The organism is Halomonas sp. QHL1, assembly GCF_001882345.1.
GTDB lineage: Bacteria > Pseudomonadota > Gammaproteobacteria > Pseudomonadales > Halomonadaceae > Vreelandella.
On sequence record NZ_MINL01000001.1, the window covers coordinates 1389694 to 1446024 of the forward strand.

At 54.1% G+C, this 56331-nt stretch carries 50 protein-coding genes (1 of these 50 only partly in view); 24 read left to right on the top strand and 26 right to left on the bottom strand.

Features of this window, described 5'->3' with window-relative positions; translation table 11 throughout:
• On the bottom strand, positions 1–792 hold the 5' portion of the coding sequence (locus tag QHL1GM_RS19645; RefSeq protein ID WP_254795266.1) for an NADH-quinone oxidoreductase subunit F. It extends 327 nt beyond the left edge of the window; only the first 792 of its 1119 coding nucleotides appear in the window; it begins with the start codon at positions 790–792; the stop codon falls past the left edge of the window.
• Positions 765–1427: an NAD(P)H-dependent oxidoreductase subunit E gene (locus tag QHL1GM_RS19650; RefSeq protein ID WP_254795267.1), complete on the bottom strand. Its 663-nt coding sequence runs from the start codon at positions 1425–1427 to the stop codon at positions 765–767. The genes QHL1GM_RS19645 and QHL1GM_RS19650 overlap by 28 nt, the downstream gene beginning before the upstream one ends.
• 183 nt (positions 1428–1610) lie before the next feature.
• Here QHL1GM_RS19650 and QHL1GM_RS06365 point away from each other — a divergent pair, with 183 nt between their 5' ends.
• The gene (locus QHL1GM_RS06365; RefSeq protein ID WP_071693716.1) at positions 1611–2531 is read left to right on the top strand and encodes a metal ABC transporter solute-binding protein, Zn/Mn family; all 921 of its coding nucleotides are present in this window, start codon (positions 1611–1613) and stop codon (positions 2529–2531) included.
• A 31-nt stretch (positions 2532–2562) separates the two neighbouring features.
• On the opposite strand, the gene QHL1GM_RS06370 is transcribed toward QHL1GM_RS06365, so the two are convergent.
• Positions 2563–3300 carry a phosphoglycolate phosphatase gene (locus tag QHL1GM_RS06370; RefSeq protein ID WP_071695929.1) on the bottom strand — a complete coding sequence of 246 codons (738 nt, stop codon included), beginning with the start codon at positions 3298–3300 and terminating at the stop codon, positions 2563–2565.
• Between the two features lie 103 nt (positions 3301–3403).
• Between QHL1GM_RS06370 and QHL1GM_RS06375 the strand changes: the two genes are divergently transcribed.
• A complete protein-coding gene (locus QHL1GM_RS06375) occupies positions 3404–4702 on the top strand; it encodes an NAD(P)/FAD-dependent oxidoreductase (RefSeq protein WP_071693717.1) in 1299 nt (432 codons plus the stop codon).
• A 14-nt stretch (positions 4703–4716) separates the two neighbouring features.
• Here the strand turns inward: QHL1GM_RS06375 and rpe are convergent, their stop codons facing one another.
• Entirely contained in the window at positions 4717–5409 is a 693-nt protein-coding gene (rpe, locus tag QHL1GM_RS06380) for a ribulose-phosphate 3-epimerase (RefSeq protein WP_071693718.1), read from the bottom strand.
• Between the two features lie 268 nt (positions 5410–5677).
• Between rpe and cysP the strand changes: the two genes are divergently transcribed.
• From cysP to QHL1GM_RS06400, 4 genes are read left to right on the top strand one after another with little or no spacing between them, the layout of a single operon-like run.
• Positions 5678–6688, top strand: a complete 1011-nt coding sequence (cysP, locus tag QHL1GM_RS06385; RefSeq protein WP_071693719.1) for a thiosulfate ABC transporter substrate-binding protein CysP — start codon at positions 5678–5680, stop codon at positions 6686–6688.
• A gap of 26 nt (positions 6689–6714) precedes the next feature.
• The gene (cysT, locus tag QHL1GM_RS06390; RefSeq protein WP_071693720.1) at positions 6715–7569 is read left to right on the top strand and encodes a sulfate ABC transporter permease subunit CysT; all 855 of its coding nucleotides are present in this window, start codon (positions 6715–6717) and stop codon (positions 7567–7569) included.
• Positions 7569–8396 (top strand): sulfate ABC transporter permease subunit CysW, encoded by an 828-nt coding sequence (gene cysW / locus QHL1GM_RS06395; RefSeq protein ID WP_071693721.1) that lies wholly within the window; start codon positions 7569–7571, stop codon positions 8394–8396. Before cysT ends, cysW begins: the two co-directional genes overlap by 1 nt.
• Complete coding sequence (locus tag QHL1GM_RS06400; protein WP_071693722.1) at positions 8393–9487, top strand: sulfate/molybdate ABC transporter ATP-binding protein; 1095 nt, start codon at positions 8393–8395, stop codon at positions 9485–9487. The genes cysW and QHL1GM_RS06400 overlap by 4 nt, the downstream gene beginning before the upstream one ends.
• 59 nt (positions 9488–9546) lie before the next feature.
• On the opposite strand, the gene QHL1GM_RS06405 is transcribed toward QHL1GM_RS06400, so the two are convergent.
• Complete coding sequence (locus QHL1GM_RS06405; protein WP_071693723.1) at positions 9547–10164, bottom strand: alpha-ketoglutarate-dependent dioxygenase AlkB; 618 nt, start codon at positions 10162–10164, stop codon at positions 9547–9549.
• 122 nt (positions 10165–10286) lie between these two features.
• On the opposite strand from QHL1GM_RS06405, the gene QHL1GM_RS06410 reads away from it, so the two are divergent.
• Together QHL1GM_RS06410 and QHL1GM_RS06415 are read left to right on the top strand one after the other, a co-directional pair.
• The gene (locus tag QHL1GM_RS06410) at positions 10287–11207 is read left to right on the top strand and encodes a DMT family transporter (protein WP_254795268.1); all 921 of its coding nucleotides are present in this window, start codon (positions 10287–10289) and stop codon (positions 11205–11207) included.
• 159 nt (positions 11208–11366) lie between these two features.
• Positions 11367–11960, top strand: coding sequence for a YajG family lipoprotein (locus QHL1GM_RS06415; RefSeq protein ID WP_071693724.1), 594 nt, complete (start codon positions 11367–11369; stop codon positions 11958–11960).
• Between the two features lie 51 nt (positions 11961–12011).
• Here the strand turns inward: QHL1GM_RS06415 and QHL1GM_RS06420 are convergent, their stop codons facing one another.
• From QHL1GM_RS06420 to QHL1GM_RS06430, 3 genes are all read right to left on the bottom strand, one after another.
• The gene (locus QHL1GM_RS06420) at positions 12012–12644 is read right to left on the bottom strand and encodes a thiopurine S-methyltransferase (RefSeq protein ID WP_071693725.1); all 633 of its coding nucleotides are present in this window, start codon (positions 12642–12644) and stop codon (positions 12012–12014) included.
• Positions 12645–12699: 55 nt separating this feature from the next.
• On the bottom strand, positions 12700–13335 hold the full coding sequence (locus QHL1GM_RS06425) for a TIGR04211 family SH3 domain-containing protein (RefSeq protein WP_071693726.1): 636 nt from the start codon (positions 13333–13335) through the stop codon (positions 12700–12702).
• 88 nt (positions 13336–13423) lie between these two features.
• Positions 13424–13753 carry a DUF1820 family protein gene (locus QHL1GM_RS06430; protein ID WP_007113264.1) on the bottom strand — a complete coding sequence of 110 codons (330 nt, stop codon included), beginning with the start codon at positions 13751–13753 and terminating at the stop codon, positions 13424–13426.
• 263 nt (positions 13754–14016) lie between these two features.
• Here QHL1GM_RS06430 and QHL1GM_RS06435 point away from each other — a divergent pair, with 263 nt between their 5' ends.
• Genes QHL1GM_RS06435 through QHL1GM_RS06445 form a run of 3 tightly spaced genes read left to right on the top strand, consistent with a single transcriptional unit; the run spans position 14017 to position 18117 of the window.
• Entirely contained in the window at positions 14017–15240 is a 1224-nt protein-coding gene (locus tag QHL1GM_RS06435; RefSeq protein ID WP_071695931.1) for an acetyl-CoA carboxylase biotin carboxylase subunit family protein, read from the top strand.
• A 30-nt stretch (positions 15241–15270) separates the two neighbouring features.
• A complete protein-coding gene (locus QHL1GM_RS06440) occupies positions 15271–17328 on the top strand; it encodes a hypothetical protein (RefSeq protein WP_071693727.1) in 2058 nt (685 codons plus the stop codon).
• Positions 17329–17358: 30 nt separating this feature from the next.
• A complete protein-coding gene (locus tag QHL1GM_RS06445) occupies positions 17359–18117 on the top strand; it encodes a TlyA family RNA methyltransferase (RefSeq protein WP_071693728.1) in 759 nt (252 codons plus the stop codon).
• A gap of 21 nt (positions 18118–18138) precedes the next feature.
• Here the strand turns inward: QHL1GM_RS06445 and mscK are convergent, their stop codons facing one another.
• A complete protein-coding gene (mscK, locus tag QHL1GM_RS06450) occupies positions 18139–21447 on the bottom strand; it encodes a mechanosensitive channel MscK (protein WP_302847894.1) in 3309 nt (1102 codons plus the stop codon).
• 205 nt (positions 21448–21652) lie between these two features.
• On the opposite strand from mscK, the gene QHL1GM_RS06455 reads away from it, so the two are divergent.
• The 4 genes from QHL1GM_RS06455 to QHL1GM_RS06470 all read left to right on the top strand — a co-directional run bounded on the left by QHL1GM_RS06455 (position 21653) and on the right by QHL1GM_RS06470 (position 23784).
• Positions 21653–22684 carry a phospholipase A gene (locus QHL1GM_RS06455; protein ID WP_071695932.1) on the top strand — a complete coding sequence of 344 codons (1032 nt, stop codon included), beginning with the start codon at positions 21653–21655 and terminating at the stop codon, positions 22682–22684.
• 77 nt (positions 22685–22761) lie between these two features.
• The gene (locus tag QHL1GM_RS06460) at positions 22762–23094 is read left to right on the top strand and encodes a YqjD family protein (RefSeq protein WP_035563274.1); all 333 of its coding nucleotides are present in this window, start codon (positions 22762–22764) and stop codon (positions 23092–23094) included.
• Positions 23094–23498 carry a phage holin family protein gene (locus tag QHL1GM_RS06465; protein ID WP_071693730.1) on the top strand — a complete coding sequence of 135 codons (405 nt, stop codon included), beginning with the start codon at positions 23094–23096 and terminating at the stop codon, positions 23496–23498. The genes QHL1GM_RS06460 and QHL1GM_RS06465 overlap by 1 nt, the downstream gene beginning before the upstream one ends.
• Entirely contained in the window at positions 23473–23784 is a 312-nt protein-coding gene (locus QHL1GM_RS06470; protein WP_071693731.1) for a YqjK family protein, read from the top strand. The genes QHL1GM_RS06465 and QHL1GM_RS06470 overlap by 26 nt, the downstream gene beginning before the upstream one ends.
• 191 nt (positions 23785–23975) lie before the next feature.
• Here the strand turns inward: QHL1GM_RS06470 and QHL1GM_RS06475 are convergent, their stop codons facing one another.
• Positions 23976–25160, bottom strand: a complete 1185-nt coding sequence (locus QHL1GM_RS06475) for an NAD(P)/FAD-dependent oxidoreductase (protein ID WP_071693732.1) — start codon at positions 25158–25160, stop codon at positions 23976–23978.
• 135 nt (positions 25161–25295) lie between these two features.
• On the opposite strand from QHL1GM_RS06475, the gene QHL1GM_RS06480 reads away from it, so the two are divergent.
• A complete protein-coding gene (locus QHL1GM_RS06480) occupies positions 25296–26378 on the top strand; it encodes an efflux RND transporter periplasmic adaptor subunit (protein WP_071693733.1) in 1083 nt (360 codons plus the stop codon).
• A complete protein-coding gene (locus tag QHL1GM_RS06485) occupies positions 26378–29500 on the top strand; it encodes an efflux RND transporter permease subunit (protein ID WP_071693734.1) in 3123 nt (1040 codons plus the stop codon). Before QHL1GM_RS06480 ends, QHL1GM_RS06485 begins: the two co-directional genes overlap by 1 nt.
• Before the next feature lie 227 nt (positions 29501–29727).
• On the opposite strand, the gene QHL1GM_RS06490 is transcribed toward QHL1GM_RS06485, so the two are convergent.
• Positions 29728–30156, bottom strand: a complete 429-nt coding sequence (locus QHL1GM_RS06490) for a DUF3617 family protein (RefSeq protein ID WP_071693735.1) — start codon at positions 30154–30156, stop codon at positions 29728–29730.
• Positions 30157–30320: 164 nt separating this feature from the next.
• On the opposite strand from QHL1GM_RS06490, the gene QHL1GM_RS06495 reads away from it, so the two are divergent.
• A complete protein-coding gene (locus QHL1GM_RS06495; protein ID WP_071693736.1) occupies positions 30321–30530 on the top strand; it encodes a CPXCG motif-containing cysteine-rich protein in 210 nt (69 codons plus the stop codon).
• 6 nt (positions 30531–30536) lie between these two features.
• On the opposite strand, the gene QHL1GM_RS06500 is transcribed toward QHL1GM_RS06495, so the two are convergent.
• The 4 genes from QHL1GM_RS06500 to QHL1GM_RS06515 form a co-directional block, all read right to left on the bottom strand.
• Positions 30537–31367 (bottom strand): ABC transporter permease subunit, encoded by an 831-nt coding sequence (locus tag QHL1GM_RS06500; RefSeq protein WP_071693737.1) that lies wholly within the window; start codon positions 31365–31367, stop codon positions 30537–30539.
• Between the two features lie 7 nt (positions 31368–31374).
• A complete protein-coding gene (locus QHL1GM_RS06505; RefSeq protein ID WP_071693738.1) occupies positions 31375–32286 on the bottom strand; it encodes an ABC transporter permease subunit in 912 nt (303 codons plus the stop codon).
• 68 nt (positions 32287–32354) lie between these two features.
• A complete protein-coding gene (potA, locus tag QHL1GM_RS06510) occupies positions 32355–33536 on the bottom strand; it encodes an ABC transporter ATP-binding protein (protein ID WP_071693739.1) in 1182 nt (393 codons plus the stop codon).
• A 101-nt stretch (positions 33537–33637) separates the two neighbouring features.
• Complete coding sequence (locus QHL1GM_RS06515) at positions 33638–34741, bottom strand: polyamine ABC transporter substrate-binding protein (protein ID WP_071693740.1); 1104 nt, start codon at positions 34739–34741, stop codon at positions 33638–33640.
• A gap of 367 nt (positions 34742–35108) precedes the next feature.
• On the opposite strand from QHL1GM_RS06515, the gene ahpC reads away from it, so the two are divergent.
• Together ahpC and ahpF are read left to right on the top strand one after the other, a co-directional pair.
• Positions 35109–35672 carry an alkyl hydroperoxide reductase subunit C gene (gene ahpC, locus QHL1GM_RS06520; RefSeq protein ID WP_071693741.1) on the top strand — a complete coding sequence of 188 codons (564 nt, stop codon included), beginning with the start codon at positions 35109–35111 and terminating at the stop codon, positions 35670–35672.
• 173 nt (positions 35673–35845) lie between these two features.
• A complete protein-coding gene (gene ahpF / locus QHL1GM_RS06525) occupies positions 35846–37402 on the top strand; it encodes an alkyl hydroperoxide reductase subunit F (protein WP_071693742.1) in 1557 nt (518 codons plus the stop codon).
• Between the two features lie 177 nt (positions 37403–37579).
• Here ahpF and phaC read toward each other — a convergent pair whose 3' ends face one another.
• The 5 genes from phaC to prmB form a co-directional block, all read right to left on the bottom strand.
• Positions 37580–39523: a class I poly(R)-hydroxyalkanoic acid synthase gene (phaC, locus tag QHL1GM_RS06530; protein ID WP_083570982.1), complete on the bottom strand. Its 1944-nt coding sequence runs from the start codon at positions 39521–39523 to the stop codon at positions 37580–37582.
• Between the two features lie 126 nt (positions 39524–39649).
• On the bottom strand, positions 39650–40063 hold the full coding sequence (locus QHL1GM_RS06535; protein WP_071693743.1) for a phasin family protein: 414 nt from the start codon (positions 40061–40063) through the stop codon (positions 39650–39652).
• 208 nt (positions 40064–40271) lie between these two features.
• Positions 40272–40778 (bottom strand): hypothetical protein, encoded by a 507-nt coding sequence (locus QHL1GM_RS06540; protein ID WP_071693744.1) that lies wholly within the window; start codon positions 40776–40778, stop codon positions 40272–40274.
• An 80-nt stretch (positions 40779–40858) separates the two neighbouring features.
• Positions 40859–41950, bottom strand: coding sequence for a chorismate synthase (aroC, locus tag QHL1GM_RS06545; RefSeq protein WP_071693745.1), 1092 nt, complete (start codon positions 41948–41950; stop codon positions 40859–40861).
• Positions 41951–41963: 13 nt separating this feature from the next.
• Positions 41964–42923 (bottom strand): 50S ribosomal protein L3 N(5)-glutamine methyltransferase, encoded by a 960-nt coding sequence (gene prmB, locus QHL1GM_RS06550; RefSeq protein ID WP_071693746.1) that lies wholly within the window; start codon positions 42921–42923, stop codon positions 41964–41966.
• 174 nt (positions 42924–43097) lie between these two features.
• On the opposite strand from prmB, the gene QHL1GM_RS06555 reads away from it, so the two are divergent.
• Positions 43098–43667, top strand: a complete 570-nt coding sequence (locus QHL1GM_RS06555; RefSeq protein WP_071693747.1) for a Smr/MutS family protein — start codon at positions 43098–43100, stop codon at positions 43665–43667.
• Between the two features lie 3 nt (positions 43668–43670).
• Here QHL1GM_RS06555 and QHL1GM_RS06560 read toward each other — a convergent pair whose 3' ends face one another.
• The 4 genes from QHL1GM_RS06560 to QHL1GM_RS06575 form a co-directional block, all read right to left on the bottom strand.
• Positions 43671–44696 carry a patatin-like phospholipase family protein gene (locus QHL1GM_RS06560; RefSeq protein ID WP_071693748.1) on the bottom strand — a complete coding sequence of 342 codons (1026 nt, stop codon included), beginning with the start codon at positions 44694–44696 and terminating at the stop codon, positions 43671–43673.
• Between the two features lie 14 nt (positions 44697–44710).
• Positions 44711–45616 carry an alpha/beta fold hydrolase gene (locus QHL1GM_RS06565; RefSeq protein ID WP_071693749.1) on the bottom strand — a complete coding sequence of 302 codons (906 nt, stop codon included), beginning with the start codon at positions 45614–45616 and terminating at the stop codon, positions 44711–44713.
• A gap of 249 nt (positions 45617–45865) precedes the next feature.
• Positions 45866–48457, bottom strand: coding sequence for an ABC transporter permease (locus QHL1GM_RS06570; RefSeq protein WP_071693750.1), 2592 nt, complete (start codon positions 48455–48457; stop codon positions 45866–45868).
• Positions 48454–49317 (bottom strand): ABC transporter ATP-binding protein, encoded by an 864-nt coding sequence (locus QHL1GM_RS06575; protein WP_254795269.1) that lies wholly within the window; start codon positions 49315–49317, stop codon positions 48454–48456. The genes QHL1GM_RS06570 and QHL1GM_RS06575 overlap by 4 nt, the downstream gene beginning before the upstream one ends.
• Here QHL1GM_RS06575 and QHL1GM_RS06580 point away from each other — a divergent pair.
• The 3 genes from QHL1GM_RS06580 to QHL1GM_RS06590 all read left to right on the top strand — a co-directional run bounded on the left by QHL1GM_RS06580 (position 49316) and on the right by QHL1GM_RS06590 (position 52720).
• Positions 49316–50002, top strand: coding sequence for an arylesterase (locus QHL1GM_RS06580; RefSeq protein WP_071693751.1), 687 nt, complete (start codon positions 49316–49318; stop codon positions 50000–50002). The two genes, QHL1GM_RS06575 and QHL1GM_RS06580, sit on opposite strands and share 2 nt — an antisense overlap.
• 94 nt (positions 50003–50096) lie before the next feature.
• Entirely contained in the window at positions 50097–50801 is a 705-nt protein-coding gene (locus tag QHL1GM_RS06585) for a transglutaminase-like cysteine peptidase (RefSeq protein ID WP_071693752.1), read from the top strand.
• A 14-nt stretch (positions 50802–50815) separates the two neighbouring features.
• Positions 50816–52720, top strand: a complete 1905-nt coding sequence (locus QHL1GM_RS06590; RefSeq protein WP_071693753.1) for an EAL domain-containing protein — start codon at positions 50816–50818, stop codon at positions 52718–52720.
• Positions 52721–52787: 67 nt separating this feature from the next.
• Here the strand turns inward: QHL1GM_RS06590 and QHL1GM_RS06595 are convergent, their stop codons facing one another.
• Together QHL1GM_RS06595 and QHL1GM_RS06600 are read right to left on the bottom strand one after the other, a co-directional pair.
• On the bottom strand, positions 52788–53111 hold the full coding sequence (locus tag QHL1GM_RS06595) for a tryptophan synthase subunit beta like protein (protein WP_071693754.1): 324 nt from the start codon (positions 53109–53111) through the stop codon (positions 52788–52790).
• A gap of 107 nt (positions 53112–53218) precedes the next feature.
• A complete protein-coding gene (locus tag QHL1GM_RS06600) occupies positions 53219–56269 on the bottom strand; it encodes a type I secretion C-terminal target domain-containing protein (protein ID WP_217648530.1) in 3051 nt (1016 codons plus the stop codon).
• Between the last annotated feature and the right edge of the window lie 62 nt (positions 56270–56331).

Genomic DNA, 56331 nt, shown 5'->3' on the forward strand with positions numbered 1-56331 from the left:
CGCCGAGCCTATAAAACAGCCGTGAGCCTGAAGCGTATCAAAATCCAGTGGGATATCCGCCTTGCTAGCGGGCAGAATTCCGCCAGACGCGCCGCCGGGCAAGTAACCCGCCAGTTGATGCCCTGCCGCCATACCTCCGCAGTACTTATCGACCAGTTCGCGTAGGGTAATACCCGCTGGGGCAAGGTAAACACCGGGATATTTTACCCGGCCAGAGACCGAAAAACTGCGCAGCCCCGAACGGCTATGGCGACCTTGGCCAGCAAACCATTCGGCCCCCTGCTGCCAAATCGGCGCAATCCAGTACACCGTCTCAACGTTATTGACCAGCGTCGGGCAGCCAAACAGCCCCTGCTGCGCCACATAGGGTGGCCGATGGCGAGGCTTGCCGGGTTTGCCTTCAAGCGACTCAATCAGTGCCGACTCTTCACCGCAAATGTAAGCGCCCGCACCTCGGCGCAGCACGATATAGCCCGGCGCAACCAATCCCGCCTGGACAAGCTCGCCAATCGCTTCACTCAGCACCCGGCGAAGGCCGGGGTACTCATCGCGCAGATAGATATACAGCGCCTTGGCCTCCACCGCCCAGGCGCTGATCAATGCGCCTTCCAAAAATTGATGAGGCGATTTTTCGAGATGATAGCGATCTTTAAAGGTACCTGGCTCGCCCTCATCAGCATTGATCACGCAATAGCGTGGCCCAGGCTCCTGACGCACAAAGTGCCACTTTTTAAAGGTTGGGAACCCCGCGCCGCCGAGTCCTCTTAAGCCTGCTTTGTCCAGCGTCGCCATAAGTGCGTCAACGCTGACGCCCCCCCCCCGCGGCAGTCAGCCAGCAGCTGATAGCCACCCGCTTGCTGGTACGCCTCCAGGCGCTGCCATATAATCGCCTCTGGTTGAAAATGGCCGGTATCTACGACTGCCTCAACGCCTTCTGCGGTGGCAAACTGCACATGGTGGTGGCCCACTTCAACCACCGGCGCGCTATCGCAACGGCCCATACACGGGGCGCGCAGCACGCGCACCGTCTCTGGATCTAAGCCTTTTTCCAGCTTAGCTTTAAGCTGGGCCGCGCCAGCTAACTGGCAGGAGAGCGAATCGCATACCCGCACCGTGGTGTCGGGAGGTGGTGTTTGGCCGTCGTGCACCACATCAAAATGGGCATAGAAGGTGGCAGTTTCGTACACTGCCGCCATGGGCAGATTCATATACGTCGCTAGGGCCCGCAGTTCAACCATCGACAAATGGCCATGGGCATCCTGAATAGCGTGCAAATGCTCAAGCAGCTGATCGCGTTGGCGCAAACTGGGCTGCTGGCGTTCGTCGCCCAGCAGCGCCCTCAATGTCACCAGGGCGACGGGAGATAGATCACGGCCTCTGGGATGGCCGAGCCGACGCCGCCAAGAAGAAACCGTTTGGTCAGTCATAAAGCACGCTACGCTTAGGAGTGTAATACTGTTCAGCATAGTGGCACTTTTCCCTGTAGGGAATTCTCCCTTGGGTAATACCTCTTGCGGCCTGCCGTTACATTGGAACTGGCAACGGGCCACCGCAGTCTTTATTATCTGCCGTCTTTTTTCGATAGTTTTTTAGCCAGTTAGGAGCGTGGGATGTCAAAGCGGGTTACCTGGGTGTGTACGCTCTTATTCGTCGCGCTGATAAGTACTGCGCCAGCCTATGCCAACACAACATTACGCGTCATTGCTTCTTTTTCAGTCATAGAGGAATTGGTCAAACGCGTGGCGGGCGATACGGTTAGCGTCAATGTCATCGTTCCACGCGGAGAAGATGTTCACCGCTGGGAGCTAACCCCGCCCAACGTCCTGGCACTTGAAGAGACCCATATCGTGTTTTATAACGGACTTGGGCTAGAACCTTGGATACGCCATATTGAAGCGATGTCTGACGACCAGCTAACGCTCGTGGAAGTGGCCAAAAAGGCCGACTACACGCCGTTGATGATCTCGACTGGTGAGTATCAGGGCGAGCCAGACCCCCACATGTGGATGGATCCAGAGGGAGCTGCGGCCTACATTGATGTCATTGCCGAGACCCTGGCCGAGCATCTTCCCGACCAGGCCGATGAGTTTTATACCCGTGCTGAACAGGCACGCAAGGCGCTGGACAATCTTAATCTAGCGGTGAAAGAGCGCCTCGAGGGGATTCCACAAACTAACCGCACGTTACTGACCAGCGAAGCAGGTTTTGGCTATTTCGCCCGTGCCTACGCCTTTGAAGCCCTGGGGGTGTGGGGCGTTAATCACGAAACCCAAGGCAGCGCCGAGGCCATGGCCAAGATGAGCGAATATCTTGCTAATAATCGCCCACGCCCTCCAGCGCTGTTTTTTGAAAGCACTACGCCCAGCATTCATATGGACGCCCTGTCACGGGAAGCATCGCTTCCCCTGGCAGGTCCGCTATATGTCGACTCGCTGAGCGGTGCAGACGGCCCGGCAGCCAACTACTCAGATATGTTGCACCATAACGCAGAGGTCATGCACACCGCTTTAGGGGGCGCTACGGCTGAGTAACCGGTACTTGGCGATTAATCAAACGCCTGTGTCATCTGGGAGGGGTTATGAGCAATTCGGTTAACGAACTGAGCACTAGATCGGGGTGACTGTTTTCAATCGGCTCACCGTGATTATAACCGTAGGGTAGCGCCAGGGTGGTAAAGCCCGCCGCCTTACCGGCAGCAATATCGTGACGTGAATCGCCGACCATCACACACTCAGCTGGCGGTATTTGGCAGTGTTGAGCAGCGTGCAGCAGCGGCAATGGGTGGGGCTTCTTTTCGGCTAGAGAATCACCGCCGACCCATAGGGTAAAGAAGTCCAGAAGCTCGAAGTGCTTTAGCAGCGGCTCAATAAAGTGCTCGGGCTTATTGGTGATCAGCACCAGTGTCATACCCGGCCGATGCAGTGCCTGCAGTGCTTGCTTTACCCCAGGGTAGAGCGTTGTCAGAGTGTTGGGGGCAGCGCCGTAGTGCGCCATAAACGCATCATAGGCGCGCTGCTGTCGTTCTGAACAAGGCGTTGGCTCAGGCGTGTCCCGCAACGCCCAGGCCAGCGCCCTTTCCACTAATACCGGCGCCCCATTGCCAACCCAGTCTCGGACTTTTGCTTCGCCCGGCTCTGGCAGGTCAAAGTCGTTTAACATTTTCCCCACTGCGGCGGAAAGGTCGGGCACTGAATCAATTAGCGTGCCATCCAAGTCAAACGCAACTAGCCGTTTACCCTGTAGTATGGTGTGTAACTCTGAATAGTGTATTGGAAGCGCCTTCAATGCTCTCTGCCTCATCTTCATTAGAAAACCATCTTACCTGCTTAGGGCAAATGTTCGCATTAGTAAGAAGCGTAAGAACCTTCTATGCTGGGGCTAATTTAGTTAAGGAGGTAGTGATATGCCCACTCCCAGAATCGTGATTGTTGGCGGCGGTGCGGGCGGCTTAGCCCTCGCCACGCGATTAGGCCGCACCTTAGGTAAGCGCAAACGCTCTGAAATCGTGCTGCTGGATCGCAATACCACCCACGTATGGAAACCGCTGCTCCACGAACTGGCCACCGGCGTACTCAATTCCAGCATGGATGAGGTGGATCTTCGCGGGCATTCATCTGCTCACTTCTACCGCTTTCAGCGCGGCTCTCTTAGCGGGATAGATCGCGAGCAGCAGACGCTGCAATTAGCGCCGATCCATGATGAAGATGGTCAAGAAGTGCTACCCGCCCGCGAGCTTTCCTATGACTACCTGGTCATGGCTATAGGCAGCGTTTCCAATGATTTCGGTACGCCCGGCGTGGCGGAGCACTGCCACTTTATTGATTCGCCCCAGCAGGCCAAGGCGTTCCAGCGCGATATGATCAACACCTTTCTGCGCTATACCGACCCCAATCTTCGCCAGCATACTCAGTTGACCATTGGGATTGTGGGCGGCGGCGCAACAGGGGTAGAGCTTGCGGCTGAATTATTTGATGCTTCGCGCATGCTCAATGCTTATGGAGTGACGGCATTAGATAACCAGCAAATCAGCGTTCACCTGCTGGAAGCGGCGCCGCGCCTGCTACCGGGGCTTTCCGAGCGGGTTAGCCAAACGGTGAAAACAGAGCTTGAGAGTATGGGTGTAACCATCCACACCGACACCGCTATTAAAGAAGCTCAGGCACATCAGTTAATCACCGATGACGATGAGGTGATCAAGACCGACATCAACGTGTGGGCAGCGGGTATCAAAGCGCCACCGTTTTTGGCTGAGCTAGGCCTAACGACGAATAAGAAAAACCAAATTGAAGTAAAACGCACCCTGCAGAGCGTCGATGATGAGAAGATTTTTGCCCTGGGCGACTGCGCCAGCTGCCCGATGGGGGAAGATAGCACCGTTCCGCCTCGTGCCCAGGCGGCTCACCAGCAGGCCAAACTGCTCGCCAAAAACCTGGTCAATCAACTAGAAGGCAAACCGCTCGTCGATTTTCGCTACCGCGATCACGGCTCGCTAGTATCTCTAGCCCGCTACGATGCAGTGGGCAATTTAATGCGCAGCTCCGCCTCCCGCGGCCTGTTTTTAGAGGGCTGGCTGGCTCGCCAAGCCTATGCGTCGCTCTACCGCATGCACCAGCTCTCTATTCATGGGGCGCCGAAGACAGGGCTAGCGTGGCTGGTCGATAAGCTTAATCGCTACTTAAAACCGCGCATGAAGCTGCACTAAACGACACTTGCTTATTACCTGGCCATCGCCGCCCGCATCTGCTTGATCACCGTGTCATAGCCGTGCGGGTCGCTGGCTTGGTGGGCACTGAATATGGCGGAACCCGCCACAAAGGTATCGGCGCCCGCTGCGGCGATCTCTGCAATATTATCCACTTTCACCCCACCGTCGATTTCCAGGCGCATATCAAATTCTGACGCATCAATCCTCGCCCGCGCTTCGCGGAGCTTATCGAGCGTGCCGGGGATAAAGGATTGCCCACCAAAACCTGGGTTAACGCTCATCAGCAGCACCATATCGATCTTATCCATCACATAGTCGAGATAGGAGAGCGGTGTGGCCGGATTAAACACCAGACCTGCTTTACAGCCGCCATCACGAATTAGCTGCAGCGAGCGGTCAACGTGCTCAGAGGCTTCGGGGTGAAAGGTGATATAGCTGGCGCCCGCTTCAATAAACTCGCTGATCATGCGGTCTACCGGTTTAACCATCAAATGCACATCAATCGGCGCCGTTACCCCGTGCTTACGCAGTGCTTTGCACACCATGGGACCGATAGTGAGGTTAGGCACATAGTGATTATCCATTACGTCGAAGTGCACCACATCCGCGCCTGCAGCCAGCACGTTATCCACTTCTTCGCCTAGCCGGGCAAAGTCAGCCGATAAAATCGAGGGGGCAATCAAGAAATCGTGCGCAGCGGTCATATTCCATTCCTGCTTATTAATCATTAGACGAAGAGTAGTCACTCGGCACACCTGCGAGTATGCAGGCAAGAGAGCAAAGTCAGACCGCTATCTTATCAGAGCCGCTTAGCAGAACCACGTATCAGCGTCTGCGCATGTCATCACACATATATTCTTAAATAGAATATAAAACATGATTGTAATTCCACATTGATAGATTTAACCTTGCCGATATTGCGACACTACTTTTTGGCGATACTTTGCGCTTACTGTTTTAAGGAGCTTCTCTATGGCACTGCCCACAATTTTCCGCCGCAGCCTGATTGCCATTGCGCTAGGCGTTACGGTAAGTGGTACCGCCGCCGCCCAAGAGCGGGAACTGCTCAACTCGTCTTACGATATCGCTCGCGAGCTGTTTGCCGCGATCAACCCAGAGTTTCAAGCCTGGTGGCAGGAAGAGCACGGTGAAGAGATCGCCATCAGCCAGTCTCACGGCGGTTCTTCAGCCCAAGCCCGCGCCATTCTGCAGGGCCTGCGTGCCGATGTGGTGACCTTTAACCAAGTGACCGACGTACAGGTACTCGCCGATGCAGGGCTGGTAGCCGAAGATTGGCAAGATGCCTTTGAAAATAATGCGTCGCCCTACTACTCCACCACTGCTTTCTTAGTGCGTAAGGGCAACCCTAAAGGTATTGAGAGCTGGGACGATTTAGTCAAAGAAGATGTGCAAATGGTCTTCCCCAACCCGAAAACCTCGGGTAACGGCCGCTATACTTACTTAGCCGCCTGGGGCTTTGCCGAGAACGAGTTCGATGGCGATGAAGAGCAAATCGAAGAGTTCATGCGTACCTTCTTAGCCAATGTAGCGGTGTTTGATACCGGCGGTCGTGGTGCCACCACCAGCTTTATCGAGCGTGAAATTGGCGATGTGCTGATTAGCTTCGAGTCTGAAGTTAACAACATCCGCAGCGAGTACGGCAGCGACGATTACGAGGTGATTGTGCCGCCGGTCAGCATCTTGGCTGAGTTCCCTGTTGCAGTGGTCAGCGAAAATGCTGAGCGCAACGGTAACAGCGATCTGGCCCAAAGCTACTTAGAGTATCTCTACACCGAAGAGACTCAGCGCCTGCTAGCGGGTTTCAACTACCGGGTGCATAACGAGGCCGTGGTCGAAGAGTTCGCCGACCAGTTCCCGGAAACCGAACTGCTTGAGGTGGATGAAGTGTTTGGTAGCTGGGATGAGGCGATGGAGACCCACTTTGAGGGTGGCGCCCTTCTCGACCAGCTACAGCGCCGCTAATATTCACTCATGAGCCAGCCTGAACTATGAGTCAACTTGCCACCTGGCGAACCGGCAGCACACGCGTGCTGCCGGGTTTTGGCCTTTCTATGGGTATCAGCGTGCTGTTTATCTCGCTGGTACTGCTGCTGCCGATTACCGGCCTGTTTGGCCAGTTAGCAGGGCTTAGCTTCGCCGAATACTGGGCGATCATCACCGAAGGTCGTGTAGTGGCCAGCTATATGGTCACTATTGGCGCGGCCGCCGTTGCGGCGATTGTCAACGCCATATTTGGTTTATTACTGGCGTGGGTGCTAGTACGCTACGACTTCCCAGGCAAACGCTTACTTGATGCTTTAATGGATCTCCCCTTCGCACTACCCACCGCCGTGGCCGGCATTACCCTGGCAACGCTGTACGCCAGCAGCGGCTGGATGGGTAGATTGCTGGAGCCGCTAGGGTTTCAAGTCGCTTATACCTGGGTGGGTATCGCTCTGGCCATGGCCTTTACCAGCATCCCTTTTGTAGTTCGCACGGTGCAGCCGGTACTGGAAGACTTGCCCGCTGAGGTCGATGAAGCCGCTATGTCGCTGGGTGCCACCGACGGGGTAGCCTTTCGCCGCGTGATCTTGCCGCACATCTGGCCTGCCTTGGTGACCGGCACGGGGCTAGCGTTTGTTCGTTCGCTGGGCGAGTTCGGAGCGATCATTTTTATAGCCGGAAATATGCCCTACGAAACGGAGATCACCGCACTGATGATTTTCGTCAAGCTGCAAGAGTATGACTATGCGGGGGCCTCGGCGATTGCTTCGGTAGTGCTGTTTGTCTCGCTGGCTCTGCTACTGGCGATTAATGTTTGGCAGGGCCGCTTTGTTCGCCGCCTGCATGGAGGTAAGGGGTAATGCGTCGAATTGGTGATGCGCCGCTTATCCGGCGCCTGCTGATAGGTGCCGCCTTGGTACTATCAGCGCTGTTTTTGCTGTTGCCGCTGGTGGCTATTTTTGCTCAGGCGTTGTCCGAGGGCGTTATGGTCTTCTGGGCCAACGTGAGCAACACTTTTACCCTGCACGCGATTGGCTTAACGCTGATGATCGCGCTGTTAACCATCCCGGTGTGCCTAGTATTCGGCGTTGCCCTGGCGTGGCTGGTCACTCGCTTCAGCTTTCCTGGGCGGCGCATTCTGCAAACGCTGATCGATATTCCGTTTGCGGTCTCGCCCGTTGTTGCTGGCCTTATTTACCTGCTGCTGTATGGCCGCAACGGCTGGATCGGCTCTTGGCTGGACGGCTATGATATTCAGCTGATGTTTTCTTGGCCGGGCATTCTCATGGTGACCATTTTTGTTACCTGCCCTTTTGTGGCCAGGGAACTGATCCCGTTGATGCAGGCCCAAGGCTCCCGTGAAGAGGAGGCGGCGGTGACCCTGGGTGCTTCCGGCTGGACAACCTTCCGTCGCGTAACGCTGCCCAACATCCGCTGGGCGCTGCTATATGGCGTTATCCTTACCAACGCCCGGGCTGTGGGGGAATTTGGCGCTGTATCAGTGGTCTCCGGCGCTATTCGCGGTAAAACCAATACACTACCCCTGCACCTTGAGCAGCTGTATCAGGATTATAACGCCGTGGGGGCGTTTGCCTGCGCGGCCCTACTCGCCTTTATTGCCCTACTGACGCTCGCCGCCAAGGCCGGGCTGGAATGGCGCGCAGCGCGCCGGGAGGCATTTGCATGAGCATTCACTTACACAATATCGCTAAGCACTTCGGCAATACGCAGGCGTTAGAGCCAATCAACCTGGATATTCACGAAGGTGAATTGGTAGGCTTACTCGGTCCTTCGGGCTCGGGCAAGACCACGCTGCTGCGTATTATCGCCGGCTTGGAAAATGCCGACCGCACCGCCCAGCCGGGTAAGATTCTGTTTGGCGATCGCGACGTGACCAACGTGCATGTGCGCGACCGGCGGATTGGTTTTGTTTTCCAGCACTACGCGCTGTTTCGCCATATGAGCGTCTACGACAATGTGGCCTTTGGTCTGACCGTGCTGTCGCGTAAACGCCGTCCCAGCAGCGGTGAGATTCGTGCCCGGGTGTTTAGGCTACTTGAGATGGTCAAGCTGGAGCACCTTGCCAATCGTTACCCTGCCCAACTTTCGGGCGGCCAGCAGCAGCGGGTGTCGCTGGCCCGCGCGCTAGCCGTGGAGCCGGAAGTATTGCTGCTGGACGAGCCGTTTGGCGCACTCGATGCCAAAGTGCGCCAGGAGCTACGTCGCTGGTTGCGTCATCTTCACGATGAGCTCAATTTCACTAGTGTTTTTGTCACCCACGACCAGGAAGAAGCGCTGGAGTTATCTGACCGTGTAGTGGTGATGAGCAATGGCCGAATTGAACAGGTTGATACGCCCGACGAGCTCTACCGCACGCCGAAAAATCGCTTTGTGTTTGAGTTTTTAGGTGATGTGAACCATCTGGAAGGCAAAGTGACCAACGGCGTACTCACCTGCGGCGACGCCTATTGGCACGTTGATCTACCCGATGGCCATGAAGAGCTACTGCTCCGCCCCCATGAAGTGCGGCTAACCGAGCAACCCACTTCTGAGAGCCATCTACCGGTCACCATCACGGCGATCTCGCCAGTGGGCGCCGAAGTGCGCGTGGAGCTAGAGGCTGATTGGCTCGCCCAGCCTTGGCTTGCTACCGTGCGTCACACTGACTTTGAACACTTGTCGCTACGCCGCGGGCAACGCTTATTCGCCCACCCCCGCCACTGGCGACGCTTCCCAAAAGTCACTGCAAAAACCACAGAGCAGATACGCGTCGCATAAAGCCTAATAAATAGCCGCCCGTTCCAGGGCGGCTAGCGTTTGGCTTTAGCCAGAGTAGTTCAGAAGCGCATTTGCCTAAACGTTAGGCTCACCCGCGGCTCGATATCTTTCTTGGTTTTAGGCAGGCTATGTAGCCAGTTTTGCTGTGTAGTACCTTTCATAATTAACAGACTGCCGTGCTCTAGAGTAAGCGACACACTCTCCCCTGTTCTTTTATGTTTAAACGAGAATTTCCTTTCGCCGCCTAAGGTCAACGCCCCGATTGCCCCATTCTCAACAAGGTCTTTTTCGGCATCACTGTGCCAGCTCATGCCTTCCTCGCCTGAACTATAAAAATTACCTAGGCACGAATTAAACCCCTCTCCGCAGTGGCTCTCCACGACCTGTTTAAGCTCACGCAAAAAGTCTGGCCACACTAACGCCATTTTTGTGTAGCCGGAGTAGGTATAGGAAACCGGCTTGTCTGCATACCAGGCTATTTTCCTCTTTGTAACGATCTCTTTACCGTAAATAAACGCGCGATCATGCTCCCAGCTTAGTTCGCTTATACATTTATCTAAATACATAGCGGCTGTGGCCGTATCAAGGATTTTGCCGTGGTAATAAGCCGCCCCATCCTGTGGAAGCAGATTAATCAACTTCATATCGTCGTTTTCAAACAGATCTGTATACGTCATAGCTGTGCCTATTCTGTGCTCAATACAAAGACAGCAAGAAACGGGTTTTTCTCATACTAACGGGAAGCAATACTGAACGCCATGGGGCAAAGCTCCAGGGTCTGGCCGAGGTCTGTTGGCTAATGGGAAACATTGAAATGGGGCACAAAATGAGAGCAATAGACTATATACGACTACTGTCGCTAGCAGCTATCTGGGGAGCAAGCTTTCTTTTTATGAGAATCGCCTCACCGGCGATAGGCCCAGTCAACACAGCATTTTTTAGAGTCTTTTTTGGCCTCATCGGTTTGGCTTTTATCATCGTTATCATACGTAAAAGCCTGGCGTTCAGAGATAAACTAGGGAAAATTTTGATTTTGGGTGCCATTAACTCTGGTATCCCATTTCTTATGTACAGCATAGCAGCAACATTACTACCTGCTGGCTATTCAGCGATTCTAAATGCGACAACGCCTTTAACAGGTGCCCTGATTGGCTTTTTTATCTTTAGCGAGAGTTTAACTATAAAAAAATGGCTGGGAGTAACGCTAGGAATTGTCGGTATCACAGTTATTACCACTGTGGGTGATTCAAATATCGTTGGTAACATTTATATTGGCATTACTGCTTGCATCATAGCCACTATTGGTTACGGCTTTGCGGGGTTTCTTACTAGAAAATGGATAACCCAGCAGGGCGGGCTGGATCCAACGTTAGTGGCGTTTGGCAGCCAACTAGGCGCGACCATTTTTCTCGCCCCATTTTTGCTTTGGAACCTTTCATTTGGCCCCAGCATTGATTGGCTTCAAGGTGATGTTTGGATCAGCCTGCTGGCCGTCGGTTTTGTATGCACCTCTCTAGCCTATATTCTGTATTTTAGATTGATCGCTGACATTGGGCCGTTACGCTCGCTCACCGTTACATTCTTGGTGCCTCCCTTCGCTGTGTTATGGGGCTTTTTAGTCCTCGATGAAACGATTTCCAGCGGATTCTTACTTGGCTCTTTGATCGTTTTACTTTCCGTTTGGCTAATCGTGAGTCCCGATTCTCAAAAAACAGCCTAGCGCACTAGCTGACTTCACTTCTTTCGCAATAGCAGCGGCCGTGCCATTTCAATAAACAATGAGTCGTTAAAAGTAGCTGAACAAAGTCGCAACGCCAGAACATACCGCCAGCGCGCTACCCGCGTTATACTGGCGTTTTAGCCATAGCGGAGGAAGACCATGCTTCGGCGTCACTTTTTACGAATTTCAGGTGTACTACTTGCCAGTGCATGGCTTGCCGGTTGCACCAGCCCCCAATACTTACAGCTCAGCCCTGAGCGCAGTGCGCAGGTGCCGCAAGTTGGCTCTGGCCAGCAGGTTACTGTGATTGCCCAGGATGGCCGTGAGAGCGACATTATAGGCAATCGTGCTGGCGGCGGTATGTCGACGGCGCATATTACCGTGAGCAGTCACGAGTTAATTCCCCGTCTCCAAGAAGAAGCCGAGCGCGCCGTGCGGGATATGGGCTTTAGCCCTACCACCGAACAGGCAGAGGGCCGACCGAGCTTAACGCTGGAACTAGCCAGCCTGAACTACGCCCGCGGCGATAGCGGCCAGCCGCTGGTCGATGAAGCGCGTCTTGAAGGTGTTTTCCGCGCTGTTGCTCAAAACAAGGGCACCACCTATACCGGCACCTACACCTCGCGCCGTACCCAGGGCTATGCCCTTAAACCCGATGCCGATAGCAATGCGCGAATGTTAAGCGATCTACTTAGCGATGGCATGAACCGCGCTTTTAGCGATCCAGAATTGGGCCGTTTACTCGCACGTTAAGAAGTATCTTCTTCCCAGAATCACTTCAGACTCGGGCTGCGTCTTTTACCACTAGAGACGCGGCCCGCGTCGTTCAAGTGCCCACACACTCTCTGTTCGGCCACGCCCATCAGGGCTGCCCTCTTCGAGAAAAGTTAGCGCGAAATTTGGAGTAAAAAGGCTTTCGATCTCGCTTGCGGGTACGCTATAAGGCGGCCCAGCACTGCCATCGGTATGCGACAAACTAATCAACAGGCCCTTGGCGCCAGGCGGCACCAACTGCGCAAGGTGGAACGCATAGCGCTGCCGAGTTGGTGGCGGTAACGCTATCAGCGAGGCGCGATCATAAAACGCGCCAATCTCGGCAGCCTGCTGAATATGTAGGTGAAAAAAGTCACCGCACCATAATTCCACACTGCCTTGGCGGGAAATCGTAAAGCCTGCCTGACGGTAGCGGGATACCGATGTGCTCCGCTGTAGCAAAAACTGCTCAATGGCCTCTGGGGCAAACTCTATACCTAGAACTGGGTGCCCTTCATCCGCCAACCAGCGCATATCAAGACTTTTACCGCACAGCGGCACCAGCACCTTGGTGCGATTAGCCACACCGAGCGACTTCCAATGGCGCAGCAACGCTGGGTGCGCCTGCTGGAGGTGAAAGCCAATACGCCCTTCTTGCCAGCGCTTGCGCCATTGATCGCTCATTATTTGGCCACCGTGAAGTCGATTGCACTATCCGTAGAGGGGACTTATCGCGCTTTTAAAACCAACGGTCACGCTTCTTACGCCGACGAGGAAGGTGCGGCACAATCAGCCCAACCAACAAGCCCGCGCCAGCGACGCCGCCGCCGTACATGAAGTAGCGCATCAGCAGGTCTTCTTCTTGGGTCTCCAAGCGAGCCTGAAGCCCTCTTACCTGCTGGCGCGACTGCTCTGCCTGGCTATCCAGCTCTTGATTGCTCGCCTCAAGCTCGGCTATACGGCGTTCACGCACCTCAAGGGTTTCGGTCATCGAGGAAACACGCTGTTCCCAAGCTTCGTTGATGCCATCCAGCTCAGCAGTTAACTCTTCTACCTGGGCCTCTAAAGCGGGCAGCTGTTCAACCGCACTTGGTGTTTCTTGAAGCTCATTGCTCAATACCCAGACCGCATTTCCATCGCTGTTGCGTACACGCGTGTAGTCACCGCTGGTTTCCAACACCTCTACCTGTTCGCCTGCATTGAGCGTGCCAATGATGCGATAACCATCGGTTGGGCCGCTGCGTACATAGGTGCTTAACTCATCGGTCACCCAGGCTTGGTTCGCGGATTGGGCCGTGGCATTGAAGCTGGTAACACTGAGTAAAATGCCAGCCGCAGCGGCGTAATTTCGATAACGAATTCTATTTACTAGCATGACATCATGTCCTGATTAAAAACGCTGCAAGGCGGACGAAGCCAGCAGCGCTTATCGCTTAACTGAGCGGTGCGCTTGTCTCATACGCTTACCCTTCGCCGCGCGGGGGCAACGGAAAGGGACGGGGGAACTCTGCTACCCGGGCATCGGTTTTGACCGCTTTCAATGGCCCTTCACGCTCTACTTCATCAATGCGCACAATAGCATTTAACGGTAGGTAGCTACGTTTGACACCATCGAAGGTTCGTTGCAATTTTTCAGTTGCAGGGTCAACCACTACCCGTGAAGCATCGTCAAAGACAAACTCCTCGACTTCAATAAAGCCCCAGAGTTCGCTTTGAAAGATCTCTCGGACGTATAAATCCCAAATTTCACCCTGCTGGTGAACCACCACACGGTAGATCGGCTTGGCCGCCATCTTGGCCTAATCCTCTTGCCATTCGTACATTAAGTTGAACCGCCTAGCTTACCATATTCCCACCGCCGCGCCTTTAGGGCCTGTTGACGTTTCATCGCGAACCGCGTCGTGAGTGAAACATCAACAGGCCCTAGGCTAACCCTTTAGCAAGCGTAGCGTTAAGGCTATGAATAATGAGCTCATTAGCCGCGCATGGCCCCCTCGTGTATGGTGGTGAGCGTGATTTGGCAATTATGTTCGCTCACCAAGTAGGAGTCATCAACATGCAGAAGGATCCCAATAAGGGCTATATCGCTTTATTAGGCTGGAGTCTCAATGCGATTGAAGCGGCCGAGAATTTTGACCGTCGCTACATTGTCGTTGCACCCGATTGGGCGGAAGAGTATTGCCAAAAACACGACATTCCCTACGTGCCTTGGAATTTCGAGCGACTCAATGACCGCTCAATGGAAATTGCCGAGACCCTTAAAGAAAAAGGCGTCGATGTCGCCATTCCGCTTTACGAAGAGACCGTTGAGTGGGCAGGGGCCATCAACTCTGTGCTACTGGATAACCCGCGCATTTACGGTCAGTCGCTGCTATTGCGCGATAAGGCGCTAATGAAGCGTCGTGCCCAGCTAGGCGGCATCCGCGTGGGTATTTTTGAAGAAGCCCACGATAAAGAAGATGTAGTACGCTTTCTAAAGCGCGTTAATCAGACGCTGCTAAAGCTGGACGGCGACCCCAACGACCCGATTCACCTGAAAGCATTTGATAAAGCAGGCTGTCTTGGTCACCGCGTTATTCGCACACCAGATGAAGTCGATACCATCCCCGATGAAGAGTTTCCGGTGTTGATGGAATCGCACCTGGATGGCTGGGAATTTGCCGTTGAAGCGTGGGTTCACGATGGCAAAATCGCCTTCTTGAATATTTCTGAATACGTGACACTTGGTTACTCGGTGTTTGTGCCCGCATCGCCTGAGCTCGAGATTTACCGCGAACAGATCACTCAACAAATTGAAAAGCTGATTAAAGCGTTCGATATTGAGTTTGGTATGATCCACCCGGAATACTTTGTCACCAGCGATGGTGAGATGTACTTTGGCGAAGTGGCTTACCGTCCGCCCGGTTTCAAGGTGTTTGAACTGCTAGAGCGTGTTTACGGCTTTAACGCTTACGAAGCTTCAATGCTGGTGTTCGACCCGAAAACCACGAAAGAAGAAGTAGCCAACTTCTTCCCCAAAGAAGTGGTCGATGCCGATGGCTTTGCCGGTTGCTTTGGCGTTTACCCCCGCCGTCGTGTGGTCAGCCGCTTGGAAATTCCCGAAGAGACCGAAGATCACCCCTATTTTGAGTCTCATGAGCTAACCTCACCAGTAGAAGAAACCGTTACTAAACGCACCGCGTTTGGTACCCATTGGGGTCTGATCTACTTTAAAGGCGAGGATGCGCATACGATTCGCGATCTGCTAAAACGCCAAGAAGATCTCGACTTCTATGTATAATCCCCGCTAACGCAGGGATAAGGAGTCACCGTGGAGACTGATCAAGTTACGTCTTCTCAAGAAGATAGCAAGCTCAATGGACTGTTGAGCAACTTTGACGATGCCGTGCGCCTGCTAACCCAGGCGCCAGCCTTCTCAAAACCCGCCAAGCTGCCGCGGGTGATGGACACTGCGCGGCGAGTACTGCTTCAGGATGGCGGTTGTGAAGCACTGGAGTCCCGCGCGAAAGCGTTTGAGGACTCTGGTGTTTTTTTGGGCTCCGATTGGGAAACTCCCCAATACCTGGTACCGACCCTGACGACCTTCTCGCTGAAAAGCGCGGACGCCAATGTGGTCGTCATTGAGGCGTTAAGCGAGCTTCGTCTCCTGGCTGTCGCTAAAGGCGATTTTGAGCACCCGCTGGTTTCCGCAGAGCATGCACACCACTACCTTACGCAGGTAATGGCGATTAATTTATGGCTGTTGTTCTTGCCGCCCAGCGAGGCGGAGCGGGAAACCCAAGGTCGACTGGCGACTATCCCCCGCCAGCTTTTCCAGCACTTAGCTGAACGAATTGGCTACGAGCATATCGTTGATCGCCTGATTGATGAGATATGGCGCATTTTAAAACAGCGCCCTATTCAAGTTGATTCGATCAAACAGATGATCACCCAAATTGCGCTATGTCAGGCCAATCCAGAGATTGATCTTGGCGCTAGCGGCCAGGGCGCTGACCGTTTGGTGAGTTCGCTTTACGGGCCCACCCAAGCCTGTCGTGAAGACCCCGGTGTCGACGTATACCGTGATCGATTGGAGCATATGGATCAGGCGGCGCTGCAGGCTGAATCTACCGGTTTTGCTCGGGCGATGCACGACACCGGCCTGGTATCGCCGTATCACGCCGTGCTGTTACGTCATCTACTCGAAGAGGGTGACCACTTACTCTCCGAGGCGCTGGGCCTTTCATCGACTGGCCGCGACTGCCTTCTCTGCTATCGCGAACTGGTTCAAGCGCTGATTCGTGGCGGCGTTTATCCTGCCACCGCTCAAGCGGTTTACGGCTTGGCGCTGATGCTTGAACGCGGCATTCTCTATCAGCCGCCGGTTGCGCCCGCCATGTGGCGTCAGCTTAACCTACCGCTATCAGAGTGGGCGCAGTCGCGACTGACTATCGCCTATGGCGATACTGTCTCTCCCCGCGCGCGCCTGATTGAAGGTGTACTCTGCATGCTGGGATTGCCGCTAGGCGTTGGGCAGGGTAACAATCCTACCTGCCAGTCAGCACGGGCACTCTCCATGTGGGCCTACAACGACCCGGATTATCTGCTGCAGATGGTGGCCTGGGCAGCCCGCGACGACGAAATCATCATGCATTTTGAGGGACAAGCCATTTCATCAATGGCGAGCCTCTCCGGTGTGGCGACGCAGCTCCCCATGGATCTAGATCCGGTTTCGCTGATTGTCGTACCGCACCTGGATCGCATTTACGCTGAAATGGGTCGGCGCTGTATTGGCCGCGAAGGCGATCCCCATCGCTGGGTAAATCCTGAATTTCACGGCTGGTGGTCAGGGCGTGGCTTTCTTATCAATGTTGATGTCGCCACCGGTCAGCTAAGCAATGTGGACGACTTTATACGCCACTTCTTTGCCTACTATCACCCCTACTACAATGGTAACCAGCCGCTGATTCATCCCCAGCCGGCGGGTATTGCAGTCACCGATAGCGCGGCGCGTTTCATCGGCTGGCACGCGATTACCATTTTGCGGGCGTCCCTCGACCCGACTGATGTCATGCGGATTTATTTCTACAATCCCAACAATGATAGCGGTCAGGATTGGGGCGATGGCGTTATTGTCAGCACATCGGGCAATGGCGAACGCTTTGGCGAGGCCTCGCTTCCTTTCGAGCGCTTTGCATCGCGGCTGTATATTTATCACTACGATCCCCTTGAGCGCGTTGACATAGCCGACGTCACCAGCGAAGAGGTGGAAAATGTTAAACACTTCCTGCACCGGAGCTGGGGAGCTTCACGCCTTCCACCTATCGAACTGCAGGCGGATCAAGGCTCCAATTCAACCCTAACCAATTCGCCCCCAGACGTGGGGTAATCGGCTCTTTTACCGACACTTTCAACCACTATGATGCGACTCGATCAACTGTTGGTCAGCCAGGGGCTGGCCAACTCGCGCACCCGCGCCCAAAGGCTTATCCGGCACGGGCGGATACGGCTTGCCGAGAACGGTAAGCCGTTAACCAAAGCCTCTGAAAAGTGGCCCGACGATACCCGGTTTGAAGTAGAAGACGACCCCGAAGAGCGCTATGTGTCCCGGGCAGGGTTGAAATTAGAAGCAGTGCTCACAGCGCTTGAGCTGCGTTTTGACGACGCTGTTGTGCTGGATATAGGCCAATCAACCGGCGGCTTCAGCGACTGCGCGCTGCGCTTTGGCGCCCGGCACGTGATCGGTGTAGAAGTTGGCCACGGTCAGCTTGCACCTGAGTTGCACGGCGACCCGCGCGTCACCTGCCTTGAAGGGGTAAATGCGCGCGCGATGAGCAGCAGCCAAGCCCTCAACAGCGTGCTGGTCACTCATCCCATTGATAGCGCCATCATGGACGTTTCATTTATCTCCCAAACGCTGATTCTGCCCGAGATTGCTGCCCTGCTGCCATCAGGCGGTCAGTTGATTTCACTGGTGAAACCGCAATTTGAGCTAAGCCCCGGCGCCCTGGATAAACGCGGCGTAGTACGCGACCCTAAGCGCTTTACAGAAGTAGAAGCCAACATACGCAGCGCCTGCGAAGCTTGCAGACTTACCATTCGCCACTGGCAGGAGAGCCCAATTACCGGCGGCGACGGCAACCGAGAATTTCTCCTACACGCAGTAAAAGAGACTTAAAAAAAGAGGCTTAAAAGTGCATTACGTCGATGTTGGGGGCAACTGATTCGCCGACTGCACTTTAACCGCCTCACCCTGGTCAGGGTGTAACCACACATCCATCTGCTCAAACGCCACGCGTACTCCCGCTTCGCGAAACAACGCATCTACCCGGCAGTTAATTTCATCGGCGGCAAACAGTCGGTCGAGCAGGTCGTTGACGAAAATACGCAGCTCAAAATTGAGGCTGTGCTGCCCATAGCTTAAACAGAAAACCTGGGGTTCTGGGTCGGTTAACACTCGGGGGTTTTCATCCGCCACCTTACGCAACAGCTGATGCACCTTAGCCATATCGGAACCGTGGGCTACGCCATAGGTGAGCACGACACGGGTGATATTATCCGACAACGACCAGTTGATCAGTTGGTCGGTTACAAAGGTTTTATTGGGGATAATGATCTCTTTGCGGTCAAAGTCGGTGACGGTGGTCGCGCGGATGCGGATACGGCTGACGGTTCCGTGCAAATTGCCAATCGTGATGGTGTCGCCGATACGAATCGGACGCTCAAACAGGATGATCAAACCGGATATAAAGTTGGCAAAAATTTCCTGTAAGCCAAACCCCAACCCCACACTCAGGGCGGCTACCAGCCACTGCAGTTTGTCCCAGGAGACGCCAAGGGTTGACAGCCCCATGACAATCCCCGTGCCCACAATAGTGTAGGAGAGCAATGAGCTAATGGCATAGGCACTACCCTGCTTCAATGACAGCCGGGATAGCACCATTACTTCCAGCAGACCGGGTAAGTTGCCCGCCATGATAAAGGTGATAGCTACAATCAACAGGGCAGCAAAGATGTCGGATATCGATAGCGCGTTATCGACCAGGTCCCCTTCTTGCGCCTCCCACAGTGACACGTTGTCCAAATAGCCGAGCACCGAAAGCAAGTCCGCCCAGACCAAATAAAGCAGTGCACTAAAGCCAATCAACACAATCAGCTTGGAAAGCCGCAGCGATTGGCTATTGATCTGTGCCATATCAAGCGGGGGTTCTTCGACTACTTCGAGACCACCTTCCGCACCCTCTTGCACTTGAGCGCGTCGACGGGCCAGTGCGCGGCGATAGGCGAGCCGCCGTGCGGCCACCGCGAGACTTCTCACCAAAGTAGCTTCCACCACGACCCATAGCCCCAGCAAGTAAAGGGTAATAGCGAACCGTCCCACTAAGCGTAGCGCGGTGTATTCATAGCCCCAGACCACCAAGCCCAGCAGCATAAGCGGCACCGACGCCATAGCGAGTCCTAGCATTAAGCGAAACAGATGCACACCAAAAATGGGGATATGCGCCAGTATCAACTGCGCCAGCCACCAGCTCATAGCCATCAAGCCGAACGACAACAGACCCAAAGCCACAGGACGCAGTGCCAGCGGCGTTTCCATCTCTCCAGACATCGCTGCAATGGCAATGACTGGCACCAAGGCGATGCCTAACCCACCCAGCAGTTGGCGTAACCGGGCGGTGTACTGGGGCGACCAGGTAAAGTGGCGCTCGGCCACGCCATCGGCGACCAGCAGCCTACGTCCCCAAGCGACCACGGCCCAACTCAAGGCCAATTGCAGCAGCGCTGGTGCAACGCTATTAGCCAATGGCCCAGCCGCCCCTAGCAGCCCGATGCCAATGCCTGCTAATGCCAGCGGACCGGAGAGTGCTAGCAGCGCATTCAGCAGCACCGCTTTGGGGGTATGCAGTTGGGTATCGCTTTTCAACCGACCAATCTGCGAGTGCAGCTTGGCCAAAAGGGCCTTAATTTGGCGCCGCACCCCCATTAAAACCAGGCTTAACACCACCAGAGGTGCCCCTCTGAGCACCTCCCAAGAGAGCCCTTGCCAGCGGGTGGGTAAAATGGCCCGCCACTCCCCTTCCTGCCACTCCAGCTGTAGGTTGCGAGGTAGTTGGCGCAGCCAATTAATATCCAAAGGGCGGCTATTAGCGACCCAAAACAGCTGCTCATCGATAGTTTTACGCAGCTCCCTGGTCGTTGCGACTAGCTGCTGCTGGTTGAGCTGTAGTTCAATAGCCGCACTTAATAAGCTGCCGTAAGACTGTTCCAGTTGCTCGACCAGTTCACGGCGCGATTGATAAAGCTGCGAGAGTGAATTGACCAACCCCGGCGTCGCCTCTATGCCCGCCTGATCTAAACGCGTAATGGCGTACTGCTCACTTTGGCGTAGCTGATCGCGCTGACGAACCAAATCGAACTGTTTTAAGCGCAGGTCGGCAATTTCGTCCTGTAAATCTCGTGGTGCCGACAACGGAGGCAGTGACTTGCGCTGTTCACGCAGAATACGCGACAGCAGCTGGCTGCCGCGGATAGCCTCAATTTGCTCATTAAGGCTGCGCTGAAGCTGACGCACGTTCTCTAGCTGCCGCTGGGCTTCAATATTGTCGCGCACTATACTGTTTGCGCGATCTGTCGCCCGCAGCAGCTCTAAACTTAGTGTTTGATTGTTTTGCTGCGCTTGCACCACCACCGGATGCCCAGCGGCGATTAACGGGTTATCCCTGGCAGCATCGGCAATGGCTTGCTCAGAAGCCAACCTTCGCTGCCGATCAATCACGCCTTGCAACATCGTTAGCTGCTGCTGTTGATAATCGATCTGGACCATCAGCACGTCACGACGCTCCTGGGCTAATTCGCGCAGGCGGCTATTAGCACTTAGCTCGCGCTGATAAAAGCTTACTTCACGTTCGGCAAGTGCACGCTCAAGGCGTAATTGGATAAGCCGTGCATCGCTCAGTGCAGAAAGTTGGCGATCCGCTAGCAAAGCCTCGCGCTCATCGTGCTGTCGGCGTAAACTTTCCGCGCGTTGGAGAGTTTCCGCGATGGACTGCTGGGCACGTTCAGGAAGTGTTTGGGCGGCCAGTAGTTGCGAGTTCACTTCCGCCAGTTGGCTTTGCAACTGTTGCAGCTCAACCACGGCGTTAGTTTGCAGCGTTTCCAGCTCGTCGAGGGGGCGATCGCTCAAATCGGCGACGGTTAACTGCTGCGAGGCTACTTCAGCTTCACTTAACTCACGCTGGAGGCGTGCTAACACCTCTGGGGCCTGTTCAACACGGGTATCTAATGCAGCAAGACGCTCATCCACGGAGGTCAGCCGTTCATAAGCGTCAAGGGCCGCCTCGAGGGCCTCTTTATCGCTTGTCTGCTGAGCGGTCAAGGGTTCCTCAAGGGCTTCTAACTGTGCAAGCCGTGATGCCAGTTCAGCCTGATCAGGCACCCGTTCAAGCATACTGGCTTGAAGCGCAGCCTGGGCTGGATTAATAGCGGTACTGCTAATAAAGAGCAGCAGGAACAAACAGGATATACTCCACTTACAGGCGCATCTCACCACGTTACTTATGCCTCGTTGACATCAAAAGCTCCGCAGACACGGATAGTAGGGTTATTGTCAGACGTTCTGATAGCCAGTGCAATCAGAGGTGTTGACTTCCGCAGGCGGCGTGATAGAAACAAGCTTGGCATTTGCCTATTCCTTTATTTTGCGAGTCACCTTGATGGTCACCCGAAAACTGCCGTTGACGAAACTTATTGTTCTGCTGAGCCTTGCTACGTTTAGCGCGAATGCCGTCGCCGAGTCTCAACAAGAGATTGAGGAGCGTATCCGCGCCCTCAATGCCGAGCTGTATGATCTGCGTCAACAGTTGCAGCAGATAGATAACCCCGAAGACGCCGCATTAGGCTTACCGTTTGAACAGCTGCCTGAAGAAGCAGCAAGGGAAGATTTAAGCGAGCGCCGCGAGCTTGAGCAGGAATCAAGCCGGAACCCGTTTTCAATCACCACCCACCGCACCAACTACCTGTTTCCGGTTAGCTATAACACCAACCAGAACCGTGAAAGCTTTCGCAATATCTCTGACGATGGCGAAATAGATGGCGTGGAGTTGAAATTCCAGTTCAGCGCCAAGGTTAATCTGGCTGAGCAGGTATTGGGTAACTACGGCGACGTCTACTTTGGTTACACCCAGCGCAGTTGGTGGCAGGCTTATAACACCGACGCCTCATCCCCCTTTAGGGAAACCAACTACGAGCCGGAAATATTTATCGACTTTGACAATGCCTGGGGGGCACTTGGTTGGGTGAATACCCGTAACCGCGTATCCCTCAATCACCAGTCTAACGGTCGCTCTGATCCTCTCTCGCGTAGCTGGAATCGGGTTTATCTTGAAAGCACCTTTCAACGCGGCGACTGGGCGTTCACGCTGGCGCCGCATTGGCGCATACCAGAATCCTCAGATGATGACGACAACCCGGATATCGAACGCTACATGGGATACGGTGATATCCGTCTCGCCAAACGCCTCAACGACAACCGTGAAGTGAGTGGTCAATTACGCGGCAACCCCAGCGCAGGTAATATTGGCACCCAGATTGATTACAGCTGGCCTGCTTTCAACAGCTTGCGTGCGCATGTACAGTACTACTATGGGTATGGTGAAAGCATGATCGATTATGATCATCGCGTACACCGCTTAAGCCTTGGGTTTAGTTTAAATCCCTTATTTAGTGCGACAGGGCTGAACCGATAGGCGCAATTGCTTGTCTGTTAATAAATGGCTGCTATGCTCATAGTAGCTAAATCATTCATTCGTCAAAGGAAGACTCCATGGCTAAACGTCAACCCACTTACTCTACTCAAGCCGATCAACTCAAAGATGATCTGCGCCACTTGAGTGAAACCGTTGAAGAGCTGGTCAATGCGACCGCTAAAGACGCCAGCGGAGAAATGAACGATCTACGTACTCGTGCCGAACGCCGTCTGAAAGACACTCGTGCGCGTCTTGAAGCTCGCGGAGAACGTATCTATGACGAAACTCGTGACTCGCTGACCCACCAAGCCGATGCATGTGATCGCTACGTCCACGAAAACCCCTGGACGAGCATTGGTATTGGTGCCGCAGCAGGTATGGTTGTGGGTATGCTGCTCGGTCGTCGCTAATGGCTTTGGGTCCAACCCAACGCGTCTTCTCTGCCGCCAAACGCTTACTGAAATCGCTGATTGCTAATAGCGAAACCCGCCTGCGTTTGGCGGTGTTTGAGTTAGAAGAGGAACGTGCTCGCTTACTGGTTCTACTTCTTCTTGCAGGAGCAAGCTTACTGCTGCTCTTGCTGGGTATTGCCACGTTGACAGCATTAGTAGTGGTTCTATTCTGGGATACCTATCGGTTAACCGCCATTGCCATCAGTGCTGGTGTTTTGATCGGTGCCAGTTTGTTACTTGCGGTTATTGCGATTCGCCAGTCCAAGCAGCACTCTCTTTTAAAAGAAACACTCAAACAGCTTGCCGCAGATCGAGCACTGCTTGAGGAGCCAAGTGATGAAACCATCCGCAGACACCGCTAAACCGCCAACGAAACCACTCAGCCGCGCTGAGCGCAAAGCGCTGCTGCTGGCCGAACTGGAGCAGCAGCGCGTGGATATTTTGGTCGATAGTGAATTTTTACAGCAAGCTGCTTCACCACTGGATAGAAACTGGCAAAGCTTCAAGCTACCGCTTTACGCCGTCGGTGGCTTTGCCGCATTCAAGCTAATGCGCCACCCAGGCGGCGCCATGGCGGCAGGCAGAAAAGCGCTTGCGGGCTATATGCTGTTCAAAAAGCTTAAATTATTAGCCAAAGTGGCCACTTAATTTTATTAATCTACCTTACTTGCTGAGAGGCAAGGCTATCGAAATTCAAAATAGCTACTGATGCTCGATAGTGTGGTGCCAGGGCAGGTTAAAGCGAGGGTCTTTTGTCATGGATGACAAAAGTAGCGCCCAGGGATGAGGTCACCGCGCCCTCGCGGCAATCTGCGCTCGGCGCCAATGCACAGGCTAAGCTAGCAGGACTGCCCGCAGGCTACGCCACTCGCCCACGCCCACTGAAAGTTATACCCGCCCAGCTCCCCTGTTACATCCAATACTTCACCGATAAAGCGCAGTTGCGGAAGAGCTTTAACCTCAAAGGTTTTGGACGATAGCGCGTCGGTATTGACCCCACCCATGGTCACCTCAGCGGTTCGCCACCCTTCTGTTCCCGCTGGCTTCAGTTGCCAGACGTTGATTCTTTGCGCCCACTCATCCAACGCTGCGTTGGGATACTGGGCCAGTGGTCGAGCCGGGTCATGGTCGGGATACCACTCCAGCAGCGCTTGCGCTAAACGCTTTGGGAAGCGTTCGCCAAGCCAAGTTGAGAGCTGACGCTTAGGGGTTTCTTGTCGCGCCTCACGCAGCGATTCTGCCACATTTTCATTGGGCAGCAGATCAACCGTAATACTCTCACCGGGCTGCCAGACGCTGGATATCTGCAGCATCGCCGGCCCAGACAAGCCGCGGTGGGTAAACAGCATAGGATCAACAAAGCGGCGGCTGCCAGCGCTAACGGCCACCGGAACGCTCACCCCTGAAAGCTCTGCTGCGCGCGCTTTCCAGGTATCGCTTAAGGTAAAAGGTACCAGCCCAGGGCGAGTATCAAACACCTCCAGACCAAATTGACGGGCTATGTCGTAGCCAAACCCTGTCGCGCCCATGCTCGGAATGGAAAGTCCGCCGCTCGCCACTACCACCACTCCCGCATCGATTTTACCTATCGAGGTCGTTATACGCATGGCACTGCCCTGCTGCTCCACGCGGGTAATCTGGCTGCTAAGCCTGATTTCAGCCCCCGCCCACTCACACTCGGTCAGTAGCGTACGGACAATCTCTTTGGCCGAGGTGGCACAGAATAGCTGACCCGGCGTTTTCTCAACATGTTCAACGCCATGGCGCTCAACCAGCTCCACAAAGTGCTCAGGACGATAACGTTTGAGCGCCGAAATACAAAAATAAGGATTTGATGAGTAAAAGTGCTGTGGCGTAGTGCCAAGGTTGGTAAAGTTGCAACGACCGCCCCCGGACATGAGAATCTTCTTGCCCGCTTTGTTAGCATGATCAAGCACTAAGACCCGCTTTCCGGTATAGCCTGCTTGCGCTGCGCACATCAAGCCTGCAGCGCCAGCGCCGATGATGACAACGTCATAGATCATAATGGACAGCTCATATTGAGGGCGATTCCCGCCGTAAAAGGCAGGCATTCTAACAGGGTCGCACTTAAAAATTATTATATGGCCGAATTACCCTATACAATAATTGTATAAATATTATCTAACGCTGAGAACACTATGCTTTTGCCTTTTCATCGACGACGGCTGTTGCGACTCGCGCTCGTGCCTCTCACTCTACTGCTTTCCAGTGTGACGTTCGCCCAAACGGCGCCGTCAGTCATCGGCACACGGGCTATCGTGACGACCTGGTCTGATCCACTAGAAGCCTTGGGAACCCTTCGTGCCGATGAGAGCGTCACGCTATCGGCTACCGTCACGGACATCGTTGCCGAGATCAATTTCCGTGACGGCCAGCAGGTCGAAGAGGGGCAGTTGCTTATTCGCTTAGAGGATGCCGAAGAGCAGGCGCAGTTGAGAGCGTCCCAGGCACTACGCGAAGAGCGACGCAATGCGTCAAATCGTGCTTCCCAACTACAAGAACGCAACCTAGCGGCCCGGGCCGATGTAGAAGATAGCCAATCACGACTGCGTCAGGCAGATGCCGACATACAAGCCATTGAAGCGGAGTTGGCTAATTACCAGATAAAAGCGCCCTTCAGCGGCCGTGTCGGCTTTCGCAATATCAGTGTTGGCGCCCTGGTCACCCCAGGCATGGATCTGGTGACGCTCGATAAATTGGATGTTATGCAGCTCGATTTCAGCGTCCCCGAAGTATTTCTCGGCCGCCTCTCGCCAGGCTTGATGCTCAACGCCACGACTGCCGCCTACCCTGACGCCCTCTTTAGCGGTGAAATTGCCACCATCGGCACCCGAGTGGATCCAGTCACGCGCAGCGTAAGCGTCCGCGCTGATCTCGAGAATACCGATGGCCGCCTGCGACCTGGCATGCTGATGGAAGTGATCGTTCAACAGCGCGTACGCGATACTGTTGTCATTCCTGAGGCTGCCATAGAGCCTAGCGGTGACCGCCACTTCGTGATGCTAATTGATCAGAGTGAAGGCAGCACACGCTTGGCACGGCGCGAAGTGGCGATCGGCGAGCGGCGCAACGGCGAGGTGGAAATTCTTGAGGGGCTCGAAGCCAACGATTTAATTGTCGTTCATGGCCTACAGTTGGCCCGGGATGGGCAAGAGGCGAGGTTAATCGGGATCGCCGATGACGAGACCGGTATACGAGCGCTGCTGGAGGCCGACCGCTAATGCGCTTATCGGATATCTCTGTACAGCGACCGGTACTGGCGATGGTGATCGCGGCGCTGATTGTTGCCTTTGGCCTGCTAGCGCTTAATCGTTTGCCGCTGCAAGAGTACCCCACCATCGACCCGCCAGTGGTCACCATCGATACCCGCTATCCAGGCGCCTCGGCCAGCGTTGTCGAAACACGTATTACCCAAGTATTAGAGGACCGCATTGCGGGTGTTGAAGGCATCGAGTTAATTACCTCGCAAAGCGAAGATGGCCGCTCTCAGATCGAGATCGAGTTTGGCATCGATATGGATATCAATGCCGCCGCCAATGATATCCGCGACCGCATCTCCGGCGCGCTGCGCAACCTCCCCGACGACGCTGACAATCCAGAGGTTACCAAAGCCGATAGCAGCGAAGAGATAGTGGTGTGGCTAAGCCTTTCCGGTGAAGACTACTCCATCACCGAACTGACCGACTACGCTAACCGCTTTCTGGTCGACAGCCTTTCCGTTCAGCCGGGGGTGGCACGGGTACGTGTCGGCGGTGGCAGTGACTACGCCATGCGCGTGTGGCTGGATCGCAATGCCTTGGCCGCACGCGGACTCACCGTTAGCGATATCGAAGATGCGCTACGGGCAGAGAACGTAGAGCTACCGGCAGGCTCTCTTGAATCCGAAGATCGCCAGTTTATTGTCCGCCTCCCCCGCAGTTTTGCCAGCGCCGAAGATTTTCAGCGCCTCGCCCTCAGCTCTCCTCAAAACCAGGAGGAAAACGGCTATCTGGTGCGCCTTGCTGACGTAGCAAGAGTAGAAGTCGGCGCGGTGGAGGATCGCTCGGTATTTCGCTCTAACGGCATCCCCATGGTCGGCCTGGGCATGATCATGCAGTCGACGGCCAACGTGATAGAGCTCTCCGAAGCCGTTCAGGTCGAACTTGAACGCCTGCAGGGCACCCTGCCCGAAGGCATGTCGCTAAGTCTGAACTACGACGCATCGCTGTTCGTCTCAGGGGCGATTAAGCAGGTCGTTATGACGCTGTTTATCGCCATGGGGTTGGTGGTGGTGGTGATCTTTATGTTTTTGGGCAATTTGCGCACCACTCTGGTGCCCGCGGTAACCGTTCCGATAGCCGTTATTGGGGCTTTTACCGCTCTGGCCGCGATGAATTTCTCCATCAACCTGCTAACGCTGCTGGCGCTGGTGCTGGCGATCGGCCTGATTGTCGATGATGCCATCGTCGTGCTTGAAAATATAAACCGGCGTATGCACGACTACGGCGAGACACCGCTAGTCGCCGCCTTTCGCGGTACCCGGCAAATCGCTTTTGCAGTTATCGCCACCACCCTGGTGTTGGTGGCGGTTTTTCTGCCACTCAGTATGTTGCAAGGCGATATTGGCCGACTATTTTCCGAGTTCGCGCTGACCATGGCCGCGGCAGTTGTGGTCTCGACCCTGTTGGCACTGACGCTTACGCCGATGATGGCGTCTAAAATTCTTAAGCCGGGTATGCACGACAGTCAGATTGGCAAAGCCGTGCAGTGGCTGCTCAGCGGCACACAACGCCGTTATAAAGCGTCATTAGAGTGGATGCTCAAAATGCGCTGGCTGGTGGTCGCGGCGTTTGTATTGCTGATTGGTGCCACCGCTTGGCTGGCTACGGTACTGCCCAACGAATACACGCCCCAAGAGGATCGTGGCAACTTTATCGTATTGGTGAATGGCCCCGAAGGCGCCACCTTCGACTACATGATGGACTATATGGATGAGATCGAAGCGAGGATGACGCCACTGGTGGAGAGCGGTGAGCTGGAGCGCGTCGTCGTTCGCGCCCCTCGTGGCTACGGCAACATCGAGAACTTTAATAGCGGCTTTATTATCGTCAATATGGCTGAGTGGGGCAGTCGACGCAGTGCCTGGGAGATCATGGCCGAAGTACGCGAAAAGCTGCGTACGCTGCCGGGGGTACAAGCTTTCCCGGTAATGCGTCAAGGGTTTGGGCAGCGTACCCAGAAGCCGGTGCAGTTTGTGCTGGGCGGCGGGACTTACGAAGAGCTTGCCCGTTGGCGCGATACTCTGATCGATCATGTGCGTGAAAACAACCCGCGCTTGATGGCACTGGAGAGCAACTACAACGAAACCCAGCCGCAGCTAAGAGTCGACATTGACTACGAGCGTGCCGCCTCAATGGGCGTTACGGTTACCGAGATAGGCAGAACGCTTGAAGTGCTGTTAGGTGGCCGTAACGTCACTCGCTACGTGGATGACGGTGAAGAGTACGACGTGATTTTGGAAGGTGACCGCGGCAGTCAAAACAGCCCGAGGGCATTGGATAACATTCAGGTGCGATCTGCTCGCACAGGTGAGCTGATCCCCCTGGCCAGCCTGGTCACCCTCTCCGACTTTGCTGGCGCCAGCACCCTGAACCGATTTGACCGTATTCGGGCGATTACCATTGAAGCCAACTTGGCGGATGGCTACCCCCTCGGCGAAGCCTTGGCCTATTTAGAGCAGAGCGCCGCGGAGCTACTGCCGGAAGAGGCGCAAACCAATGTGGCAGGCGCCTCCCGGGACTTCCAGCAGGCCAGCGGCGCCACCGCGTTCCTGCTGATCCTGGGCGCGCTAGTGGTCTTTTTGGTGCTAGCAGCGCAGTTCGAGAGCCTGATCCACCCCTTTGTGATTATGCTCACGGTGCCGCTCGCGATGAGCGGCGCACTACTCGCCCTGCTGCTCAGCGGTCAATCGCTGAATATCTACAGCCAAGTTGGCTTGGTGCTGTTGATTGGGCTGGCGGCGAAAAACGGCATTCTAATTGTCGAGTTTGCCAACCAGCTGCGTGATGAGGGGAAAGCGTTTCGTGTGGCGTTGATTGAAGCCTCTGTGACGCGCTTAAGACCCATCTTAATGACCGCCGTGACCACTATGGCCGGTGCCATTCCGCTGATTATTTCCACCGGCCCTGGCGCAGAATCGCGCCTGGTCATCGGCACAGTAATTATGGCGGGGGTCGGCTCGGCCACGCTGTTTACGCTGTTTGTCGTGCCCGTCGCTTACGATCTACTCGCTCGCCACACTGGTTCACCAGGTGCAGTTAAGCGGCAGTTGGAGGAGGAAATTGCTAACGCGCCATCTGACTGATGTCATGGCGACTGAAACGTGGCAATTTTTTGGGGGGGGGTCATTGCGAACGCAATGAAGCAATCTGGTTTTTAGAGGCCACCGCACGCTTGAGATTGCCGCGTCGCTGCGCTCCTCGCAATGACATAGGGGGAGTGTCATTGCGAAGTTTCGTCTTTTCACTCCTTGCAATGACACTCTCAATAAAAAGGGTGCCTGTTGGCACCCTTTGAAAAGAGAGCTAGCGATTACTCACACTCGCCCAGGTACTCGCCTTCAATCACGGTATTCATGCTCAGCTCACCCATAGGTGACTGGGTTAGAATATCGACACTGCCTTCGATACGCTCGCCCATAAAACGCATTTCGCCATCGATAGTGGCTTCGCCACCCTCAGCACGGCACACCATGCTGTAGCTTAGACCGTCCTCAGTCAGCTCCTGGTCGAGCAGCTCGCAGCCTTCTTCTTCCTCGATGAAGCCGAATTCAGCGCCCTCAAGCTCTTCCTGACTAATACACTGGCGCTCGGTTTCCGTTTGATCCGGAATTTCCATTTCGCCGGTGACGCTGGTTGTGCTCACAAACTCCCACTCACCAGGGGTGACATTGGGGGTTTCAGCCAACGCGACCATCGGAAAGGCCACTAGGGCCGCTACTGCCATGTTACGTAACATCATCGCTACTCTCGCTGCGTTTGCTTTAGGAATCTGTGAATATCCTACCTGATTCAATCCCACGATGCTTTATCTGACGGCCAGACTGCTACACTCAACGTTTAATGAATCACGCTAAGTGAAACAAATGCCTAATTCAGCGCACCCGCTATACAAGGTAGCCAACAATGCAAGACGACGCCCTGGTCAATTATGACTTTCACTGCCCCTACTGCGATTCACCGCTGACCTTCCTGATTGATACTTCCCAGGGCAGCCATGACACCTGGGAAGATTGTCATCAGTGCTGCGCGCCCATTCAGCTACAAGTCATCGTCTCGCCAATGACCGGAGAACTCGACAGCGTCGTCGCCGGGCGCGACGACGACGTTCTCTAGTTTGATCTAACCTTCTCGTAGAGCGGCCTTTCGTCTAGTCTCATTACGTCGCATAAAAAACCACGCCAATAGTGTCGCCAGCGATACCGTTAGGATGATCAATGTAGCAAGCGCATTGATCTTCGGCGACACCCCCATGCGCACCGACGAAAACACCACCATCGGCAGCGTATTGGCCCCTGGGCCTGAAACAAAGCTGGCGATCACCAGGTCATCCAGTGAGAGTGTAAACGCCAGCAGCCAACCTGCTGCCAACGCGGGGGTAATGATGGGCAGCGTGATAGAGAAGAAGGTTTTCACAGGAGGCGAGCCCAAATCCATGGCTGCCTCTTCGATAGAGAGATCCACTTCCCGCAGGCGCGCAGCCACCACGACCGCCACATAGGCGCTGCAAAAGGTGGTGTGAGCAATCCAAATGGTTGCCATACCCCGGTCGGCTGGCCAGCCGGTAATCTGCGCCATCTGCACAAATAGCAGCAGCAGCGAAAGACCGGTGATGACTTCGGGCATTACCAGCGGTGCCGTGACCATACTCGACAACGCCGTTTTGCCGCGGAAGTGGCCATAGCGCGTCATTACAAAGGCTGCCACGGTGCCCAGGCAAACCGCCATGCTGGCAGCGAAAAACGCGATGCGCAGGCTCGTCCATACCGCCGACAAAATCTGCTGATCACGAAACAGCTCGCCGTACCACTGGGTGGAAAAACCCGCCCACACTGTGACCAACTTTGAAGCGTTAAACGAATACACCACCAGCACAAACATCGGCAGGTAAAGAAACAGTAGGCCAAGCACCAGCATGACCGTAGAGAAGTTAGGCCGTCGCATTCTGATCATTCAAGCGTCACTCTTGAAATTCGCGGGACTGGTAACGGTGGAACCAGACAATCGGCACCAGTAACAGCAGTAGCATTACCATGGCCAGTGCCGACGCCACGGGCCAGTCGCGGTTGAGGAAGAACTCCTCCCACAGCACTTTACCGATCATTAGCGTATCAGGGCCGCCCAGCAGTTCAGGAATCACAAACTCCCCTACTGCCGGAATAAATACCAGCATCGAGCCGGCCACGATGCCGCCTGTAGAGAGCGGCAAGGTGACTTTGATAAAGGTATTGAGTCTGCGCGAGCCAAGATCAGCAGCGGCCTCTAATAGCGAGTTATCCATACGCGTTAAGTGGGCATACAGCGGCAGTACCATGAACGGCAAGTAGGCGTAAACAATGCCGATGATGACCGCAAACTGGGTATTCATCATGCGCAGCGGTGAATCAATCAGGCCAATCCCTATCAATAGGTTATTGATTAACCCACTGTTACTGAGAATCCCCATCCAGGCGTAGACACGAATCAAAAACGACGTCCATGATGGCAGCATGACCAGCAGCAGTAACAGCAGCTGCCAGCGGGCCGGGGCACGGGCCATGGCATACGCCATCGGGTAACCCAGCAGCAAACAGGCCAGCGTGGCAATAAACGCCGTTTTCACAGAGCCCCAGTAGGCGGCGATATACAGCGAGTCCGAAAGCAGGAATAGATAATTACCTAAATTAAGAAATACATGCAGCGTCTGGTCGGCGTACTCAAGCAGCGGACCATAGGGCGGAATCGCAATCGCCGCCTCGGAGAGGCTGATTTTGAGCACCAGCGCAAAGGGCAGTAAAAAAAACAGCGTCAGCCACACGAGCGGAAACGCAATCACTGCCCGACGCCCTAACTGCAAGCGTTTGAGCAGTGCTGAAGAACGAGATAACTTCATTAAAGGCAGTCTCCTCGCAGTAAGGAATGCGTCACTATCGCAATTCAAAACGTTAGCAGTTCAAGACGCTAACGGTTCAAAACAATCGTACTGTGATCTTCCCAGTAGACATACACGCTGTCTTCCCAGGTAGGTCGATCACCGCGACGCTCGGTATTGGCCATACTGACTTTAATGATCTGGCCCGACTGGGTGCGCACGTAATAAAGCGAGAAGCCGCCTAGGTAGGCGATATCATCCACCTTGCCTTCTGCCCAGTTATATTCTGTAGTGGGTTTCTCGCGGGTTAGCCAGATTTTTTCAGGTCGAAGTGCGACCCAAACCCGACGATTCGACGCCTGAGTGGTGATACCGTGGTCAATATAGATGGGGCGCTCAAGCGCGGGAGCGGCGATGCGGCAGTGGTCGGCAGCGTCTTCGATAATCTCGCCTTCAAACAGATTCACCGTGCCGACGAATTCCGCCACCATGCGGCTCACCGGGCTTTCATAAATATCGATCGGCGAGCCTATTTGCTCGATCCAGCCATCGGCCATGATCGCCACACGGTCGGCCATGGTCATCGCCTCTTCCTGGTCGTGAGTGACCATAATGCAGGTCACACCCACCTGCTCGATGATCTCCACCACCTCTAGCTGCATTTCGGTGCGCAGCTTTTTATCCAGCGCACCCATAGGCTCGTCTAACAGCAACAGCTTGGGCCGCTTGGCCAGCGAACGTGCCAGCGCTACACGCTGGCGCTGGCCGCCAGAGAGCTGATGCGGTTTGCGCTTGGCAAAGCGCTGCATATGCACCAGTTTCAACATTTGCGCGACGCGAGCGTCGATATCCGCTTTGGGGAGCTTGTCCTGCTTTAAGCCAAAGGCAATATTCTGCGCCACTGTCATATGCGGAAATAGCGCATAGGACTGGAACATCATATTGATAGGCCGCTTGTGCGGTGGCATGGCAGTGATATTCTCACCGTCTAATAAAATCCGGCCTTCGGAGGGCGTCTCAAAGCCCGCCAACATCCGCAGCAGGGTTGATTTACCCGACCCAGAGCCACCTAATAGCGCGAAAATTTCCCCGCGCTTAACCTGCAAATTGACATCATCCACCGCCAGCGCATCATCAAACCGCTTGCTTAAGCGTTTCACTTCCAGCACCACATCTTCAGCAAACCGCGGGGTTTTACCCTGGGGTCGCGACGAAGAAGGAGACGTTGGCGAAGCAGATGAAGGCTCGTTCGACAGGGGCGTAGTGACCATTCGCCACTCCCATCAAAAGGCCCGGAAACCCGGGCATTAAAAAAGACGAACAGCGAGCCAGAGAGAGTTAACCCCAGGCTCGCCGTCGGATAAATGTCGGTTTAACGACCAGACTTTACGCGGTTCCAAATGCGCGTACGGGCGCGTTGCACATCTTGAGGCTTTTCAATCGCTACGTACAGGTTTTGCATGACCTCGGTTTCCGGGTAAATAGCCGGGTCATTGATGATCTCATCAGAGAGATATTCATTGGCCGCCGCGTTGGGGTTGGCATACCGCACGTACTCGGTAATTTCAGCGGCGATTTCCGGGTCAAGAATAAAGTTGATAAAGGCGTGAGCGTTTTCAGTGTTCGGGGCATCGGCGGGTACCGCCATCATGTCGAACCAGAGGGCAGCGCCCTCTTTGGGAATGCTGTAACCGATACTGAAATCACGACCAGCCTCTTCAGCACGCTCGGCGGCCTGGAAAATATCGCCGGAATAGCCAGCGGCCACGCAGATATCGCCGTTCGCCAGATCAGAGACATAGCGCGAAGAGTGGAAATAGGTCATGTCGTCGCGAACGTCGGCAATCAGTTCACCGCCAGCTTCCAAGTCATCAATATTTTCGCTAAGCGGGTCTAAACCTAAGTACGCCATGGCGGGCGAGAGCATCTCATCACCTGAATCCAGCATCGACAAGCCACAGCCTGCCTCGCTCAATGCAGCGGTTATTTCAGGATCAAACAGCAGCGCCCAGCTATCTACTGGTGCGTCATCGCCCAAAATTTCTTTTACCCGGTCGACGTTATAGCCAACACCGTTGGTGCCCCACATATAGGGAACCGAGTATTCACTACCCGCATCAATAGCTTCCAAGTTGGCCATCAGCTCGGGGTTGAGATTGTCTAAATTAGGTAGTAGCTCATGGTTAAGCGGCTGGTAAACACCGGCGCTTAATTGACGCGTAAAATAGTGGGTAGAGGGCACCACTACATCGTAGCCGGAACGCCCGGCGAGCAGCGCAGCATCCAAAATTTCATTGCTGTCATAAACGTCATAAGTCACTTCAATGCCGGTACGCTCGGTAAATTTTTCCAGCGTTTCCGGAGCAATGTAGTCTGACCAGTTAAACACCCGCACCTCTTCGGCGTGGGCAGCGCTAGCCGCTGCGGCGAATGAGATAGCCGCAACGGCCGCGGAAAGTTTGTGAATGTTCCCCATTATCACTGCTCCTGTTGTCTTAGCTATTCACTCAATGATTCAGCCAGATAATTTGCCAAGTGTTTTTTACCAAGTTTGCCCCGCTGCTGTCGCCAACAGCTGTCAGCGGCTAACAATAGCGTAGGCCATAATGCTGACCGTGCGAATTTTGCGGTGCGGTGACGCCTACCGCAAGCCAATGTGAAAAATTCTTGTATTTTGCCCTACCGGCCCCATTAAGAAGCCGGTAAATCAGAAGCCTCTTATCGACCAATAGGCCAAGGCTATTGGTTAGATGGATTTTTTAAATTTTAGACATTAGTCGCTAGCCGTTAGTATTAGCCAACATTTATAAACCCTACACTCACGACACCAGGAGATTATCTGAATGTCCTTGATCAACACTGAAGTAAAGCCATTTAAAGCCACTGCTTACCTAAATGGCGAATTCGTCGATGTGACTGAAGCGGATCTTCAAGGCCAGTGGTCTATCTTCTTCTTCTACCCAGCTGATTTCACCTTTGTATGCCCGACCGAGCTTGGCGATCTGGCCGATAATTATGCTGAGTTCAAGAAGCTGGGCGTTGAAATCTACAGCGTTTCAACCGATACCCACTTTACTCACAAAGCATGGCACGACAGCTCTGAGACCATCGGTAAACTGCAATACCCGATGATTGCAGATCCGACGCTACGTATTTCACGCAACTTCGAAGTATTAATTGAAGAGGCCGGCCTTGCTGAGCGCGGCACCTTCGTTGTCGATCCTGATGGCAAAATCCAAATTGTTGAAATCAACGCTGGCAACATTGGCCGTAACGCAGAAGAGCTGCTGCGTAAAGTGAAGGCTGCTCAATACGTTCGTGCCAACCCGAACGAAGTGTGCCCGGCTAAATGGAAAGAAGGCGAAGAAACACTCGCTCCGTCTCTGGATCTTGTAGGCAAAATCTAAACCGCCTATATCTTTCACGCGCTTGCGCCTATTTACGTAGCGCAAGTCCGTGCAGATCCAACGCCCGGGTTTCGCCCGGGCGTTCTGTTTTAACACTTTTTAAAAATATTAATGATTAGCACCGTCACACACGTGTGTTCAATACGTCTGTTACCTGCGAGGAAGCTACTGTCATGCTGGACGCCAATTTAAAATCCCAGTTGAAAGCGTATCTGGAAAAAGTGACTCTGCCGTTCGAGATCGTTGCCTCCCTTGATGACGGTGCCAAGTCGCAAGAACTTCTCGGCCTGCTTGAAGATATCAGCAGCTTAAGCGATAAGATCACCCTGCACAGCGACGGACAAGATGCGCGCAAACCGTCGTTTGCGATCAACCGCCCCGGTGAAGAGACTGGCGTGGTATTTGCTGGCATACCCATGGGCCACGAGTTCACTTCGCTGGTGTTGGCACTGCTGCAAGTCGGCGGCCATCCGCCCAAAACGTCTGATGAGCTACTTGACCAAATCAGAGCCCTCGACGGCGAAATGCTTTTCGAGACTTACTACTCGCTCTCGTGCCAGAACTGCCCTGACGTGGTCCAAGCCCTTAACCTAATGGCTATTTTCAATCCGAACGTTCGCCATGTCGCTATCGACGGCGCGCTGTTTCAGGACGAAGTTGAGTCGCGGGAAGTCATGTCGGTGCCGAGCATCTATCTGAACGGTAAGCCGTTCGATCAAGGCCGCATGACCCTTGAGCAGATTCTGGCCAAAGTTGATACCGGTGCCGCCGATCGCGATGCCAAAAAGCTAAACGAAAAAGCCGCTTTCGATACGCTAGTCATTGGTGGTGGCCCGGCAGGCGCGGCGGCCGCCATTTACTCAGCGCGTAAAGGCATTAACACCGGCGTTGCCGCTGAGCGCTTCGGTGGCCAGGTGGCTGACACCATGGGAATTGAAAACTTTATCTCTGTTTCCCATACCGAAGGCCCCAAGCTGGTTAGCGCGCTCGAAGAGCACGTAAAAGATTACGAAGTCGATGTCATGAACCTGCAGCTTGCCACCTCCTTTAAAGCCGCCGAGGCGGAGGGTGGACTGCACGAAGTCGTCTTTGAGTCCGGCGCAAAGCTCAAGAGCAAAACCCTGGTTTTGGCGACCGGCGCTCGCTGGCGCGAAATGAATGTGCCCGGCGAACAGCAGTACCGCAACAAAGGCGTGGCTTACTGCCCCCACTGTGATGGCCCGCTCTTCAAAGGCAAACGAGTAGCAGTGATTGGTGGCGGTAACTCGGGTGTTGAAGCGGCGATTGACCTGGCGGGTATAGTCGGCCATGTCACGCTGGTGGAGTTTATGGGCGAAATGCGCGCCGACGCGGTGTTGCAGAAAAAGCTCAAGAGCCTGCCTAACATCGATATCATTCTCAACGCACAAACGACCGAAGTGACGGGTGATGGCAGCCGTGTCAATGGCTTGAACTATAAAGACCGCACCACCGATGAGAGCAAAACTATCGCGCTGGAAGGCATTTTTGTTCAGATTGGTCTGGTGCCTAACACCGAGTGGCTAAAAGGCTCACCGATTGAAATGACGCCCCGCGGTGAGATCATCGTGGATGCTCACGGTATGACCTCGGTACCCGGCGTGTTCGCCGCAGGGGATGTTACTACTGTGCCCTACAAGCAGATCATCATTGCCATGGGCGAAGGCGCCAAGGCATCACTGGGCGCCTTCGACTACTTAATTCGCAATTAATGACTGATTAGCTAAGGGCCTAGTAGTTTAGAAATTAGCAGTTAAAGAGTGAGTAGTTAACGACTTAGCAGAATCGATCCTTTTGACGTAAAAGACCGTGACGTCTAGCCCGCTGATTTCAGCGGGCTTTTTTTTGCATTTTTGGCATCTGCTATGCCATTGAACCCAGCTAAGTAATTACGTCTTAGCTGGAATTTCCCCTAGCACTTCAGGAATTGTCGTTTTCACATAGCGCCCTGGTGCAGGCTCAAGCACCTTGAGTTCACCCTCACCCGGTTGGCGTACGGGCACCATTTTTTCGCTATCGGCATAGCCATTTTCGGTCATCCACGCCTGCCAGTGCGGCCACCACGAGCCTTCATGAGCCGTAGCATTTTCCAGCCACTCTTCGTGGGTTTCCGGCAGTGCGTCGTTAGTCCAATAGCCATATTTGTTCTTATGGGGCGGGTTAACGATCCCGGCAATATGCCCCGAGCCGCCTAGCACAAAGGTAACCGGCCCCTTGGGTAGCAACGCCCCATAGTAAGTGCTGTTCCATTTGGCAATATGATCATCTTTGGTGGAGACGAAATAGCTGGGCGTCGACACCTTGCGCAGATCAATTTTCACGTCATCCAGCTCAATGCCACCGGGCTCAACCAAGCGGTTCTCTAAGTACATATGGCGTAAGTACCAAGCGTGGGTACTTGCGGTTAAATTGGTTCCGTCAGTATTCCAGTAAAGCAGATCAAAGGCAGCGGGGGTTTCACCCTTCAAGTAGTTATTAATATAAAACGACCAAAATAGATCATTCTCACGCAGCAGGTTGAAGGTGTAAGCCATTGAACGGCCATCAAGGTAGCCCTTCGCTTCTAGCGTTTGCTCAATCCCGGCAACCGCTCGCTCGTTAAGAAATACGCCGATATCGCCAGGATCGCGAAAATCCTGCAACGTGGCCATATAGGTCACCGACTTTACTTTGCGCCCACGGCGAGTGCTGGTGAGGTACGCCACCGTAGAAGCCGTTAACGTGCCGCCGACGCAATAACTAAGTAGATTAACCGACTTCTCGCCACAGGCCTGCTCGATGGCTTCCATCGCGCTAATCGGCCCCATCTGCATATAATCGGCCCAGGTGATATCGCGCTGCTCAGGGCCTGGGTTACGCCAGGAAATCAAGAACACCGTATGGCCCTGATCCACAAGCCACTTCACCATTGAGTTATCTTCGCGCAGATCAAGTATGTAGTACTTATTGATCCACGGCGGCACCATTAACAGCGGTGTTCTAAAGGTTTTTTCCGTCGTTGGCGTGTACTGGATTAACTGGATCAGTTCGTTTTCATACACCACCGAACCGGGGGTCACCGCAATGTTTTCGCCCACGCCAAAAGCGGCGCGATCGGTCATGCGGACATTAATACCTTCAGCAGAGTTACCTAAATCTTCGCGTAGGCGGGCTAAACCATCCACCAAGTTTTGACCACGGGTTTCAATGGTACGGCGCATGACCTCTGGGTTAGTGGTCATAAAGTTAGTCGGCGCCATCGCGTTGATCAACTGTCGCGCGTAAAACATCAAGTTACGCTTCTTGGTTTCGTCCAATCCACTTAAGCTTTCAATCAGCTCTTCCACCATCTGCGAGAACAGTAAGTACTGCTGCATAATGGCCATGTAGTGTGGGTCTTGAGTCCAAGCTTCGTCTTTGAAGCGGCGGTCACTTTTGTCTGGGGTGATCAGCGGCGTGACCTGCTCGCCTGCCATGCCTCGCACGGCATGCTGCCACAATAGCCACTGGTCTTGTAGCAAACGGTTCTGGGTTTCCCACAGCAGGGTAGGGTTTTGCATTAGCGACTGCGCACCCGCTTCAAAGCTTTCGCGCATATCACTGTAAATTGAGTCGGCGGCTTCACTGGGCGCGATACGGGAAAGCAGATCCTGCATCAATCCTTGGTACTGTTCACTAATCTCTTTAAGCTGATTATTCCAAGCTTCAATCTCCGCTGGAGATAACCCTTCAGGCAGTCCTTGAGAAAGACTTTGGGACAGCCCTTGAGAAAATCTTTCAGAAAGCCCTTGAGACAGGCTGTCAGAGAGCCCTTGCGATATTGCCTGGAACGGGTTGTGCCACGCTGACTGCATACTTATTCTCCCTACGCCTATCTTCAGGCGCACCGACCGCTTTGGCTATGACCAATTTTAAAAATATATAAGCTCAATCTTATAAATACATCGCGGCGCCCTTGGGCGCCGCGATGAGTTCACTAATCAGCTCTTACGCGATGACTGACTAGAGGCTTTGGCAGGTTGCTCGCTTTTATTAGCAGCAGCCTTAGCTTGCTCGGACATTTGCTGTCCGGCTTCGCTGAACATTTTTTCCATTTCAGACTTAAACTGCAGGCTCATCTCGCTCATGACGCGCGCGTCTTCCTGCATCTGTTGGGAAAGCTCGTTCATCATTTCAGCTTGCTTGGTGCCAAAATCACGTAGGCTTTCTGCGTCTTGAATTTCAGTAGCGCTACGAATGCGCTCGGTACCCATCTGGCTGTAGCGCTTCATGGCTTCCAGTTGGTACTGGGTCATTTTTTCCATGTTGTTGAGCATCAGCGAATTAATTTTACGCATGGGCTCAAACATTTGCTTAGTTTGGGCGTTAAAGGCGTCCATCATATTGTCTTGCATAGTGTCTGCTCCTGTTTAGTTCCTTGGCATGAGCCTTGGAGTGACTCATATTGATGTAACTTTGCTGCACTGCAAAAAGAGTAATCCCTGGCATGCTGCATTGCAACAACGCTGTTGCTTTCAGTGACGCTTTGCCGTATTACCCTGCCCTACCTCAACAGGCCTGACGCTGCCTGTTAAGTTAATGCGCGATAACTGACTACTGAACCTATGCATCGCTGCGCTTGGATGTAGAACGCGTGCTTGAGCCTGAACGGGAGCGCGACGACGCTGTTGACTTGGTCTTACCACCACTACTGGCACTTTTACTGGCACTATTATTAGCACTACTCGTCTTGTCACTGGCCGAACTGCTTTTTGTGCCGGTGTTACCACCCTGCTCAGCCGCACTGCCGTTAGCCGAAGAGGTACTAGTAGATTTAGTGCTGGCACTGCCCGCTTGGCGCAACATATCCAGCATCATTTGCTGATAAGTGCCGAAGTTGGCTAGCCCTTGAGACAGTCCTTCAGATAACCCCTGAGAGAGACCTTGCTGCATCATTGGCTGCTGGAGAAAAGGCCGCATAAGGCTCATGGGGTCGTAACCTTCTACCCCAGATTCCATCTGTCGTTGGATATTTTCCAGCAGGTTCCTCTGGAAAGCCTCGACATCCGGCAGACCCAGTGATTGACGAAATTCGTCCGGAGTAAGATCAAACTCAACGTTAATCTTCATAGGCGGCAGCTCCTGCACTGTTTTTTATGCATTTGTTTTGTTTGAGTGTAGCAGTGATATGCAAACCTCACCGTATTGTGTTAGCGCTGTGTTAAACGCGGCGTATCAACGCTCACCTCACCATTTTGTCCGCGCTGACGCAGCCAATGATCCAGCAGCGTAATTGCCATCATCGCCTCTGCGATGGGCGTTGCGCGAATTCCCACGCAGGGGTCGTGACGCCCTTTGGTAATCACTTCGACGGCCTGACCATGGACATCGATGGAGCGGCCCGGCGTAGTGATACTGGAAGTCGGTTTTAGCGCTAAGCGAGCCACAATGGGCTGGCCGCTGGAGATTCCACCGAGCACGCCACCGGCATGATTGGAGAGAAAGCCTTCTGGCGTCATCTCGTCACGGTGTTCACTGCCCCGCTGGGTGACACAGCCAAACCCTGCGCCTATCTCAACACCTTTTACCGCATTAATACTCATCAAACCATGCGCCAGATCAGCATCCAGGCGGTCAAACACCGGTTCGCCTAATCCTACCGGTACGCCTTCAGCAATCACGGTGATCTCTGCACCTACCGAGTCCTGATCGCGGCGCAGTTGATCCATATAGGCTTCCAGTTCGGCTACGCGCTCCGGGTCAGGGCAGAAAAAGGCATTTTGACCCACCGCCTCCCACTGTTTGAAATCAATTTTGATGGGGCCTAGCTGGCTCATATAGCCGCGGATCTGCACGCCTTGGGCGGCCAAATACTTCTTGGCAATCGCCCCGGCCGCCACTCGCATGGCGGTTTCACGGGCGCTGGAGCGCCCGCCGCCACGGTAGTCGCGGTGGCCATATTTATGGTGGTAGGTGTAATCCGCGTGGGCGGGCCGAAACTGCTCTTTGATTTTTGAGTAGTCGTTGGAGCGCTGGTCGGTGTTCTCGATTAACAGGCCAATAGAGGTACCGGTGGTCTTGCCCTCAAACACCCCCGACAGGATGCGCACCTGATCAGGCTCTTTGCGCTGGGTGGTATGCCGTGAACTACCCGGCCGGCGGCGATCCAGATCGTGCTGCAAATCTGCTTCGCTTAACGGTAGCCCAGGCGGGCAGCCATCAACGATTGCGCCGAGCGCAGGGCCGTGGCTCTCACCGAAGGTAGTGACGGTAAATAATTTGCCAAACGTATTGCCAGACATGGCGGTTAGTTCCTCACTGGAAAGACGCCGCATGGGCGTCGAGTTCAGCGGCGCTCAAGGCTAATACGCCCTGGCCGCCACGCTCGAATTCAAGCCATAGGAAAGGCACGTCGGGAAACGCCGCTTCCACATGGCGATCAGAGTTGCCGACTTCTACGATCAGCCAGCCCTCATCGGTTAGGTGTTCCCGCGCTTCACGCAGTATGTGCCTGACAATATCCAGACCATCGCTGCCTGCGCCCAGCGCTAACGAGGGCTCATGACGAAACTCTGCAGGCATAGTGGCAAGGTCGCGGGCATCCACATAGGGCGGGTTGGAGACGATGAGATCAAAACGCCGACCTTCCAAGCCGCTGAATACATCCGACTCCACCGCTCGCACCCGGTCACCCACATCGTGGCGGGTAATATTTTGCCGTGCCACGGCCAGGGCATCCTGGCTGATATCGGCAAGCGCCACTTCGCAGGTGGGCAAATAGAGCGCCGTCGCAATACCGATGCAGCCTGAACCAGTGCATAGATCCAGCACGCTAGCGGGCGGCTCTTCAGGAAACCAGGCGGCAAAGCCATCTTCAATCAGCTCGGCAATCGGCGAGCGCGGAATCAGCACGCGCTCATCAACGTTAAACGGGTGACCGGCAAAGAAGCTCTCGCCTAGCAGGTAAGGCAGCGGGCGGCGGGTGGTGACCCGCTCCCGCGCCAGGGCAATAATCCGCTGGCGTTCAACGGGCAGCAGCCGCGCTTCTAGCACGCTGGGATCAATATTCCACGGCAGGTGCAGCGCGCCTAAGCAGAGCGCCACTGCCTCATCCCAGGCAGAGTCAGTGCCATGGCCATAGTGCAGGCCCGCCAGATAAAACTCGCTGGAGACCCAGCGCAGGTAGTCGCGCAGCGTAAAGAGCTGGCTCACGAGCAACGACTCCGACAGGGAAAGGGTTGAGTGAGAGTGCTCAACATTAAGATGCGTGGTCACAGCGGCTCCTGGTTAACGATAATTACGACTGCAGGCAATAGAGCCTGAGCCATATGACGAATAAAAAGATTGTACCTTTCACTTCGTCCGGTTCACAGCAACGCTCAGCCCGCTATACTGTGCTCCTTTAGCTGATTCATCTTTTCTACCCCTATTTTTCCACCTGAGCCTACCATGACGCGACACCGCCACTTGCCGAATGATGACGATATCAGTGCCTTCCGCGACGCCTTGAAGGTGGCGGGTGTACGCCCTATCGCCACCAATCAGGCCGACCCTGGCAAACCCAAACGCGATGGTAAGGCGCAAGAAGCGCGGCGCAACGCGGCGGTTGAAAGCAGCGCCCCCCAATCCACTGGACGCACCTCGGATGGCCGTGTGGAAGCCGTGCGCCCCTCGGAGTACCTTGAGTTCAGCGTGCCCGACTTGCCATGGCGTACGTTTAGTCAGCTGAAGCGTGGCCAAACGGCGTGGCAAGCGGGGCTTGATCTACATGGCTATACGCTGGAGGAGGCCCGCGTGGAGCTGGAGAGTTTTCTACGCGACTCGGCTGGCCAGGGTTTGCGCTGTGTGCTGGTCGTGCACGGTAAAGCGTGGGGCACTACCTCGGACTTTCCGGTGCTCAAAAGCCATACCAACACCTGGCTGCGGGAATGGCCAGGGGTGCTGGCTTTCTGCTCGGCCATCGATATCGACGGTGGCACCGGGGCGGTCTATATATTGCTGCGTAAGCGCGGTCAGTAGTCGTTATTCGGTAGCGTCGGAAGCGATCCCAGGCATGCGCCGCTCCAGCGCCTCATCGGCCAAATGGCGGCCTAGGCGAATCAAATCTCGGCCCCGGTAAAATTCGTAAGTACTACACACCGTTTTGGGTATTTCGATCAGCACATCGGGTGGGTAACCCGCCACCTTGTACTTGGCCAACGCCGCTTGGGTAATATCAAACGACTCCAAAATCATATCGAGCTTGCTCCACTCGCGCTTGCCGCGCGCTTCAATGGTTTCTTCTTGCTCTTCGCCCTCGCCATTTGAACCCTCGCCATTGGCACCCAGCCCTGCCCACAATTTTTGGGTAGCGGCGCGCACATCGCCTATCCAACTGCCCATGCGTTGATCGCGGTCGATCTCTTTTTGGGTGCGACTATCGGCTGCATTCTCCTCTTGAGGTAGTAACTCCTCTAAGGTCACCGGCAACGGGCTATGGGCAGTCACATTCACCGCCACCACAAAGTCTGCTTGGTGGGCGGCAACCATGGGCATAATCGGCAGTGGGTTGAGCAGTCCGCCATCTACCAGCACCTGCTCGCCTAGATGAACAGGGGTTATAACACCCGGCACGGCCATTGAGGCACGAATCGCCTGCAGCAACGGGCCACTTTGAAACCACACTTCCCGTTGACGCACCAAATCAGTCGCCACCGTGGTGACGGGGATCGCCAGGTCTTCAATCAGAATATCGCCGACCAGCGCTTCCAGTTTGCTCATGACTTTGCTGGCACGCATCGCGCCCATTGGACTCCAGGTGACGTCCACCAGCTTGAGCACATCCAGGTAGTCGAGTTGACACACCCAGTCACGGTATTCAGGCAGTTTACCCGCGGCATAAATACCGCCAATCACCGCGCCCATCGAACACCCGGATACCGCAACAATTTCAAACCCTCGCGCCTCCAGCGCTTCAATCACGCCGATATGCGCGTAGCCGCGAGCGCCACCGCTCCCCAGCACCAGTGCGACCTTATTGCCACCACTCAAGTGTGCCAATTCATTCATGCTACGTTCCTTACCTAGCCGGTACCGGTGTTACTCCAGTGACCGCGGATAACAGAGGCGACTTGCGCCACCGCCTTGGGCTCCAAGTGTAAGTGGTGGCCACCCTTAAGCACCTGACGAGTTAACCCTTTTACCGCTTGCCGCGCCTCTTGGGCCCATTTGCGCTCGCCCAAAATCCCCTGCTCACCCTCTATCAATAGCAGCGGAGCGTTAATTTCCGCCAGCAGCGATAGCACTTGCTGCGGCGTAAAGCGCACCAGAGACGGCTTCAATAGTCGGCTGTCGGTGCGCATTTGCACATGACCCTCGGCGGTAGGTTGGGTATTGCGCTCCACTAGCGGCGTTGCCGTTATGCTGTCCACCGGCGTGACACCGCCAGCAACACGCGCAGCGACGGCACTCTCGATATCGGGGTAACGCGGCGCTCGGGAAAGCGGCCGACGGTAGGCTGTTAGCCCCTTTCGCAGTTGGCTGGCGGTATCGTCAATCGGCGTATTGAGCGCCCCCAGCCCATCAATCAGCGTTAGCCGCTCGATGCGTTCAGGTAGCGAAGCGGCGAGCAAGCAGGCCACGGCCGCGCCCATGGAATGGGCAATCACGCTAGCTTGGTCAAGGCCGAGATCTTCCATGGCATCCAGCACATCGTGGCAATAATCCCATAGGGCATAGTCACCGCCCTGTGGCGCGTGCGCCGAATGGCCATGGCCACGAAAATCCAGCGCCACAATACGAATATCCAACGCCTCGACCAATAGCGGGGCTAACCGGGTAAAGCTGGCCGCATTATCCAGCCAGCCGTGTAAGGCCAGCCAGACTGGGGCGTCGGAACGCCCCCAGCTCAGCGCCGCGAGGCGGCCTTGAGCAAGTAAAAGCGGCTGCGGCGCAACAGAGTGCGCCGCTGAAAGGTTAGATTGAGGCATAAGTAACAGTCCTGAATAAACAGCTAATAATCCTAAACAAACGGTAGCGTCACTGGGCCAGCAAGATGACGGCGTAAGCGACAGACGTTACCATGCTAGGAATATTTTACTTCAACATTGTACTTAACATTGCATTGGTGCCGTTATGAAACCACGTCGCGATACCCGCGCCCGTAATCTGGTCTTTTTTGTTGCTGTCATCAGCGCCACTGTCGTCGGTTTCTGGTTAGCAAAATAAGCGGTTGCTCACTAAGCCTCGCCGAGTAGCCCCAGGCTGGCTGCCGGCGCCTGGCGCCGCAACCCCCGCGAAAGGGCATGACCAATGACACCGATCAACAGCGCCCCGCCAACGGGAAGGAAAACCCATAGCCCCAGGTGCAAACGCGGAGTGAGATCCAGCAGGTAAATGTACAGCATGGCCGAGGTTAGCTCTGCAAGTACCGCCCCCATCAAACCACTGGCAAAGCCTAACAACGCGTATTCAGCCCCCTGCACCCGTGAAATCATCCGGCTGCCTGCGCCAAATACGCGCAGCAGGCCGCTTTCATGGGCACGTACTGGACGACTTGCAGTCAGCGCGGCATATAACACGCTAATACCTGCCAGTAGCACCAAGGCGAGCACCAACTCTACCGCCCGGGTGACCTGGGCAAGCACGTCCCGCACCTGACCTAAAATCGCGTCTACGTTAAGCAGCGAGACACCGGGGAAATCGGTGATTAGCTCACGAATCAGCCCCTGCTCCGTCTCGGGCAAGTGAAATGCCGTAATGTAGCTGTGGCCAAACTGCTCCAGCACGCCCGGCGGGAAGATGACGAAGAAGTTTGGTTGGAAGCTGTCCCAGTTCAGACTGCGCAGGCTGGTAATTTGGGTAGCAATTTCATCGCTACCCACCGAGAAGGTCATCTCATCACCAATGCTTAGCCCAAGCCTTTCGGCGAGCCCATCCTCCATAGAGATAGGGACCGGAGTAGCCTGCTGCGTTGCATCGACAGCGCTCATCCAGTTTTGGCTTTCATCGCCCTGCTCAGTGCCAACGTTACTGCCCAGCTGCATTGGCGTGAACCACTCGCCTGCCACCACTTGGTTGCCTTCTGGCACTTCTGATTGCCAAGTTAGGTTGAGCTCCCGGCGCAGAGAGTTGTCGCCACGAGCATCCGGTGGCACCGCATCTCTGGGTGGCTGATCATTAATCGCAATCACCCTTCCGCGCACCATTGGGTAGAGCGTACTTTGGGTTTCCACCCGCGGCGAGACCGTCTCTTCAAAGGGGTCACGTTCGGAAGGCTGAATATTGATAGCAAAGTAGTTAGGCGTATTTTCAGGCAGCTGATCCTGCCAGGTGCTTAGCAAATCGCCACGCACCAAGACAATCATCGCCATGGCAAAGAAGGTCACCGAGAAAGCCAGCAACTGGCCCAGGCCCGCTTGTCGCCGCCGAGCCAATTGGCGGCCACCTAAGCGGAGCGCTTGTGACCACTCACTGCGCCCGGAAAACCGCTGCACAACGCGTAATAGACCGCTAAGCAACAAGGCGCTAATCATCCACAGTACGCCAAGCAGCAACGCCCCGCCGATTAACAGCCCAATTGCCAGCGGCAAACTGCCCGAATAGAGCCACAGCAACCCGCCAAACACGACACTCGCCACACCGACGACCAGCCAAGCCGATGGAGGCAGTGGATCAAGCTCCCGACGCAGTACTTTTAGTGCACTTACTTGCTTAATACGCAGCAGCGTTGGCCCGGCAAACCCAACGAGTACGGCAAGCGCGGTGAAGACCCCCAACCCCAGTGGCATCAGCCCAGGAGGAGGAAGTGTCATGGGTAGAAAGCTCAACAAAAGCCAGATCAGCACCGCTTGACCAAGCAGCCCAAGCAGCGCCCCAATGACCGCCGCGACCAGTGCCAATCCGAGTAGCTGCAGAGTAAATATCGTCACTAACTGACGCTGGCTGGCACCAAAACAGCGCAGCAGCGCAGCGGTATCCAGATGGCGTTCCACATATCGCCGGGTAGACATTGCCACGGCCACGCCCGCGAGCAGCACCGCGGCTAACCCAGCTAACCCCAGGTAGCTTTCTGCCCGCTGTAACGCATTACCAAGCTGGGGGCGGTCAACGCGAACATCTCGTACCTCTACCCCATCGCGGCGTAACTCGGCAAGCAGGCCTTGCACTTGATCAAGCGCCTCTGGCGGGCCTGCGGCTAGAATTTCAAACTCAATCCGCGAGCCTTCTTGAACCAGGCCAGTCGCCTCGACATCCGCCGTATTGAGCATTAAACGCGGGTTAAAATTACCAAAACCACCGGACTGATCCGCTTCGCGCTCGATGATCCCGGTTACGGCCAGTTCGGTTTGACCCACCTGGACTCGATCACCCAACTCGATTTCGACCAGTTCCATCAAGCGCGGGTCAGCCCACGCTTCCCCTGGTGGCGGACCAGAGGCGATTTGCTCGGTGCCATCACCAAAGTCTACGTAGGAGGTGCCGTAGTGTGGGTAGAATTCATCGACGGCTTTTAAGCTAGCGGGCTGAAAGCGGCCACCGCGACTAATCATCGATACCAAGTCCACCTGGTCGCTAAGCACAAAGCCAGCGCTCTCTAGGCGCTCTCTCAGCTCCGGTGAAAACGGATCACGCTGCTCTAGTACCAGATCGCCGCCCAACATCTGCCCTGCCTGGCGCTCCAGGCCGCGCTCTAAACGATCAAGAAAAAACGCAATCATGGTAGAGGCGGCGACGGCCAATACCAGGGCAATAAATAGCGCACGCACATCAGCTGCGCGCAGGTCTCGTTTGAGGCTGCGCATCGCCAAACGCCAATTCACATCACTCATTGCGCGCCCTCATCAATCGAAGCGGCGGTTGGTACGATGTTTTCAAGTACGGCTTCTAGCTTGCCATGGTCTAATCGCAAGCAACGATCACAGCGCCGTGCCAAGGCGTGGTCGTGGGTAACCAGAATAAGCGTGGTGCCCGCCTCACGGTTTAAGGTAAAGAGCAGATCAATGATTTGCGCACCCGTATCGGGATCTAGGTTGCCGGTGGGTTCGTCGGCAAATACCAGCTCGGGGTCGGTCACAAAAGCGCGGGCCACGGCAACGCGCTGCTGCTCACCACCGGAAAGCTGTTTGGGTAAGTGGTTCACTCGCTCGCCAAGCCCAACACGCTCCAACCACTGAGCAGCGGTTTGCGTCTCGCCAGCGCGGGGCGACAGTTCAAGGGGCAGCATAACGTTCTCAAGGGCGCTCAAGGTGGGCAGCAGTTGAAAGTTCTGGAACACAAAGCCCACTCGCCCGGCACGCAGCGCTGCACGTCCATCCTCATCCAAACGACTCAGCGCGTGCCCAAACAGCGTCAGTTCGCCGTCGCTTGGCGTATCAAGACCGGCCAACAGGCCCAGCAGCGTTGACTTGCCAGCGCCGCTTTTACCTAAAATGGCAACGCTCTCACCCGCCGCTACACTGAGCGACAGGTCGTGTAAGATAGTGAGCGAACGCTCTCCGCTAGTGACTTTTTTAGACAGCTTGTCAGCGTGCAGCACGGATTGCCTAACAGAGCCTTGGGGAACATCTTTTACCGCTTGGTTGTCGGTATTAGGCTGGCGCCCACCCTGGGGTGACTCGCTCGACACTGATATATCCGTAGCCGCATTGGCAGTTTTATCTGAGGAGCTTGAACTTGAGGAATAAGACATGAAGCGTGGCATCCCTATGGCATGGCATGGACTGAACCGCATGGTAACCGGATGGCTGGTGCTGCTGATAGTCACCTTTGCCTCATCGTCTATCAACGCAGAACCTGTCAACGCAGACGCAGACCCCACGCTGCTGGTAATGGGCGATAGCTTAAGCGCCGCCTACGGCATTGAGCGCGATGAGGGCTGGGTGAGCCTGCTGGCAGAACGCTTGGCAGGCGATGCACAAGTCATTAACGCCAGCATTAGTGGTGAAACGACGTCCGGGGGTCTACAAAGGTTCACTGAACTTCTCGGACAGCAGCAGCCGGATATTGTTCTCATTGAACTGGGCGGCAACGATGGTCTACGCGGCTTATCCCCCAATCAAATGCAGGCGAACTTAGCCAGCATGATTGAGCAAAGCCAAGACGCAGGCGCTCAAGTGCTCTTGCTAGGCATCGATATCCCACCCAACTATGGGCAAGCGTACCGGGATGCTTTTACCGGTGTCTTTTACTCGTTGGCAGAGGAGTACGATGTATCGTTAGTGCCTTTTTTACTTGAGGATATCGCCCTGAACGATGCGCTAATGCAGAGCGACGGTATTCACCCTACCGCCGATGCGCAGCCGATTATTCTGGAAAATGTATGGCCCGAGCTTAAGCCGCTATTAGAAACAACGCATCAGGCAGCGGTTCAATAATCAGCCAGCATCACCCTTTTGAGTGAGAGGTGTAGCACTTCAACCCGCCAGCTTGTAATCTTAACCTCAATTTGGCGGTTACTAACGGCGACTCATGCCTGCACCCTCGCATTACAACCCTCCTGTATTCTCGCGTCGACAGTTCTTAGCAACTGTCGGCGCGCTTTGGTTGGGCGCAGGTCTTGGCATTCATCCAACGCCTGCGGCAGCGTTTGACCCACAACGCTTACGCCAAAGCATGCAACAACAGTATGGCCAAGCCGGTTTAGCCGTATTAGAAGAGTGGTTTGCCCTGCTTCAACAGCTGCAAAATCAAGATGTTCAAGCCAAACTGCGCGGGGTTAATGACTTCTTTAATCGCCGCATCCGGTGGGTTGACGATATCCGGGTGTGGGGGCAGGAGGATTATTGGGCAACGCCTTTGGAAGCGATGGGTAAAGGCCAGGGAGATTGCGAAGACTACTCAATTGCCAAGTACATTACCCTTAAACAGTTGGGTGTTACCAGCCAGTATCTACGCATGATTTATGTCCGTGCACGCATTGGGCGTAGTCAAATTACTCAAGCCCATATGGTACTGGGCTACTATTCGACCCCTGATGCAGAACCGTTGGTGCTAGACAATATTGTCCCCTCCATCACCCCTGCCTCTCAGCGTACTGATCTCGACCCACTATTTAGTTTTAATAGCGATGGCCTCTGGGCTGGCGGTTCATCTGAATCCCGTGCAGATCCATTGGCTCGGCTATCACGCTGGCGCAGCGTCATTGAACGTATGCAAACCCAGGGTTTCATTTAAGAGGAATTGGCACGATGTCACTTATCAAGCAACTTTGGATTGCCATTATTGCCCTGCTGATGCTGTCGTTCATTGGTAGCCTCGCCATTAGCATTACCACTAGTCGCGATTATATCGAGCAGGAAGTGCGCATTAAAAATGAAGACAATGCCACCGCGCTGGCGCTTTCCATGAGCCAGCTCGATAAAGACCTTGTCACCCTGGAGCTGTTAATCGCTGCTCAGTTTGATACGGGCTATTACCGCCAAATCACGCTGCGTGACACAGACGATAGCGTGCTTATTGAGCGCACAGCCGAAGAGTATAGCGGCGATGTGCCCGCCTGGTTTCGTCAGCTTCTAGAGTTCGATGTGCCCAGCGGCATCGCGACTATTCAAGATGGTTGGCGCCAGTACGGCACGTTGGAGCTTGAGAGCCAGCACAGTTTTGCCTACACCTCTTTGTGGCGCAGCATGCTGGAACTCGCCGCTTGGTTTTTACTCGCTGGGGTGATCAGTTTAGCTATTGCTACCGTGATCGTTCGTGGTATTAAGCGCCCACTTTACCGCGTGGTCACCCAGGCACAAGATATCAGCGCGCGGCGGTTTACCACCATTAAAGAGCCACGCACGCTGGAACTGCGCCAAGTCACCCAAGCGATGAACGTGTTGTCCGCTAATGTTCATCAGATGCTGAGTCACGAAAGCCATAAGCTGGATGAGTTACGTCGCCATTTACAGCATGACCGAGTCACCGGTGCGCTGAACCGCGATGTGTTTATGGGCAAGCTTTCGTCTCAGTTGGGCAGTGAAGATGCCCGCGCAACGGGCATGCTGATCATGGTTCGCGTCCAGGCATTAGAGACACTCAACGAGCAGCTCGGCTACGCCGCCACCGACCAACTATTAAGCACGCTAGTTACCCAGTTGGGGCAATTGGACAATGAATCGGCAGAACCGATGGTAGGCCGCCTTAACGGTAGTGATTTTATCTTTATGCTGCCGCTTATGGATGATGTAGAGGAGCTCAGAATCCAGGTGATGGCAGCATTGGCCGAGGTAGCCGCCACGCAGCCCGACGTGGAGATTTATCTACCCACGGCGATTGTGCCTTATGCACCGCATGATGAACGCGGCACACTGTTAGCCACCCTGGATGACGCCTTGGCACAAGCCGAAAGCCTAACGTCCTTTGAGCAGGTAGTGGTGCGTCAGCGCAAGCGTATCTCACTCTATAGCAGCCATGCCGAATGGCGAAACGCACTGGAAGCAGCGATTCTAGTAGGCCCTGAGTTGGCGTACTTCCCAGTAGTAGACGCCCACGGAGACATCATCCACTACGAATGCCCTGCCCGCTTACTGCTAGGCGGAAATTGGCAAACCGCCGGGGTCTTTATTCCCTGGATAACCCGCTTTGATATGGAGCCAGCGCTCGATTTAGCCGTTGTCAAAAAAGCGCTAACTAACCTCCAAACAGAACTTAAACCGGTAGGCATTAATCTCTCTGCGGCGTCTATCACGAATACACAGTTTGTTAACGAACTGCGGACGCTGCTGGTAGCACACCCACTACTAGCCAAACAGCTCTGCTTTGAAGTGCCCGCGACACTAAGCACGCACGCGATTGGCAGCTTACGGGGTCTTTGTACTGCCCTACGCCCGCTTGGATGTACGTTTGGTATTGAGCATGTGGGGGCGGAGTTCACTAAACTTGCCGATTTGCACGATGTGGGACTTGCTTACTTAAAAATGGATAGCAGCCTTATTCACCAACTGCATGCTTCAAATGAGCAGCAAACCATCGTGCGCGGCATGGCCACACTCTGTCACTCATTAGGCATTCAGGTGATTGGGGAAGGCGTTGCAGACGATGAGGAAATCGCCTGCCTGTTCCGTGTGGGTGTCGATGGCGCCACAGGACCGGGCGTACGTCACGCATAAACCCCGCTCTGGAATAATGGGGCTCGAGTTAACAGCTAGCGTAGCGGCACGGTTTCGTCGATTACAACTAAATCGTGTCGCTGTCACCTCCTAGTAAATCCACGTTATTTTTCACCCGCAGCGACTTACGCTCCATCACTTTGGCCTGTGCAGCTTCCGGCAGGTCAGTGAAAGTAATGAGTCCCTTGTCGAGTAACACCTCAAGAATATCTTCGACCACCCTCACAAACGCCAAGTCAGACGCTATAAAGTGGGACGTTGAACCTGGCTGGTCGGCCAGAAAAGCCAGCACTTCAGGTGAATCCGGGGCGATAGTCTCATTGCACTCAGACGTTGGTTCTTTGCTGAGCATAACGATCTCACCGGATGGATTGCGTTTGGTGTAGAGCATGGCCTTTCCTCTGTGGGTAAATACTCAAATCTGTTGCGATAAGTAAATCTAGATTAGACACAACAAAGCCGCCCGAAGGGCGGCCTTGTTAGTTTTGCTAGGCGTTATTACTCGGTCTTGGGCACATCTTGAAGCAGTGACTGGAGGAAATCTGATGAACTTTGATTTCCCATATCAACGCCGTTCAATACAATATGCTGATCTGCATTTTCACCGTTGTCACCTAAACCTCCTTTAGTACTAATGTTAAGTACTGTTTCACCTTTGTCATCAGTATCAACTTGGATGTATTTATCAATAGTGTCCTCATCCATATCAGATAGCAACTCACCTATATCCAATCGATCCCCTTCACTCAGATTGAAGTCCATTACAGTATCAGTGGCAGGAGCCTCCTCCTTACCCTGATCACCAAGCTCCCATGCAAAGATATCAGCGCCTGCACCCCCATATAGCAGATCGTCGCCTTCGCCGCCGACTAAAAGATCATCGCCACCTTGACCGTAGAGGATGTCGTTTCCTTCTCCTCCCCGCAAAGTGTCATTACCCCCTAAGGCCTCTGTCAGCTCACCGACCTCTTCATTATTATCAGTAATATATTGACTCACCTGTTCAGCAGTTAAGCTATTGACATCTAACCCACCCAACTGGTCGGCAACATAGGCCTTGAGAGCTGAAATACCGTTCCCTTCAATACTTGGAGAAGTGAATTGATCACCAAAAAGTATATCGTCACCGTCTCCCCCTGAAACAACGTCATCTGCAGGTGGCAACTCAACATTTTGTCCTACAATAGCTTCTGCTAGCTCCTCTGGGTTAATGTCAGTCTGAACGCTGCCATCTGAATCAAAGTCACTCAGGTTTTCGGCATTGAGACCACTACCCAAACCAATAGCCTTTATTTCGGACAAACCATCTAATAATGCAAACCCTTCTTTTGAGTTATTTAATACCGACTGGGTAGTGTTTTGCCCATTACCAGCAACCACTGATAATTCATAACCACCTTTACCATCCTCATTATACTGGGCATTATTCTGACGACTATTTTGATAGTACGTAGGTAATCCGTCAGTAATGAAATATGACAAATTAGTTCCGTCATTATTCTGAACAGCGTTCGAGTAGAACCAATTAGCGGTTGTTTTCGATACATCCTCATAGTTTGTACCGCCACCACTTTGCATTCCATCTAAAACAAACTGAAGTTTTGCTAATGCATCAGAGTCGGATAAATTTACGCTTACATGTGAGCCCGCCTGGGTATCAAAATCAACCAAATAGACATTGACAGAACCAGCTTTCTCGCCGTCAGCACTTTGCTTTAGCGTCTTGAACACTTCTTCAAGTGACCTCTTCGCACTGGCAATATCATGATTTGAAATACTACCAGACGTATCCACCATAAAAGCAATGTTGTAATTCGTACCATCTACTAACTTCAAACCCGGTACATCACCAATGATAATGTCATTTGCATCAGTGCCAGTCAGTACATCCTCCTCGGCCGTACCTTCTTGAGTAAAGTACTGGGCAGATGTAACCGAATCAGAGCCATTCGTTTCTTCTATCAGTGTTTCACCAGCTTGATTCTGATAACTGTATTCAGCACTAACAGCGGCCGTGACCTCAATATTTCCCTCAAAATTGGCAGGCACACTGACTTTCAGCCCCTCGATCGTAACGATGCCAGTGCCGTTATCAGTAGTGTAGATAAGGCCTCCTCCCTCTTGCAGAGGTAATGACCAAATAGTATTCCCATCCGCATTAAGGCCTAAGTTCTCGCCATGTGAAAGTACTGTATCAGCAGGTGTGGTTATCAAGATTGATGTAATCTGTTCATCATTATAGACATCCGGCCCTGCATCAATATCTAATGTTAGAGCATAAGATTTTCCTGTTGAATAAGTAATCTCATGAACCAGGTAATCATCATTTCCGTTATTGTTTCCTTCTCCATGTCCAGGCGTTGAGAGAGTAATATACTTAACAAGCTGCTCTGGACTGCTTGCTGTGAACTGATTATCAATTTGGTCGGTTACGCCAGTAACAATATGTTCAGAGATCACATTTTTATCTGCGTCCAAAAGAACATATTTAGCCTGCTCATTCGGCGCTAACCATGAGTACTGAAGAGTGACCTCAGTCACACCATCATTGAACTCAATCTCAATGCGCTCATTCTCTCCAAGTTCTCGAGCGTCACCGGTAGCGTTGCCCTTTACGCCAAAACCTACAACTTTGCTGTTTGGATTATTGACAATGGAAACTTCTGATAGCTTTCCATCAGCTCCATAGGCTTTTATTTCGAACCTAGAGTCTGAATTTTTAACATTAGCAATGTTGATTTTCTGGTCTTCATTGCTCACCAGCTCCTTCATGGTGAGCTTCACTGTTAAATCATCATCAATAATCCAACCTGTGCCACTTGCTACTCCAGCGGTATTTGTAACACTCCCTGAAGTGACATCCGCACGTAAGAAGAATGACTCTCTATCTTCAGGCGTAGCATCATTAGTAATCTTGGTGCGAACCAGAAGAGAAACTTCACCTGCTGCAATCGTTGCACTTTCTGCAGTAGACCAAGTTTGTCCACCGTCAGTTGATACCTCAAGCCCCTCAAAATCCTCAGGTGAAACTGCGCTATTCTCGCCAAGAGAAAGGTCAAAACTTACGTCTTCTTCACTTAAATTACTGAGACTAATATTGAAGATTACATAACCGGCGTCTTCCACAACAACGGGGTCTGAAACACTAAGAGTCGGACGGTCATCGTCTGGGTTGGTGCCGGGGCCACTGCCATCATCCACGATGGTGGCGTTGCCGGTATCGCTGGCACCGGATTCGGTGGTGGCTTCTAGCTGGAAGGTCTCTTCACCTTCGTAGACGTCGTCTTGGGTGGTTTCAACACTCACGCTCAGCGTGGTAATACCCGCCGGAACGATGTAGTTGCCTGCCCCGTCGGCGGTCAGCGTTTGGGTCTCGCCCTCGGCATCTTGGTAGGTAACGGTCATCGCACCGATGTCGCTGGCTTCCGCCGTGTTGTCACCGCCGGTCAGGGTCTCGAAGGAGATCGCATAGTCTGTCTCCGCCGCTTCATCCAGCGTGACGGTAAAGACCGCGGTGCTACCTTCATTGACAGTGCCCGCATCACCCACGGTAATGCCCGGACGGTCATCGTCTGGGTTGGTGCCGGGGCCACTGCCATCATCCACGATGG

Excerpts from the sequence above, each read along its gene's own strand:
- QHL1GM_RS19650 (WP_254795267.1), bottom strand. The coding sequence starts at position 1,427 with ATGACTGACCAAACGGTTTCTTCTTGGCGGCGTCGGCTCGGCCATCCC.
- QHL1GM_RS06365 (WP_071693716.1), top strand. The coding sequence starts at position 1,611 with ATGTCAAAGCGGGTTACCTGGGTGTGTACGCTCTTATTCGTCGCGCTG.
- QHL1GM_RS06370 (WP_071695929.1), bottom strand. The coding sequence starts at position 3,300 with ATGAGGCAGAGAGCATTGAAGGCGCTTCCAATACACTATTCAGAGTTA.
- QHL1GM_RS06375 (WP_071693717.1), top strand. The coding sequence starts at position 3,404 with ATGCCCACTCCCAGAATCGTGATTGTTGGCGGCGGTGCGGGCGGCTTA.
- rpe (WP_071693718.1), bottom strand. The coding sequence starts at position 5,409 with ATGACCGCTGCGCACGATTTCTTGATTGCCCCCTCGATTTTATCGGCT.
- cysP (WP_071693719.1), top strand. The coding sequence starts at position 5,678 with ATGGCACTGCCCACAATTTTCCGCCGCAGCCTGATTGCCATTGCGCTA.
- cysT (WP_071693720.1), top strand. The coding sequence starts at position 6,715 with ATGAGTCAACTTGCCACCTGGCGAACCGGCAGCACACGCGTGCTGCCG.
- cysW (WP_071693721.1), top strand. The coding sequence starts at position 7,569 with ATGCGTCGAATTGGTGATGCGCCGCTTATCCGGCGCCTGCTGATAGGT.
- QHL1GM_RS06400 (WP_071693722.1), top strand. The coding sequence starts at position 8,393 with ATGAGCATTCACTTACACAATATCGCTAAGCACTTCGGCAATACGCAG.
- QHL1GM_RS06405 (WP_071693723.1), bottom strand. The coding sequence starts at position 10,164 with ATGACGTATACAGATCTGTTTGAAAACGACGATATGAAGTTGATTAAT.
- QHL1GM_RS06410 (WP_254795268.1), top strand. The coding sequence starts at position 10,287 with ATGGGAAACATTGAAATGGGGCACAAAATGAGAGCAATAGACTATATA.
- QHL1GM_RS06415 (WP_071693724.1), top strand. The coding sequence starts at position 11,367 with ATGCTTCGGCGTCACTTTTTACGAATTTCAGGTGTACTACTTGCCAGT.
- QHL1GM_RS06420 (WP_071693725.1), bottom strand. The coding sequence starts at position 12,644 with ATGAGCGATCAATGGCGCAAGCGCTGGCAAGAAGGGCGTATTGGCTTT.
- QHL1GM_RS06425 (WP_071693726.1), bottom strand. The coding sequence starts at position 13,335 with ATGCTAGTAAATAGAATTCGTTATCGAAATTACGCCGCTGCGGCTGGC.
- QHL1GM_RS06430 (WP_007113264.1), bottom strand. The coding sequence starts at position 13,753 with ATGGCGGCCAAGCCGATCTACCGTGTGGTGGTTCACCAGCAGGGTGAA.
- QHL1GM_RS06435 (WP_071695931.1), top strand. The coding sequence starts at position 14,017 with ATGCAGAAGGATCCCAATAAGGGCTATATCGCTTTATTAGGCTGGAGT.
- QHL1GM_RS06445 (WP_071693728.1), top strand. The coding sequence starts at position 17,359 with ATGATGCGACTCGATCAACTGTTGGTCAGCCAGGGGCTGGCCAACTCG.
- QHL1GM_RS06455 (WP_071695932.1), top strand. The coding sequence starts at position 21,653 with ATGGTCACCCGAAAACTGCCGTTGACGAAACTTATTGTTCTGCTGAGC.
- QHL1GM_RS06460 (WP_035563274.1), top strand. The coding sequence starts at position 22,762 with ATGGCTAAACGTCAACCCACTTACTCTACTCAAGCCGATCAACTCAAA.
- QHL1GM_RS06465 (WP_071693730.1), top strand. The coding sequence starts at position 23,094 with ATGGCTTTGGGTCCAACCCAACGCGTCTTCTCTGCCGCCAAACGCTTA.
- QHL1GM_RS06470 (WP_071693731.1), top strand. The coding sequence starts at position 23,473 with ATGAAACCATCCGCAGACACCGCTAAACCGCCAACGAAACCACTCAGC.
- QHL1GM_RS06475 (WP_071693732.1), bottom strand. The coding sequence starts at position 25,160 with ATGATCTATGACGTTGTCATCATCGGCGCTGGCGCTGCAGGCTTGATG.
- QHL1GM_RS06480 (WP_071693733.1), top strand. The coding sequence starts at position 25,296 with ATGCTTTTGCCTTTTCATCGACGACGGCTGTTGCGACTCGCGCTCGTG.
- QHL1GM_RS06485 (WP_071693734.1), top strand. The coding sequence starts at position 26,378 with ATGCGCTTATCGGATATCTCTGTACAGCGACCGGTACTGGCGATGGTG.
- QHL1GM_RS06490 (WP_071693735.1), bottom strand. The coding sequence starts at position 30,156 with ATGATGTTACGTAACATGGCAGTAGCGGCCCTAGTGGCCTTTCCGATG.
- QHL1GM_RS06495 (WP_071693736.1), top strand. The coding sequence starts at position 30,321 with ATGCAAGACGACGCCCTGGTCAATTATGACTTTCACTGCCCCTACTGC.
- QHL1GM_RS06500 (WP_071693737.1), bottom strand. The coding sequence starts at position 31,367 with ATGATCAGAATGCGACGGCCTAACTTCTCTACGGTCATGCTGGTGCTT.
- QHL1GM_RS06505 (WP_071693738.1), bottom strand. The coding sequence starts at position 32,286 with ATGAAGTTATCTCGTTCTTCAGCACTGCTCAAACGCTTGCAGTTAGGG.
- potA (WP_071693739.1), bottom strand. The coding sequence starts at position 33,536 with ATGGTCACTACGCCCCTGTCGAACGAGCCTTCATCTGCTTCGCCAACG.
- QHL1GM_RS06515 (WP_071693740.1), bottom strand. The coding sequence starts at position 34,741 with ATGGGGAACATTCACAAACTTTCCGCGGCCGTTGCGGCTATCTCATTC.
- ahpC (WP_071693741.1), top strand. The coding sequence starts at position 35,109 with ATGTCCTTGATCAACACTGAAGTAAAGCCATTTAAAGCCACTGCTTAC.
- ahpF (WP_071693742.1), top strand. The coding sequence starts at position 35,846 with ATGCTGGACGCCAATTTAAAATCCCAGTTGAAAGCGTATCTGGAAAAA.
- phaC (WP_083570982.1), bottom strand. The coding sequence starts at position 39,523 with ATGCAGTCAGCGTGGCACAACCCGTTCCAGGCAATATCGCAAGGGCTC.
- QHL1GM_RS06535 (WP_071693743.1), bottom strand. The coding sequence starts at position 40,063 with ATGCAAGACAATATGATGGACGCCTTTAACGCCCAAACTAAGCAAATG.
- QHL1GM_RS06540 (WP_071693744.1), bottom strand. The coding sequence starts at position 40,778 with ATGAAGATTAACGTTGAGTTTGATCTTACTCCGGACGAATTTCGTCAA.
- aroC (WP_071693745.1), bottom strand. The coding sequence starts at position 41,950 with ATGTCTGGCAATACGTTTGGCAAATTATTTACCGTCACTACCTTCGGT.
- QHL1GM_RS06555 (WP_071693747.1), top strand. The coding sequence starts at position 43,098 with ATGACGCGACACCGCCACTTGCCGAATGATGACGATATCAGTGCCTTC.
- QHL1GM_RS06560 (WP_071693748.1), bottom strand. The coding sequence starts at position 44,696 with ATGAATGAATTGGCACACTTGAGTGGTGGCAATAAGGTCGCACTGGTG.
- QHL1GM_RS06565 (WP_071693749.1), bottom strand. The coding sequence starts at position 45,616 with ATGCCTCAATCTAACCTTTCAGCGGCGCACTCTGTTGCGCCGCAGCCG.
- QHL1GM_RS06570 (WP_071693750.1), bottom strand. The coding sequence starts at position 48,457 with ATGAGTGATGTGAATTGGCGTTTGGCGATGCGCAGCCTCAAACGAGAC.
- QHL1GM_RS06580 (WP_071693751.1), top strand. The coding sequence starts at position 49,316 with ATGAAGCGTGGCATCCCTATGGCATGGCATGGACTGAACCGCATGGTA.
- QHL1GM_RS06575 (WP_254795269.1), bottom strand. The coding sequence starts at position 49,317 with ATGTCTTATTCCTCAAGTTCAAGCTCCTCAGATAAAACTGCCAATGCG.
- QHL1GM_RS06585 (WP_071693752.1), top strand. The coding sequence starts at position 50,097 with ATGCCTGCACCCTCGCATTACAACCCTCCTGTATTCTCGCGTCGACAG.
- QHL1GM_RS06590 (WP_071693753.1), top strand. The coding sequence starts at position 50,816 with ATGTCACTTATCAAGCAACTTTGGATTGCCATTATTGCCCTGCTGATG.
- QHL1GM_RS06595 (WP_071693754.1), bottom strand. The coding sequence starts at position 53,111 with ATGCTCTACACCAAACGCAATCCATCCGGTGAGATCGTTATGCTCAGC.